This window comes from Borrelia hermsii DAH, from assembly GCF_023035675.1.
GTDB lineage: Bacteria > Spirochaetota > Spirochaetia > Borreliales > Borreliaceae > Borrelia > Borrelia hermsii.
Map to the genome: position 1 here is coordinate 807,402 of NZ_CP073136.1, position 57,671 is coordinate 865,072.

Consider the following 57,671-nt stretch of genomic DNA (forward strand, 5'->3'; position numbering starts at 1 on the left):
CTTTAGCTTCTATGAGATCTAATGAACTAGTCCAAGGAATTATGGCATCATAGAAATTTTTAAGTAAGGGATTATTGGGATCTATGATATTACTTTTATCGATCAAGATCCATGGGTAGTAAGTTTGAAAGTTGCCCCCTAGGAAAAGACTTGGTGCTCTTTTATCCAGTATAATATTTTCATTATATTTGATGCCGTAGCTTTCAATTAGATTAAAAAGTGCAGATTTAATGGGAGTTGTGGTGTATGGGCTTTGAGGATCATAATCAATTTTGCTTGTAGCAAGTAATACTTTTCCATTATTGATAATAAACTCATCAATTTTTTTCAGAATTTCCTCATTTATTTCTTTAGAGCCAATTATAAATAATCCATTTATATCTTTTAGTTGCTCATTACTGAGATTTATTTCTTTAACTTCGGTTTTGAAAGCTTTCTGCATTATTTCTATAAAATTTTTGTGTGTTGCTTTTAATTTGGCATCTCCAAATGCAACTCCTAATACTTTTTTTGTATTATTTATTAACTTATCGAGGCTGCTTGCAAGATCATATTCTAAGTTGCTAATTTCTGTTACTATTGGGAGTACTTCGCGTTTGCTTTCATAAATTATTTCAATTCCTGAATATATTTTGAGTATTGAAAGCTGATTGATCTCTCTTAGATCGATTTGTTGGGCTGGAATTCCAATTTGTTCTAAAGGAGTGGTTAATTTGTCAGCATCTATTTCTCTATAAATTACTTTTCCGCTTGAGGAATCGGCAAAACTTGTTAGGAAGTTTTTTATTTGGTCTGGGAATGCAAAATAATTGCCAAGACTTGCAGAGTTATAGTAAGTAACATATATCTTTTCATTTGCATTTGAAAACAAATCTTTTGTAACTTTAGAAATTGTAAAAGCTTTGTTTTTAGTAAAATCTATTTTAAAAACCAAAATAGATATGTTGCAAAAGAGCAGAAATATTATTGTAAGATTTAAAGTTAAATTTAGAATCTCTTTATGTTTGTTTTTCATAAAATAATTATCTCCATTTTTTTAATCTTATGCTATATGAACTTAACATTAAGAATGTGACTGCAAATGTAATAAAGTAGATAAGGTCTGCTAAGTTTAATATTCCCATGTTAAAGTAACTAAAATGATTAGTGATTGAGATAAAGTTGAGTATTTGGCCAAATATATTATCTTTGCCAAATATCATTACTAACTTCCCTGAAAATACTATTATGATTAAAATAAATACACTTAGTATATAAGATACTATTTGGCTTTTAGTAATAGATGATATAAATACTCCCATGCTAAGAACTGAGCAAGAATAAAGGATTATTCCTAAATATTGAAGGAATATTATGCCAAGGTCAAATTCACCCATAAAAATTGTCATTATTGTAAGTGGTAGTGTGAGAGTGAAAAGTATTAATGTAAATATCTTAAGTGTAATAAATTTGCCAAGCACTATTTCTTGTGGACTTATTGGCAGTGCATAAAGTAATTCAATGCTTCCTGTTTTATGCTCTTCTGAGAATACTCCCATACTAAGAGCCGGGAGCACTAACATTAAAATGATAGGCATTGATGAGAAGTAAGACATTAATGAGGCATTGTCTTTAATGAAAAATCCTGATAAGAAAATAAAAGAAAAATTTACAAATATTAGGAAAAATAACATTACAACGTATGCAGTTAGTGTGCCAAATAAAACTTTTAATTCTTTTTTTGACAAGGCTAAGGATTGTCTTAGATCTATTTTCATTGTTTTCTCTCCTTTGTTAGTTTGCTAAATATTTTTTCTAAGCTTTCATGTTTTGGAATCATTGCTTTTAGTATCATTCCTTTACTTATAACATAATTAAAAAGTTCTTTCTCAGTTTTATCAGGTGCAAGCCTTAATGAAACATTGATTTCCTGTTCATATTCTTCTACTTTAATTGAGGTAAATATATCATTGCTACTAAAATGTTCTTTTGTTATACCAGAATCTTTGTAAATGATGAGATCTAGCTCAGTTTCTTTAAGTCTGTTTTTAACTATATTTTCCTTGGTATCATCAGCGATAATCTCTCCATTATTAATAATAATTATTCTTTTACAAATTGATTCGACTTCGCTTAAAATGTGAGAGGAGAACAGTATTGTGCTAGTTTTTGCAAGTTCTTTTAAAAATTCTTTAAATTCTATAATTTGATTTGGATCAAGCCCATTTGTAGGTTCATCAAGTATTATAAGTTTGGGATTATTGATTAAAGCACCAGCTATTCCTACTCTTTGCTTAAAGCCTTTTGATAGTGTAGATATTAGTTTATTTTTGACACTTTCAAGTTTAAAAATACCTATTGCCTTATCTATTTCTTTTTTTGGATTTTCAACTCCTTTGATTTCTGATATAAAATTTAAATATTCCTTAACAGATAGTTCGGGATAAAGAGCCAGTTTTTCAGGTATGTATCCTACATTTTGCAATATTTCTTTTGAATTTTCTATAATATCTTTTCCAAAAATTTTTACATTGCCTTTGTTTGGGTAGTGAAATGATGTTAGAATTTTGATTAAGGTTGATTTTCCTGCTCCATTTGGGCCTAGTATTCCAAGCACTTCTCCTTCGTTAACTTTGAAACTAACATTAAAGAGAGCTGTAAATGAACCATATGTCTTAGTGATATTTTTTACATTTATCATATGCTATCTCCTTAGATACTATTATTTTATAATAAATTTGTCTTTATTTGCTTTAAGTCTCATGCCATCTTTTGTTAAAAATATTTCTCCATTTGGATATTCTTGTTGTGCTTCATCTAATAACTCGCATAAATCTTTATTTAGTGTATATCTTTCACTAAAATGGATTAGTCCTGTTTGATATACATTTGCTTTTTTTGTAATTTTTGCTGCTAATTTTGCTGTTAAGTGCAATTTTTTTTTAGCCTCATCTTTTAAGTCATTCTTGAATGTACTCTCAATAATTACTAGATTAAAGTTTTTGATGTGTGTACTTAATTCTTCAAAGTAGGCTGTATCTGTAATATATGCAAACTTTAGTCCTTTTTGAGACTCGCCTAGTATTTCAGAAGGTAATATTTTCTTTCCATTAAGTATTACCTCGTGTCCTTCCTGTAATGTTTTTCTAATAGGTCCTTTTGGTATATTTAAACTTTCTGCCTTTTGGGTATTAAATTTTCCAGGCTTATCTTTTTCTATAAATAAATACCCAACACATTCTATTGAGTGCTTGAGTTTTATGTATTCAATTCTTTTCTTTTTATCTTCATATAAAATAGGTTCTGTTTTATTGATTATTATTTCTTTGTATATTATGTCATAATTTTTATGTACTCGCAAAAGTTCGATGTTTGCGTCTAAATATTTTTTGATGCCAATAGGCCCAATAATGGTTAGAGGCTCTTTTCTTGTATCGCCGCTTTGTGCCATCAGCATTACTATTCCAAGTAGACCTGTGATGTGATCGGCATGTAAATGCGTAATACAAATCACTTTGATTTTTTGCCATGATATTTTTTGTTTCCGAAGGGACATTTGAGTAGCCTCTCCGCAATCAAAGAGGAAGCTTTCTCCATGGTATTCTATTAAGACGGAAGTTAAATATCTGTTGTGTAGCGGTCTTGTTCCTCCTGTACCAAGAATATTGATATTAAAGTTCAAAAATAATCTCCCTTTTTTTTGTTAGCAATATATAAAAATACGTCTTAAAATTGATTTTGACAATGAGTATGGAATCTATATTGGTATTTTGTGTTTTTTTAAAATAATTTTTTAATTTAATGGTATGTGCTCCTTGACATTTTATGTAGAGTGTTTTTCTTGATAAAAGATAAATAAGTATTATTTTGATTGTTAAATTTTAGTTTTTCGTACACTTGGATATTATATTATTTTTTTGTGAATTTAGAAATATTTCAAGTGGAAATTATTTATTAAGATAAAGTTTTAGAGAAGCTTCATTAGACATGCAGGATATTTTGTCTATCTTAAGGAATTATATAAATTTTCATATCTTTTAATATCGTAATAAGTTGGAAGATTAGATTTGCGTTCAATATAATCTAAAATGTTTTTAGATAAATATGCTGCCATTGATATTCCTCTTGTTCCAAATCCATTTAATATAAATATGTTTTTGTGTTTTGGATGTTCACCAAGGAAGGGTTCTCGGTCAAGTGTAGAGGGTCTTATATGTGCTTTGTGTTGTATTATTTTGTAATTTAGGTTTGTAATTTTTTTAAGCTTGTCTAGCAATTCTTTTTTGGCCCATTCATTTGTGCTTGTATCTAAGGTTTCCCATTCGTAAGTTCCGCCAAGGTAAAATTTATTATCTTGTAAAGGTATTAATGATACATGTCTATTATAAATTTCTCTAAGATGTAATCCTTGAATTTCTATGATGAGTATTTCTCCTTTTGCTAGTTTGAATGGAAGGTATGAAAAGAATCCCGTAATTTTTTCTTTATGTCCTCTTGTCAATATTAATTTTTTGAATTTAAATCCATTTATTGTAAAAAATTTGTCATTTGCTTTAATTTCATTTTCATTAATTTCTGCTTCTATGTATGAGTTGTATTTTATAAAGTATTTCTTAAGGGTTTGTATATATAAATTTGTGTTTATTGTTGCTCCCTTTATTAATATGCCTCCATCATTGTCATTAGAAAAATCGTATACTTTTCCATTTTTTATTGCAAGGATGAATTCTTTTAGATTCTCATCATTTTTCATTTTTAAAATCAGTTCTTCTTGTTGTGTTTTTGTGGTAAATGGTCTGAAAATAGGATTTTCTTTTAAGAAATTACAGCTAATATTTTTTTCCATTTCTTTATAGTATTGAATTGCAAATGCGAAAATTTCAGGTTCTCTCCAAGCAATATTCATTTTTCTTCCCATAATAGGGTTAATAAGCCCTCCTGCTACGGTTGTTGCCTTGCAATCTCCATTGTCAAAGAGAATTACGCTTTTTTTTCTTTGAAGTATTTCGTAAGTTAAAGTACTCCCAGCGATACCACCACCAATGACCGCAAATTCATATTCCATTAGATATTCCTTTGTTAGGTTTTAGTTTCTTTGTAATTTTAAAAAATTACTCTTTAGTAAGCAATTCATTCATGCATTATTTGATCTTTTAGGTTATTAAAATTTTCAGATTGGCCATTTTTAGTAGTATGTCTGTCTTATTTTATGTAAACATTTAAAAACCTTTTGTTTTTAATTATAATATGTATCAAATTATAATTGTTGAAAAGGTAAGTTTATGGATTTTAAAGATATGAAGATGCAGACGGAAATACAGCAATCATTAGAGTTTGCATTAAAGAGTAGATCAATAGTTATTACAGGAGAGATTAATAAAGATACTTCTAAGTTATTTCAGGAAAAAATATTATTTTTAGAAGCATCGGATTGCGATAAGCCGATATTTGTTTACATTGACTCAGAAGGTGGTGATATTGATGCTGGGTTTGCTATTTTTAATATGATACGCTTTGTAAAGCCTAAGGTTTTTACAATTGGAGTTGGACTTGTGGCAAGTGCTGGTGCTTTAATTTTTTTAGCGGCAGATTCAAATAGTAGGTTTTCTTTGCCTCATGCGAGATATTTATTGCATCAACCCTTAAGTGGTTTTAAAGGAGTTGCTACAGATATTGAGATTTACACAAATGAACTTAATAAAGTTAAGAGTGAACTTAATGATATTGTTGCAAAGGAGACGGGGCAGGAACTTAATAAGGTTGAAAAGGATACTGATAGGGATTTTTGGTTGGATAGTGAATCTGCAATGCAATATGGTCTTGTCTTTAAGATTGTTACAACTAGACTTGAGCTTGAAAAATTTATTTCTTAGTTTTTTAATGTTATCTTGTAGCTTATCTAAGAGGGATTTTAGCATTTTGGAATTTGGTGTTACTAGTTTTCCAAAAAATTTTATTTCTTTAAATACATTAGTAGATGTTGCTTATAATATGTTTTTCTCAGATTTTGATTTAGTCCTTATTAAGGATTTAAGTAAGGAGGAATTGGATCTAATTAATAACAAGGTTTCATTTGCAAGTTTTAAAAATGCATATTTTATTAGACAAAATAATAACTCTTCTATTGGTATTCTTGCTAAAGAAAAGATTAAGATTCAAATCTTGGATTTTATTGAAGGATTTTATGAGTACAGGTTAGGTGTGGTTGTTGATTTTATCTTTAAAGATCGTCATTATGGGATTGTTGTTTTTAATTTTGATGAAGATATAGCTGATAATTTAGATATTGCTATTGTTGATGAGCAGATAACATATTTAAATCATAGGTATGAAAATTTGCTTTTTATTTTAGATAAGCGTGAGCTTAGCGTGTTAGATATAGTTATTAGGAATGGTTATTTTAGTTTAATTTATGATTCAATTAATCCTATGCATATAATTAACACCATTGATGATAGGGTTTATTCTAATTTTGTAGCTCAAATATTTCTTCATTCTTTGGATTATGTTATTTTAAGCTATTTATATGATAATTTTTATATAAATAATTTTCCAAAAAGTATTGTGATAAAATAAGTTTTGGAAATATTTAGTTCTTGACATCATTATTTCATTGTTATATTATTACTAGCGATGCCGAAATGGTGGAAATGGTAGACACACAGGACTTAAAATCCTGAGGAGGAAACTCCGTACCGGTTCAAGTCCGGTTTTCGGTATTTAGAGTTTTAAAATTGCTAAATCTATCCTCAAGCAGTTTATTTATATAGATTCCTGTAATAAATAGAGTACTTAAGGATAGATTTAGCATTAAAGTAGGGTGTACATTAAGTTTTGTTATAACAAATATCATTTGTATGATTGACCCCAAGATTAGACCTATCGATAAATAAAGAAATTTAACAAGATGTTTGTCTATTGTTTTTTTGATTATTAGTATTGTAATTCCTATTCCCATTATTGTGGATATTCCAAATATTGTGCATAGTGTTATATTAAGTTGTGAAATGATGTTGACAATTTCTTTGTAAGTTCCAAGACTTAGCAATATAAGTGAACCTGAGACGCCTGGTAGAATCATTGCACAACCACCTATTATTCCTGAACTGGCAATCAGTAGGTAGTATTTAATTGAGGTTTTATCTTGATATTCTGATATGTTTGATGATATGTCGTAAGTTTTTAGCATTAAGAAAAATAGTATACTGAGCAATCCAATTAAAAACAAAAAATATTTTGTAATTTTATATTTATTTCTTTTTATATTTATTTCTTTTTTTAATGTTAGTATGCTTCCTGTGGTTAATCCTATAAAAAGTGCATTTAAGTACGTTTCTCTTGTTGCTCCATCTAAGATATAATTTTTAAATATTTTTGCAAGTATTGTGGCTGAAGTTAATATACCAAGTGATAGTATTCCAAGAAAAATTATGCTTTCTTTTACCCTTTTCAGTTTTATTAGATTCGCAGATGAATGTATTATTTTGTAGTAAATTCCTAGTATTAGGGCTAGCGTCCCCCCTGATACCCCTGGTATTATGCTTGCAATACCAATTAATAAACCTTTTATATAAACGCTTATCATTTTCCAAATTACTGATGTGGAGCTTGATGTCTTTTATCTTTCATCACCCTCGCCATTAATTGTGCCATTTTCATGTCTTTTTTTTAATTTTTCTAGATTTGTGATAGCAACATCTTCAAGTGTTATTCCAAGATTATTACTTAAATTTGAAATGTACCATAAGACATCGCCAAGTTCTTTCTTAATTGCCAATAAATATTCATCGTCAAGTACGTATTCCTTGTCACGACCCAATTTTTTTATTTTTTCTACAACCTCACCTGTCTCTCCAGCAAGCCCAAGCGTTGTTAAGATTAGTTCTTCCTTTTTATTTTTATATTTAGCAGTTTGTTTAGCCTTTATTTGATATTCGTTTAATTCCATAATTAAGATTAGTTTAATACAGTTTTTATTTATTTACAAGTTTATTTATTGTTTCTTTTTTTTTAAATTTTTATTATATTTAACCTCATCTATTAATTGGAGTTTATTTATGGGTAAGTTTGCTCTTTTATTAGAAGTTGTTTTTTTTTTCTTGCAGCTTGATTATGTCTGTTCTTACCCTGTTATAAAAAATTTTTCCAATAAAGATCCTATTTTTCATGATCTTAGGGCAAAAATTGCTAAATATAATAAGAGAGAAAGTGTTCCTTTATTTATTTATTCATATAAAGTTAAAGAAGGTGATACTTTTTTTAAGATTGCAAATAAGGTAAATGGTTGGCAAGCTAGTATTTCGACAATTAATTTACTAGATTCTCCTTTTTTAAGGGCAGGACAAGATATCTTAATTCCTAGTAAAAAAGGTCTTTTCATTTTTAATAACAAGGAACATAGATTTAATAATTTACTTTTAGCAACAAGAGATTTAACAAAGGCAGAAAAGATAAAGGTTAGAAAGAATAATAAGATTTATGAGTTTTATTTTTTTGATTCTATGAAGCAACCAGAGTTGAGTTTTTTCTCAAGTACAGAAATGCTTTTCTTTTTAAATTCTGAGTTTATTTTCCCTTTAAAGAGATTTATTATTAGCTCTGATTTTGGATTTAGACCAGATCCCTTTACTGGTATGGGAAGTTTTCATACAGGTATAGATCTTGCAGCATCAATGAATTCTTTGGTTTATTGTTCATCTTATGGTGTTGTAGTTGTAGTTGACTATAATGATATTTATGGCAATTTTGTTGTGGTTGAACATAAAAACAGTATTAAATCTCTTTATGGGCATCTTAGTTCTTACATTGTAAGGAAAGGGGATGTTCTAAAAACAGGGGATATTATTGGTAGGGTAGGTCAAACTGGCCGTTCAACAGGTCCCCATCTGCATTTTGAAATATTGAAAAAAGATGCACCCATTAATCCTATTAAGATTTTAAAGTAGATAAGTTAAAAGTTTTTTATTAGTATGTGAGCGTTTGATCTTAAGTTGTATTTATTGCAATTTAATAATTTAAATAGTTCAGATATGAGAGTATAATTTTTTTGCCACACTTTGCTTAAAATTCTTACTTAAGATTGTTTCAGCTTGACATATATATTGTCATTGATTTATTTTATATTAAAAAGTATACAGTATAAAATAATCGGCATATCTTTTTATACTGTATGTTAATTGATAATTATTGATTTAGCTTATATCATACTCTATTATTTTATTGTGTAATGTTTTTCTTCCTATTTTAAGTATTTCAGCACATTTGCTTTTATTGTTTTTAGAATGTAGGAGTGTTTGCTTAATTATTTCTTTTTCCGCTTCTTTTAAGCTTATACCTATTGGTAGTGTTATTTTAACTATTTGGTTTGTGTTATTTCTAATTTTGGGAGGTAGATCATCTCTTGCGATTTGTTTTCCCTTAGATAATATTAAGGCACTTTCGAGTACATTTTTAAGCTCTCTAATATTTCCTGGCCAATCATATGCATAAAGGGCTTTTAGTGCATCATTAGAGAGGCTTTTTTCTTCTCTATTATTTTCACTTGCAACATCTTTAATTAGTGTTTTTGTTAGATTTGGTATGTCATCTTTTCTCTCTCTTAAGGGTGGGATATTGATATTTATTATATTAAGCCTATAAAATAAATCTTCTCTAAATCTTCCTTTTTTAATTTCTTCTTCAATATTTTTATTTGTTGCTGTTAATAATCTAATGTCAACTTGCATGGTAGTCTCTCCGCCTACTCTCTCGAATGTTTTATTTTGAAGTACTCTTAGTAGTTTTACTTGGAGTTCAGGTGATATCTCTACTATTTCGTCTAAAAATATCGTTCCTTTATCTGCTAATTCAAATCTACCTTTTTTTTGAGATATTGCACCTGTAAATGCCCCTTTTTCGTGTCCAAAGAGTTCACTCTCAAGTATGCTCTCAGAGAGTGCAGCACAATTGACCTTAATGAAGGGTTTGTCATTTCTATTTGATAAGTCAAATATGGCATCCGCTATTATTTCTTTTCCAACTCCGCTCTCTCCAGTTATTAGGACAGATGCTTTTGATTTTGCGATTTTTTTTACAAGTTCTAAAGTTTTTTGCATTATAAGCGATCTTCCAAATATGCGTTCATAATAGTTTAAATCTTTGCGGATTATGACATTCTCTTGAGATATGTTTTCATGCCTTCTGTCATTTTTGCCGTTTAAGGCCCGCTTTATTATTAGTAATAGTCTCTCAAGATCAACGGGTTTTGTTAAAAAGTCATAAGCACCTTCTCGCATAGCATCAACTGCTGAATCTACGGTTCCATGAGCTGTAAGAATAATAAAGGGTATATTTGGATTTTTATCTTTTACGATTTTAAGTAGTTCTTCTCCTGATATTTGAGGCATTCTAAGATCAGATATTATAGCGTCAATCTTTTCATTTTCAATTGTTTCAAGAGCCTCCTCTCCATCACTAGCAGTAAATACAAAGTAACCTTCTTCTTCAAGATAAGTTGCTATCCCTTCTCGTATATTTTTCTCATCGTCTGCTACTAGTAGCTTACTCATTCTCTAAACATCCTTCAATTAGAATTTTACCTGTGTTTAATTTTGGAAGTGTAATTGTAAAAGATGTTCCTTTCATCTCTTTACTTTCCACAAAAATTTCACCCCCATGTTCTTTAACTATTTTATAAGAAATAGTGAGTCCTATGCCACTTCCACTTTCTTTTGTGCTGAATTGAGGCTTGAATATATCATCTTTTGTTTCATTTTTTATTCCATTTCCATTATCTTTAATATTAATGTATATTTTTTCTTCGTTTTCGTGGATAGAAATTTCTATTCTTTTTATTTTTTTATTTGATTCAAGTAGTGCTTCTTCTGCATTTTTTACTATGTTAATTATTACTTGCCTTATGAGTTTCTCATCGATTAATACAAGACTTACTTTTTTTAAGTTGAGTATGAATTTAATATCTTTATTTCTTAATTCTGGATTTAATAAATTATAGACGCTTTTTATAATATCAGTAATATCTTTCTTTTCTGGTATTATTTTTATTGGTCTAACTGTTAATAAAAAATCTGTTACAGTTTTGTCCATTCTATTTATTTCTTCTTTTATTATTTTGAAGTAATTATTTGCTTTTATACTTTTGATACCTTGTCTATCTAGTTCCTTTTTGAGTAGTTGTAAATTTATATCAATTGCTCCTAGCGGATTTTTGATCTCATGTGCAATATTTCTTGCATGTCTTGTAAAGGCGGCTAAAGCCTCAGCTCTTCTGAAAAGTTCTTCTTTATGTTTTTTGTCTTTAATATCTTCAATTAAAATAATATTTCCTTCAAGTTTTTGATCTATTACATATGGCATAAATGATATTTTAATATATATGTTTGTTGAAACTTGTACCTCAAATCCTATTATTTTATCTTCATTTGTTGCTAATTCTTCTATTAGGTTTGTTAGAGTTGGAATTTGAATATCTTTAAGGGTTTCTAATTTGTATTTAGGACTTATGGCTAGAATTTGAAATAGCATTTTGTTTAGGTAAATTATGTTATTAAGTTTATCAAGTACCAGAATCCCTTCATTAATGGATGCAAAAATACCGTCATATATTTCTATTTTTTTATAGATGTCTTGAATAAACTTAAGCTTTTGATCGCTTGATAATTTATTTAATTTGGTCAAAGTTTTTTTTAAAAATTTGCTCATTAATCCTCGTAATTTAACATTAAATTTTCGATTATTAATTTTTTATTTTGGTTATATGGACTGTATTTTAAGATGTGTTTTAGATATTCTAATCTTTTCAAATATGTGTTAATGTCTAAATTTTGGCTTAAAAATTCATCCCTTAGTTGGCTTGTAAGTTCTTGTAAGAATAATTTAAATGTATTATCATCTTTTAGGAAATTAAATGTGTCAAGATTAAATATGCCCTGTTTCTCTTTTATTATATTTAAAATTCTTTTAATTTCTTCTTTTAATTTTGTATGTTCTTCACTGTAAAATGAGTTGAAATATTCTTCTGTTGTCAGTTCATCATTTTTATTAAAGGTTGCTTTGAATTTTGCAATCTCAAAATCCCTATTTTCTTTTCTGAATTTATATACTCTGAGTCTTGAGAGAATTGTTTTCGGAATTTTATTTTTGTTTCTTGTAGCTAAAATAAAGTAAATATTTAAAGGTGGTTCTTCTAGTATTTTTAGAAGTGCATTGTAAACATTAAAGTTTAAATTTTCAATTTCATTGATGTAAATTACCTTTATCTTATGCTTCTCTGATAATGCCCAGAATTTAATTTTTCTAACGTCATTAATAGTAATGTTAAAGCTTATGTCTTTAATTATTTCCTCAATTTTTTTAATAAGTTCTTTTGTAGTTGTTTCATTATATTCGTTTTTGTAATAGATATCATTGATAAAATTGATATTTATTTCTATTTTTTTTAAGTTTTTATCATTACTGAAATTGTATTTAGTAAAAATGATATTTTTAACATATTCTAGGTATTTACTCATAACTTCATTTGAGCTTACATTAAGATATGCCTTTGCCTCGATTATATTAAGGCTTGAAAAAATTATTAGATTTGGGTTTGTTAAAATTTTTGTATTTAAAATTCTTTTTGCAAGTGCAATTGCAGTTGTCTTTTTATAAGAGAATCTCTCTCCCCAAAAAAGTATTGCATTTGGTAGGTTTCCTTTTTCATATTCATTAATTATTTCTTGAGCTATGTCAGGTAATCTTTCCATGTTCTTGATTCTCTTTACTGTGTTTTTGATATTTTAAAAAGATAGTTTATACCGGGATTGAGATATTCAAGAAATTTGCTTCCTTCTAAAAAGTAGTTGGGATTAAAGATCTGTTGAGAATAAATTATATACACTACAATTGCAATTATGCCAAAGGCCTCAAATAACCCAAGTATTAGTCCGAGCATCCTGTTGAAAAATAATAGTTTAAGATGACTTATTATTGATTCAATTAGTGCTTGCAATATTAAAAATCCTATGTGTATTACTAGAAAGAATACTAATAGTGCTTGAACATATGATAAATCAAGAATAGGCGATATTAATATTTTAAAATCATTGGTTTTGTTGTAAAGTAAAAATATTAAAGTAAAAATCTCAAAAAATCCAGCAATTTCTTTGATAAACCCCCTTAAAAATCCTCTAAGTCCTAGTGATATAAAAATTATTATTATTAGTATGTCGACTATACCAGTTATTTTGAAAGGATCGTTAACTAGCATTTATGTCCTCAAAGTCTTTTAACAATAGATTAGCTATTAGGTTTGATGAATCTTGATTGTGAAATTTTTTTATATTATTTTTTAGTATATCGAACTTTTCTTTATTTGTTAGAATTTCTTTTATCATATCTATAATTTGACTTTCGCTTAAATTTTCTTCATCTATTTTTAAACATGCATTTTGTTCTTCTAATATTTTTGTGTTTCTGACTTGATCTCCCCTTGATCCTTTTACAAATGGAATGAATATTACACATGCACCAGCACTTGCAAATTCCTTAATAGCCCCTGCTCCTGCTCTGCTTATTATTATATTTGAAAATTTTATTATGCTTGCCATTTCTTCTGCATTAAAAAATTGACTTCTTAAATAATTATTCTCTCTAGTTGCATCTAGATTTTTGCCACATTGATGGATGAAATATGCATCAATTTTATTTTTGATATTGAGTGTTAATTTATTTAAAACTTCTGCTCCAAGAGAGCCTCCAAATATGCTAATTATAGGTTTTTTTGTATTTTGAGTTAACTCTGTTATGATATTTGGATTTGGATTTGAGAATTCTTTTCTTATTGGTGATCCTGTATATAAAACATTTTTATTCTTGAAATATTTTGTGCTTTCTTTAAAGCTTATATGTATTTTGCTTGCGAATTTTGAGTTGATTTTTGTTGCAAGTCCAGGATCAAGATCCATTTCGTGGGTTATGCTTTTTACCCTAAGTAGGCTTGCCGCAATAATTGGGGGACTTGATACAAAACCGCCAGTTGCATATATAATTTGGGGCTTATACTTTTTTATTATGAAAAAGCTTTTGATTATTCCAAATATGACCTTAAAAACATCGGTGAAATTTTGTAGCGAAAAATATCTTCTAAGTTTTCCTGATGGAATTGCAATAAATTTGATGTATTCATGTTCTTTTATGATGTTGTCTTCCATTGAGCCTTTTTGTCCTAGCCAGAAAAATTCAATATTTGTATCAAGTTCTTTTAGTTTTGAAATTATTGCTATTCCTGGGAAGACATGCCCCCCTGTTCCCCCCCCTGTGAAAAATATTCTTTTTTTAGTATTCATATACCTCTTATCATAATTGCTTAAGTTTCTATATATGTAGCAATTGATCTATTTTACATTTTAGTTTAAGAATGCATTTTAATGCAAATATTGTGCATTTTTTACTTTCTAAATATAAGGTGATTCTTTTAAGTTTTATTGAATTTATAAAGAGCACAAAAGTCTATTTATATCAAATAATATTTTATTTAAAATTACTACTTGCACTGTGAGCAGGGAGAATATTATATTTCAATAGGTTAGAAAATATTTTTTAAAAATTGCTCAATTTGAATACCTTCTTTTTTAGAAGTATTGTTTTCAATAGAATATTTTATTATTGAATGAATTACTTTAGTTGCTTTTTCTAAAGCATATTCTATCTCCCATTTTTCCAGGTATCCTATTAGTAGACTTGCAAATAAATCCCCTGTTCCACCGAAGTTTTGTTCTAATTTTTCTAAAAAGATCTCTTTATATTCTTTTGTTTTTGTATTATAAGCAACAGTGCCTATAAGATTTTCCTTTTCTACACTTGTAACTACGATTATTCCATTTATTTCAAGACTTAATATTGCTTTTATTATTTCATCCTTATTTTTTATATCTTCAGTTTTAGCTAGCATTTTCAGTTCTGTGATATTAGGCGTTATGATATCTGCATGTTTTATTAGGCTTCTAAATCCACTTACTATTTTTTTGTCAAAAGTAGGGTAGAGTATGCCATTGTCTGCAAAGACAGGATCAATTATTATTTTTTCAAATTTAAATAGCTTGAACATATTTTCTATTATTTTTTGTTGGTTATTGCTTCCAAGAAATCCACTATAGAATATATCAAAACTTTCATTTTGATCTTTCCAAGAATAAATAAACTTTTCTAGGTTATTTGTTAAATCTATTATTTCAAATTCATTGTAAGCTGTTGTTGCTGAGAGAACAGCAGTTACAAATGGACAAACTTGCATATTGAATGATGATATGACTGGTATGCACATTGTAAGTGATGTTCGACCCATAGTTGAAATATCATGCATAGCTAATACTCGTTTCACAGTTTTGCTCCTTTTGTATATTTATAGTTTTCTATTCTTGAATTTGCATCAGTTTCAATCGGACTTGCTCCGTATTTCAAATACATAAGATAGCCAATTCCTGCAATCATTGCTCCATTATCTGTGCAAAGATCGATTGGGGGATAGTATGTTTCTACTTCAAGATTTTTTATCTTTTCTCTTAAATAAAGATTGCTTGCAACTCCCCCAGATATTATTAATTTTTTTATATTGGTATCCTTTATTGCTCTTTTAATTGGAATAATTAAATTTTCAAAAGCCACTCTTTGGAAGCTTGCAGCAATATTATTGTTTGTTATGTTTTCATTTTTATCTTTAAACTTTTCAAGTTGATGTATGCATGCTGTTTTGAGTCCTGAATACGAAAAATCATATCTATTTTCTTTTTTGTCAAAAATTGTAATTGGAAAATTAAATGCATATTGATTACCGCATTTAGCTAGTTTTTCTATGTTGGGTCCGCCTGGGAATCCCATTTTATAGTGTTTTGCTACCTTGTCGAATGCTTCTCCACAAGCATCGTCAAGCGTTCGTCCAAGTATTTCAATGTCATCGAAGTCATTTTGTTTTGCAAGTATTGTGTGTCCTCCACTGAGTATTAGAGATAAAAATGGATATTCTATTTTTATAGTCATTAAAGGGGCATAAAGATGACCTAGAATATGATCAATACAAATTAGGGGTTTTTTAAGGGCAATTGATAAACCTTTAGCAAAATTTATCCCAACGATTAAGGAACCAATAAGCCCAGGTTTAGATGTTACTGCTATTAAATCAATTTCTGATGCATGTATTTGAGCATTTGTGATTGCCTTTTGACAGACAGACATGATAAATTCTGTGTGTAGTCTTGAGGCAATCTCTGGCACTACACCATAATATTTTTTGTGTTCTTTTTGACTAAGCTTAATGTTGCTTAAAATCTTAACACCATCTTCTACTATGGCTGCACAACAGTCATCGCATGAACTCTCTATTCCAAGCACTATCATTAATTTTCCTCTCTTTGATAAAGGTTTATTAAATTTTTAAATTCAAATTCTTGCTTTAAGTTTTCTGATTCCTGTTTGAGTATTTTAAGAGTATTTTTTGACCAAATATGTCCTATTACTTTGACAATTCCTTTTGTTCTTGCTATCTGTTTTGCTCGTTTGAGTGCTTGAATAACAGCTTTTTCATTATCTTTGTTATCAAGAAATATATCTCTTTGCTCTACTAAAATCCCAATGTTTTTACCAGTTTTCTCAGATATGCTTTCTTGGGTAGTTAGGCTGTCGAAAAAGTATCTGTTTTCTTCTTTAAGTTTAATTAGAATAATTTGCATTATGTCCTCATTTGAGGTAATAAGACTTCCCATATGATTATTCATTATCTTTGCATTGGAGTAAGTTTGAAATGTTTTTTCAATTTTTTTTCGTATTGCAAATTCATTGTCGTTGATGTTTATGTGAAATTTTTCTATTGAATTTTTATATTTCGATTGCATTGGAAAATGAATCATTGTAATTTTGTTTTTGCTTGTTAGTTTGTTATAAAAATCCATTGATTTTGGTAAAAAGGGGATAATTGAGAAGTTGATGTTTAAGTCAATTTTCATGAATTCATCTAACATAAATTCGTCATAGCCAACATCATCAATTATGAGATAAAATTCAGGTTTTAAGTTATTGGTCTTTCGTTTTTTTTGTACTCTAATTAAATCTTTTTTTTTAATTTTTGCTAATCTGTCCTTAAAGTTTAAATTGAGTTTTTTTGCATTTGATTTTATATATACAAGACTCGAGAATAGTACAATTATTGATACAAAAGATGTAACAATAATAAACGCTATTGTGATTTTTAATTTATGTTTCTTTAGAAAAATAGAAGCATTCTCAATATTCATGCCCAGTAGCTTTTCATTGTATCAAAATTTGACACTAAGTCAATGTTTATTGATAAAGTTCTTCCCTTAGTTTTTTAAGTACTCTTTTTTCAATTTGTCTTACGGTTTCTGAAGAGATTCCAAGTTCACTAGAAATATCTTTTAAAGTGCTTTTTTTATCATTGTTGTCTAAGTTATATCTTTTTCTTATAATGTATCTTTCTTTGTCGTTTAGTTTAGTCTCTAATATATGATTTAGATGTTTTAATGTTGAATTTTGTTCAAGAGTGCTCTCAGGATTAAAAGAATTGTCTTCATAAAGATTTAGGAGTGTGGAATTTTCTGAACCTTCAAGTTTTTTATCAAGGGAATATTCTTTTTCAAGATAAGGAATGATTTTAACGTATTGAGCAGTTGTTAAGTTGAATCTTTCCATTATATCTTCTTTTTTGGGTGATTTTTCTTCTTCCATAAGATATTTATTTATTTGGAGTATTAAATTTTCTTTTCTGTATGGCACCTTTACAAGTCTTGTTTTGGTATTTAATGCTCTTTGAAGCGATTGCTTGATCCAAAATGAAGCGTAGGTTGAAAATTTGGTATTTTTGCTTGGATCGTATTTCTCAGCAGCTCTAATTAGACCTAGATTTCCTTCTTGTATTAAGTCTTCAACTTTTAATCCTTTGCCAGCATATCTTTTAATTATTTTTAAGACAAGACGTAAATTGGCGTTTATCATTTTGTTTTTGGCTTTCAGATCGCCGAGTTTAATTTGTTTCGCAAGTTCAATTTCTTCTTCGTGAGTTATCAATCTGTGTTCTCTTACGGATTTTAAGTATATGTTTAAATCTTCATTGCTAAATATATTCACAATACTTCTCCCATCTTTTAAATTTGTGTATCAACATCCTTCCCCCCTTTGATGTGATGCAAAAATCATGCCAACTTAGAAAATAATTAATATTTCGATTGAATATGAATTATTTTCTAAAGTTATTTACTTTTGCTATTTGGTTGTAGATTAAATCAGCAAGCCTAAAACTTTTGGATTTAGCTATTTGTTTTGATCTCTCTAAATAGAGCATATCTTCGAAAAGTTCTTCTGTTTGACCCCCATTAATTAGATTGTTTTCTTTTTTTAAAGAATTCCTCATGCTCTTAAGCATTTGATTTACAAATATTGCCTCAAATTCTAGTGCAGCTTCATAAAGTTTTTTATCATTTTGATATTGATTTGTTTTCTCTACTTTGTCTTTTAGGGTTTTTGCCTGTTTTATTTGATTTTTTATTTTTAAACCTTGTAGATTAATTTTGTTTATCATGTTTATTCCTCCAGGATTAATTCTCCATGTAATTTATTAATTTTTTTAGCTGCCTTAATTATTTTTATTAATTCTTCATTGCTAAACATATCTGAATTTTTTGATATAAATTCATTTAGTTTCATCTTTTGTATTTTTATTTTTATCTTTTCATTATTTTTATTGTTAAGTAAGTTTTTATCATCTCTTTCAATTGAAAGTATAAGGGGCCCTATTTCTGCATTTGTACTTGCTATAATGATTTTGTTTTGTTCACTTATTAGAACTTTAGGCATAGTTTCTATTTCTATTTTTTCAATTTCGCTTAGCAAGCCAATTTCGTTGATCTCGATTGCTATGATATTTCCTGATTTTATATTATTTTTTATATTCTTGCTTGTTAAATTTTTACTTATTGAATCTGCTAATGTGTAATCCGCCTTTTTAAGAATTATATTGTAATGCGTGTAGTCTTTATTCTCATGTATTGTTGCTCCGTTTAATATGTATCCTGTACCTTTTGATTTGTAGTTAGTTATTATTGGGCCTGATGCTGTTGCTAGTACTTTTCCTTCTTTGTCTTTCAATTCTGTTCTTAAAAGAATACCATTTGTTAAGTCTTTTGAATCTAGCATAGATGCTATGTAAACATTTTGATTTGCACCTTTAATCATGTTCCCATTTATTGTGATTGTTGCGCTTACTAATGCGATATTTTTGCTTCCTATATTTGTTAGATCTATTTCATTGATGCCGATTTGGTTTAAAGCTTTATTTAAAATTTCTTTTCCCCTTAGAGAATCTCCTTTATCAGTAAGTCCTGCCACTATTCCAATTCCTGTTAATGTATATGAATCAGTAGATCTTATTTCAGCGATATTTTTTAACTTTATTTGTTCACTTATTTGACTTATAGTGTTATTCTCCTTGGAAAAATTTTTTGAAGGTTGATTTTCTTGTGCGAACGCACTTAGGACTATCTTTAAGTTTAATATGGCTAGAATTATCAATTTTTTCATGATTCTATTCCTTTTGTATGGCAATATAATCTACCTTTATTTTAATATTATTGTTAATATTATTGCAATTGCTTTTAGTTGATTCATTTTTGCTTTGGGTTTGCTCGACAGTGTAAAGTTCAATTATAAAATTAAAGGAAAGGTTTCTTGTGATCTATTCATCATTATATTCGATAAATAAAGCTAATGACAGAGTTAAGAGTTGATATGTTTAAACATGCATTATTGTTGTTTTTGTATTTTATTTAGCCTAATCTCATCATTTTTCATTATATTTTGTAATACCATGTATTTACTTTGATTTAATTCGTTTAAGCTTAAAATCTCATTGTGTTTAGTTGTGTTTATTTGATATTTAAAATAAACATTATATTCGTTTAAACTTTGACCTGCTTTTAAATCTGTTTTTGCAAATACAATGGGTTCTATTATGTCAATATACATATTTATTTTGTTATGTTTCTTGTAGTCTTCAAATTTTTTTGCATAGTAAACTAAAGTTTTTTGTATTGGTATATTTTTATATAGTGTGCTTTTTATTGTTTTAAATTTTACATTGGTGGAGAATTTATTTTCTATATTTATTTCTGATTCATCAAAACTGAATTGTAGTATGTAAATATTTTTACTTGCTAGATCCTTTGTAATATAGCTAATCATTTCAAATATTATGTGTTTTTGCTTAAAATGTGAACCTATGTAAATTTGTGACAAATTATTATTATTGCATATTTTTGAGTACCCTTTTGAGAAAAAATATACCTTACTAGGAGATATTGTAAAACAGGTCTCATAAGGCATTATTTGCGATAAATTTATTGTAAATAGATAGAATACAAGTTTACTTGTGAGTGTTTTCACTGCCTTTTTAAGTTGTTAGCAATTCCTAACATATTATCTGAGGTTTGAATTGCTTTTGAGTTTATCTCATAAGCCCTTTGTGCAACGATCATTGTTACCATTTCTTCTGCAATTGATACGTTTGACATTTCAAGGATACCTTGCCTTAGCCTACCCATTCCATCACTTCCTGGGGTTCCTGATATTTCTTCTCCAGAGCCAATGGTTTCTTTAAATATGTTATTTCCAATTGCATTTAGACCTGCTGGGTTTACAAATCTTACAATTTCCATTTGACCAAGTTCAATCGGCTCTGGGCTTTCATCCACTTTTACAGATATTATTCCTTCTTGAGATATTGTAATAGAATCTTTTATATATCCTTCAGGAAAGGATATATCAGGTAATAATTTGTATCCTTGGCTTGTTACAAGAGCTCCATTTGCATCGATTTTGAATGAACCGTCTCTGGTATAGCCGTAAGTGCCATCTGGTAGAAGAATTTTGTAAAATCCATTACCTTCAATTGCAACATCAGTGTTCAAATTGGTGGCTTGTAGGTTGCCTTGTTCGAAGATTCTGTGTGTTGCTGATACTTTTGTTCCGTGTCCAACTTGATTGCCAAGAGGACTTACTGTATCTTCAGTCGCAGGAGTTCCTGCCCTTCTTTGTGTTTGGTATATTAGATCTTCAAATTCAGCCCTTATCTTTTTAAATCCCGTAGTGTTTACATTTGAAAGATTATTAGCAATTGTATCTACATTATATTGTTGGGCTTTCATCCCGCTAGCTGCTGTCCAGAGCGCCCTCATCATAAACTAACCTCCTTAAAATTTTCCAATTTCGTTAATTAATTTTCCAAGAAGTGAATCTTCAGTTTGTATTGTTTTTTGATTTGCTTCATAGGCCCTGTTAACTGTAATCATTGATACCATTTCGTTAATGGCGTTTACATTTGATCCTTCTAAAGCACCAGTTTCAATTTTGGGTCTTGAATTTATTTCGATGTTTTTAGCTTGTCCAGATATTTCTGTTCTGTTCCAGAGTGAACTTCCTTGTTTTTTTAAAAATCTTGTTTTTTCAAAATTTACAATCTTTAGATTATCAAGGAGTTCATAGTTTTCCCACGAATTTTCATATTCACTTACAAGTCTTTTGGGATTTTCTTCAAATGTTGTGTTATGAAATATTTGTCCTTGATCCGTTATTTTAAAGTTATTATCTTTTAGATATATGTGTCCCTTCTCTCCAATCACAGGATATCCATCTTTTGTAACAAGCATACCTTCTGGTCCAAGTGTAAAAGAACCGTTTCTTGTATATCTCTCTCCCTCTGGTGTTTGAACAACAAAAAAGCCTTCATCAGTTAATGCTAAGTCAAGAGGATTTCCGGTTATTTTTAGCGGTCCTTGTTCAAAGGACGTATATATTTCATTTTCTTCAACTCCTGTGCCAAGCTTGCCAACAACAGGTGCTGTTTCCAGATATCCTTTGGGCAGTTTGTAAAGACCATCATCATTGAGCCGTCTAATTAACATTTCAGGAAAGGCCTTGTGTACGGATAAATCTTTTTTATATCCCGCAAGGTCAATATTTGCTAAATTATTAGAAATAACATCTAATCTGTGTCTTTGTGCCATCATTCCGCTGGCAGCAGTATAAATGCCTCTTACCACATTAAATCCTCATTGTTTTCTTTGGCTCATTAATTTTATCACTAAAGCTTATTATACATCAATTCTAATTGCTTTACTATTTATGTGTATTTTGGTTTTACATTTTAATTTTAGTAAGCTTGAAATATTACTTTGTATTAAATAATTTAAATTATACAAGTAAATTATCCCTTTTGCAAAAAGTATAAAATAAATGTATAATTTTTGCTTGTCATGATCTATTTAAATTGTTGACTCAAAGATTAATTTTAGGAGTTTGTATGAGTAAGGATGTGTTAAAAATTATGTTTTTATTATGTTTTTCTTTTTTTGCATTCGCAGAGTCTGAAAAAACAGAGAATAAAAAAGACGGTAGTGAAGTTTTAGGATATTGGGTTGGATATGATGATACTACTAATGTTAAAAATTCGGTAATTTATGTTTATAAATATAATGATAAAGTTTATGGTAGGATTTTAAATGTAATAAAGGATGGGAAGGTGCATGATATTAATGATCCTTCCGGTTCTAAGGTTGTAGGTTTTGATCATTTAACTACTGAAGGTCTTGATTTTATGTGGGGGCTTAAATATGTTAAGTCTTCTCGCAAATGGGATAAGGGTAGGATTATTGATCCTAAGAATGGCAAGATTTATACTTCTGAAATGAGGGTAGATCCAAAAACGGGCAATCTTGTTACCAAGGGTAAGGTGTGGATTTTTGGTAGGAGTAAGATTTGGACAAGAGCTAAAGAAGATGAGATTCCAAAGCTAGATGTAGAAGGCATAGTACCAAATCCGCCTGTGGCAGAGGAATAAAGAAGGATAAATATTAATTTGTGGAAATATCAATGAAAGATAAAACGGAATATTATGATAAGTTTATTATGAGAGTGCCTAACTTTCCAAAGGAAGGTATACTTTTTTATGATATTACTAATGTTTTGCTCCAAGCAGAAGCATATAAATCTTTAATGGAAGATGCTCATGCTTTTTATGCATCAAGAAAAATTGATTGCATTGCTGCTATTGAATCAAGAGGGTATCTTATTGGTTCGCCTTTGGCTTTAAAAATGGGTTTACCTCTTTTACTAATTCGAAAAGCAGGTAAGCTCCCAAGGCAAGTATTAAGAGAGGAGTATGAGCTTGAATATGGATTTAGCAGTATTGAAATACATAAAGATGATGTTAAACAACATTCAAATATTTTGTTAGTTGATGACATTTTAGCTACCGGAGGCACTCTAAAAGCAGCTGCTATGTTACTTAAAAAGGCGGGTGGAGTAGTATCTGATATATTTTGTTTCATTGAACTTGTAAAGATGAATGGTAGAGATATTTTACGGGAGTATAGTTTGAATTCTCTTGTTAGGTATTTTTGATAATTTATTTAATAAATAATTTATGTTATTAATTAAGCTTGAATAATTGACTTTAAATTTTATTGAATTTATAATATTTAGCTGAACATTGAGAGGTGATTGTGATGTATGCGTTGTTGGAAATAAAGGGTAAGCAGTATAAAGCTGTTATGGGAGAGATGTTAAAGATAGATAAGATTGGAGCTAGTGAAGGTGACAAATTGGAATTTAGCAGTGTAATGCTTGTAAACAAGGATGGAGATGTAAAGATAGGAAAACCTTATGTTGCAGGTTCTTGTGTTAAGTGTAGCTATATAGAAGATAAGAGAGATAAAAAGGTTATCTCTTACAGATATAGAAGAAGAAAGTCAAGCGAGCGAAAGATCGGACATCGTCAATCTTATTCTTATGTTTTGGTTGATGATATAATTGTTAGTTAGTGATTAATGTTTTAATAAAGACCCGTAATAATATAATTATTTATATTTTGGCTAATGGACATGCTAGAGGGAATAATTATATTAATATAGTTTGTTCTTCCTTTTCTTTTATTTTAAGAACTTTTTTAAGTGTTCTTGATTGTGAGAAAGAGGATTTTATTGTAGATAATTCTTTAAGAGGTTACTTGGAATTTAAGGCTTCTTTTAGAAGTTTGGATAAGCAGAGCCTTTTTTATTATAGTAAGTTTTTAATACAAGGTGTAAAGGATTTGTGCTTTGAATATCCTTATGATATTAAATTAATTTTGGAGGAAACTAGTGGCAACAAGTAAAAGTGGTGGTAGCTCTAAGAATGGAAGGGATTCTATATCTAAGAGGCTTGGTGTTAAGAGAAGTGGTGGGCAATTTGTGAGAGCTGGGGAAATAATTGTAAGGCAGAGAGGCACAAAATTTCATAAGGGCAAGAATTCTGGACTTGGCAGAGATTATACAATATTTGCATTAAAAGATGGTATAGTAGAGTTTAAGACTTATAGAGGCCGAAAATATATAAATATTATTTAATATTGTTATAGTTGAGGTTAATTTGCATATACTTAAGGATTCTTTAAGCATAACTGTATCTTCAGGTGATGGGGGTGCAGGGTGTGTTTCTTTTTTGCGTGAAAGATTTAATACCAAGGGAGGTCCTGATGGCGGTGATGGAGGAAGAGGTGGAGATGTAATCTTTAAGGTTAAGGCAAATCTTAAAAGTTTATCCCTTTATAAAAATGGCCAAAGACTTGCTGCTAATAATGGTAAGCCCGGAATGGGTTCTAGAAAGAGTGGAGCATCTGGTGAAGATTTGGTTATTTTTGTTCCCCCAAATACTTGTATTTATGATGTTGCAACAGGCTCTATGTTATTTGAGCTCCAGAACTTTGATGATGAAGTTATTGCTTTAAAGGGCGGAAGAGGTGGACTTGGGAATGTACATTTTAAAAGTTCTACAAAACGGACACCAAGATTTGCTCAGCCTGGAGAATCTGGCGCTACCTTGAATTTGCGTCTTGAGTTATCATTAATAGCCGATATTGGACTTGTTGGGTTTCCTAATGCAGGTAAGTCTTCTCTTATTTCTACAATAACCGCTTCAAAGTCAAGAGTTGCAAATTATCCTTTTACTACTAGATTTCCGCATCTTGGCGTTTTGAAGGCTTCTTATAATGATTTGGTAATCGCTGATGTGCCCGGGCTAATTGAGGGCGCAAGTCAAGGAATAGGTCTTGGTTTTGAATTTTTAAGACATATTTCAAAAACCAAAATCCTGGTCTTTTTAATTGATGTTGCTAGTGATAACTTTATGAGTGCTTATGATATTCTTGTTAATGAGCTTAGTGCATATGATATTGGACTTTCAAGTAAGAAGCGAATAATTGTTGCTAATAAACTTGATTTAGAAGGTGCGATTGAAAATTTTAATCAGCTAAAGAGAGCTTTAGTTGGTGAGAGAGTTTTAGGAATTTCTATTTATGATAATACGGGAATAAATGAGCTTGTTAGTGAGCTTTTTGCTTTATCAAGAATTTAAGGAGATTATTTTTTCTTTTTTAAAAGCTCAAAATTAACAATATTGTTAAGGCTTTAATTAGTATATTGTCAGTATATAATATGGGAGGTTTATGCGAATAGCAATATTGGGTGGCACTTATAATCCTGTTCATATTGGGCATATGTTTTTAGCAAAGGAGTTAGAGCATTTTCTAAATGTTGATAAAATATTATTTATTCCTACTCATAAACCTGTTCATAAGCGTGTTGAAAATATTAGTGTTAAAGATAGAATCGCAATGCTTAAATTGGCAGTACAACATGAAAAGAATATGTTTATCGATGAATGCGATATAGTAAATGGCGGAATAACTTATACCGTTGATACTATTGCTTGTATTAAGAATAAATATGTTCATGATGATATCTATTTGGTAATCGGAGATGATCTTTTTGAGAGTTTTGATTCATGGAAAAATCCAGAAAAAATAGTTGAATCTGTTAATCTTGTAGTGGTTCACAGGATTTACAGCGAAAGACTCATTAGTAGATTTAAACATACTTATATTGATAATAGAATATTTCCTATCTCTTCCTCAGAGATTAGGCATAGGATTGAGCAAGGATTACCTGTCGATTATTTGCTTCCCTTTGATGTTTTGCGATATATTAAAAATAATAATTTATATGTTAAAGGTAAATAATTGAGAAAAGAGTTATTTTTTTTAGTTTTAATCATTTTAATAGTTTGTGGTATTGTAATTTTTTTTGTTGATAGTTCTAAAAGAGAGCAGATATATTTTGAATTAAATACTAAGAGTAATATTAGCTTTTTATTTCTTATAGAAGATGAGAGTGACAATCTTTTAAGTATGCAAGAGATTTTTATTAATATAAAAACAGGAAGTGTTGGCTTTTTAGATATTCCTGTTTATACAGGTTATGAGGATTTAAAGGGAAATGTTTCTTGGTTTGAAGACTTATATAAAAAGAATAGATTTGTTGAATTTTTATCTAAAGTATCCCGGCAGTTAAATCATGAACCTGATTATTATATTCGTTTTAAAAAGAATAATTTTGTGAAATTTATTGACTATCTTGGTGGAGTGCGACTTCTTGTTAAAAACCCTGTTAAAATATATAGTTTAGTACGTTCTATCTTAATACCTTCTGGTAATTCTGTTTTTGATGGAGATAAGTCTTATGATTATTTGAGTTATTTCAGAGATGTTGCTTCTTACGATGAAAGATCTGAGTTTTTTAAGGAATTTTTTAAAAAAATTTTAACACAATTTTCTGATTTTAAAGAGGAGTATGATTATTTCTCTAAAATGTATTTCATGTTAGAGACTAATCTTTCTGAAACCGTATTTAAGTATATTCTTACTAATTATAAAATAAATAATGAGAGGCTTATTTTTATTAATATTAAGGGGCAAGAGGAGACATTTAAGGATAATGATGATAATTTAATAAAAGTTATTTTTCCTTATTATGGGGGAGCGGTTCTTAAAGAGTCGATAGAAAATTTAAATAGAGATTTAATGGGTGAAACTAGAAATGAAGAGGCAATTAGAGTTGTTGTTTTAAATGGTACTAAGACTGCTGGACTTGCAAAGAATGTAGCAGATATTTTTAAATCTTTTAAATTTAAGGTTGTAAGGTTTGGTAATGCAGATAGGCATAATTATTCTCATACTTTAATAATAAATAATTCAGATAATTTGGAGATTGCCATTAAGGTTGGAGATGTAATTAGATCAAGAACTATTAAACCAATTTCTGAGTTTCGTGTAGATACTTTGGGACTTGATATGCCTGATATGAGTCCTGATGTAATAATCATTTTGGGAGATGATTTTGATGGGAGATATGTTAAAAATAGATGATATTAAGAAGCTATGCAAGATTATATCTGATTTTGGTGGAATTGATGTTTTAAGTATTGATGTTAGTTCTGTTTGTAATTGGGCTGATTTTTTTATTATTGTTTCATGTTCATCATTTAAGCAAATGGAAGCTTTGCATGCTGAAAGATTAGTGACATTCTTTAAAGAAAGGGATTTTAATTATTGTATTCAAGGTAAGGGATTTATTTATGATTGGACAATTATTTCATGTGAAGGTTTAGTTATACATTTGATGAGTGAAAAGGCCAGAGAATACTATGAGCTTGAAAAGATATGGGATAGGGGAGAAGTTATTTATCCTTGAGAGTTATTTAATTAAAAAAAATAAAAATATCGCAAGAATTATTTACAAAAAATTAAAAATATTCTAGATTTAAAATATGTATTTTAGGGAGGCCTAGGAGTGAATATTACAGACGTAAGAATTAGGAGAGTTGATAATAAAAATCCCGGTTCAAAGCTATTGGCATATGTTACGGTTACTTTTGATGATTGTTTAGTTTTGCATAATATCAGGGTTATTAGGGGACAAAAAGGAGTTTTTATTGTTATGCCTAATAGAAGAACTAAGGTCGGAGAGTATAAGGACATTGTACATCCTATTAATCAAAGTTTTAGAGAGATTTTGCAAAGTGCTATTTTTAAAGAGTATGTGAAGGAAAATCCTTCAAGTCTTGAACTTGAAATAGGCTAGGAAACATTATTGACAAAGTGTATTGTATTTTGTATCCTTTTGACTTATGGGTAATTAAGTATTTGGGACGTGGACAAGTGGTAAGTCACCTGGTTTTGGTCCAGGCATTCGAGGGTTCGAATCCTTCCGTCCCAGTATTTTATATTAGGAGTTTCATTGTGGATAGTAGTAGGATTTTAAGATATGAAGGTCGGTTAGATTTTGGTTCTTTGCGTGCCCGTAGAATACGAGCAGAGTCTGAGATTCCAGCTGTTGTGTATGGAAAGGAAAGTGATGTTCTGCATATAAAAATTAAGAGTAGTGAGTTTAATAATAAGTTTGCAAAGTTTACAGATAATACTGTCTTGATTTTAAGTGACGGAAAAATTGAGAAATGTGTTTTCATTAAGGATGTGAGCGAAAATCTTACTAAAAGACTTATTTATCATGTTGATTTTTATGAGGTTGATAAGACTAAGGATATTGAAAGAGATATTGCAATTAAATTTGTAGGAGCTTCTGTTGGTGTTAAGGAAGGTGGTACTTTAAGTGTGCTTCGAACTAAAATCAAGGTTAAGTCTTTGCCTTTAAATTTGCCAGAATTCGTTGAAGTAGATTTGACCCCTGTTAAGAAGGGAGATCAAGTAACTTTTAAGGATATTGTACTTCCTGATAATGTTAAACTTTCTGAAGAGAATGAGAATTCAGTTGTTTTGCTTGTAAAATAGAGAGTTATGGATTTGTTAATAGTTGGCCTGGGTAATCCCGGGTCTAATTTTTTTCATACTAGACATAATGTTGGTTTTGAACTTGTAGATAACTTGGTTATAAAGAATGGTCTTTCTTTGAAAAAGGTAAAAAATTATGAATATTCTGATTTTAATTTTGAAAATAAACGGATAGTTTTAATTAAACCTTTAACTTATATGAATTTGAGTGGCAATATTTTTCCTTCTGTTTTTGCTAAGTTTTATATGAAAATAGCTAATCTGTTAGTTGTGGTTGATAATGTTGATTTGCCTTTGGGAAAGTGTAAACTTAGAAAGGTAGGGGGTACTTCTACTCATAATGGACTTCGTTCTATTTCTTTAAGCCTTGGAAGTACGAATTATGGTAGGCTTTATATTGGAGTTGGCAGTAACAATGAATCTAGTCTTAGAGAGTTTGTTCTTGCAAAATTTAGAGGTAGTGAGCTTGAGCGTATTAAAAGTGTATTTGAGTTTTTAAGTGAAGAGATATTAGGCATTGATGAGTCTAATTTTGAACATAAAGTTGCAACTATTAATTCTAGTAGTTTTTGATGTTTTGGAATGATATAGTAACAAAAATAGAAAGTTTTTACTTTAAAAATTCTCTGCCCAAAGGAAAATCAATTGTTGCTTTTTCTGGAGGTGCAGATTCTACTACTTTGCTATTGGGTTTAAAGGAGTATTTAAATAATAATATTGTTGCATTTTATTTTGCGCATTACATAAGACCGGAGTTTGAACAAAATTTGGAAATAGAACACATAAAAAAGTTTTGTAATTTTCATAATATTACTTTTCAAATAAAGAGGTGTAGTGTTGATATAAAGAGAGAGTCTAGTCAGCTTGGTATGTCAGTTGAGGAGTTGGCTAGAAAATATCGTTATAATGCTTTATTGGAAGCTCTTAAGGAAAATGAGGCTAGGTATATTGCTCTTGCTCATAATAAAAATGATCAATTTGAGACTTTAGTGATGAGATTTTTCCAGGGTTCGTTTTTGGATGGATTTTCTGGTATTCCAATTATCAATGGCAATATTATTAGACCTTTACTTGAGGTATCAAGAGAGGAGATTGAACAATTTCTTTCTTTAAATAATATTGTTTACTTTGTTGATAGCACTAACCATGAAGATTTGTATTTAAGAAATAGAATTAGAAATAATCTTATGCCAGTTATCGGAAAAATTTTTAAGGGATATGAAAGGGGTTTGGAAAGAATATCTGATTTTTCAAGTGATCTTGTAGATTATTTTGATAAAAAGGATTTTCTCCCTTATAGTAAGGGTAATTATTATTATTCTTTTGATGCTATGACTTTTTTCAGTCTACCAAAATACTTGGTTTTTAGAAGTATTTTTAAGATTTTAAATTTGGAAGGCATTGTGTCAAATTTATCATATGGAGCTCTAAATGAGATTTTTAGGGTAAATCCTGCTAATAAAAGAAGTAAAATTTTACTTAGAACCAATGAGTTTTTTTTAGAAAAGCGTCAAGATAAGGTTAACCTTATCTTTAGGAGAGATGAAGAGATGCATGAGCCTTTTGATTTTTTCTTAAGAGTTAATGAATATCATAGTTTATCTTTGGGTAAGATTTTGTTAAAATATTTGGAGTGTGAGGATAATTCTATACCAACATTGAGATGTTGTTCTTATGAGTTTAGGCATAGTTTTTTTAAAAATAAATTACAATCAAAGAGATTCTTTTCTAAGTTTGTAAGATATAATCCACTTTATTTAATGTTGTTAGTGTTAAATGATAAGATAATTGGAATTATTGATTTAAATACTTTAAACTTAATGTGGAGTGATAAGAGCATTATTAAAAAAATTAATATATCTTTGTTCGGAGGATTTTTAAAGGAATGAATATTAACAATAATAATTTGAATAATAATGGTAAATCTAATAATAAAAAGAAAAATAAGAATTGGATTTTGATTCTTGTTATAGTCTTCTTAATTTTAGCAATATTCATGTCTTATTTTATGCGGGGCGGAGAAAATTATAAGAACGTGCCTTATAGTACATTTCAAACTTATTTAGATAGTGGTTTAATTGAATCAGCTGTAATAATTGATAAAAGTCAAATTCAGTTTATTGTCAAGAATTCAAATTTAGGAAAATCTTATTTCTCTACTAGTATTCCTTATTTTGATCTCAATCTGCTTTCTGAACTTAAGGCTAAGAGAGTTGAAGTAAGTTCTGGCAAGAGTCAATCATCTTTAATTGGTGTTATTCTTCAAACTTTACCATGGATATTATTTTTTGTTTTCTTCTTTTTTATATTTCGTCAAACTCAGGGTGGAGGAGGCAAGGTTTTTTCATTTGGAAAAAGCAATGCACAAAAGTATGAGGCAGGAAAGAATAAGGTTACCTTTAAAGATGTTGCTGGGCAGGAAGAAGCTAAGCAGGAACTTAGTGAAATAGTTGAATTCCTTAAGTATCCTAAAAAGTTTGAAAAGATAGGTGCAAGGATTCCAAAAGGGGTTCTTTTGGTTGGATCTCCTGGAACAGGAAAAACTTTGCTTGCCAAAGCTGTTGCAGGTGAGGCAGGTGTGAATTTTTTTCATATGTCAGGTTCTGATTTTGTTGAGATGTTTGTAGGGGTTGGAGCAAGTCGTGTTAGAGATTTGTTTGATAATGCAAGAAAAAATGTTCCTTGCATAATTTTTATTGATGAGCTTGATGCTGTTGGAAGAAGTCGTGGAGCTGGTCTTGGTGGTGGTCATGATGAGAGAGAGCAGACTCTTAATCAGTTGTTAGTTGAGATGGATGGTTTTGGAACATATACTAATGTAATTGTGATGGCAGCAACAAATAGACCTGATGTTCTTGATTCTGCTTTGCTTAGACCTGGAAGGTTTGACAGGCAAGTAACAGTGACTCTTCCTGATATTAAAGAGAGAGAAGCAATACTTAATATACATGCTCAAAAGACTAAACTTTCAAAAGAAATTGACTTAAGAGTAATAGCAAGAGCTACTCCTGGTGTTAGTGGTGCTGATCTTGCAAATTTGATTAATGAGGGTGCTTTAATTGCTGCAAGGAATGATCAATCTGAGATTCTTATGCATGATTTGGAAGAAGCTAGAGATAAAATATTAATGGGTGTTGCTAAGAAATCTATGACTATTACTGATAGACAGAAACTTGAAACAGCTTATCATGAAGCGGGACATGCGTTGCTTCATTATTATCTTGAATATGCTGATCCTTTACATAAAGTTACTATTATTCCTAGAGGTAGAGCTCTTGGAGTTGCTTTTTCTCTTCCTAGGGAGGATAGGCTTTCAATAAATAAAAATCAGATTCTTGATAAGATTAAGATATGTTATGGCGGTTATGCTAGTGAGCAGATTAATTTAGGTTTTACTACAGCTGGTGTGCAGAATGATTTGATGCAAGCTACTAATTTGGCAAAGAAAATGGTTACAGAGTGGGGTATGGGGGAAGATGTAGGCCCAATATTTTTGGTGGATGATGAATCGCCCATTTTCCTTCCAAAAGAATTTTCTAAAGCAAAAGCATATTCTGAGAATACTGCTGATAGAGTAGACAGAGAAGTTAAGAGAATTCTTGAAGGATGTTTAAAAGAAGCGTCAGATATTTTGATGAAACATAAAGATCAGTTAGTTAAACTTGCAAAAGCCTTAGTTGCAAGGGAGACTTTGACAGATAATGAAGTAAGAGAGCTTTTAGGATTTGAAATAATTGAGAGTGATCATGAAAAAAGTTTAAAAGAGCCTAAACTGGAGACAGTCAATGTATAAGTAAAATTTTTAAGGGGTCTTATGGTTGTCTTAAAAATTATGTTTCTACTTTTATTTTTAGTAAACTTAGATGCTAAATTAAAAGAGAGAGACAAGGATATATCAGAAATTCTTTTTATTAAAGCTAAAAGTTTTGATGGTACTCAAAGAGGACTTGATATGATTTATGGTTCTCTTGAGTTTAGTTTAAAAAATTCAGATTCTCTTTATGAACTTTCATTGAGGAATGATATTTCATTGTTAGATAGAATTTATTTGTTAAAGGCCGCAATAGATATCAATAATTTTGCGTTTGTAAAGCCTAGGGCTTTATATTATCAATATTTTTCATTGATTCTAAGTCAAAATGAGGATATTGATAAAAATAGGGAAATTATTGATATTTACGATAAACTAGACAGTGACTTGCAGAATGATAAAGACTTGATTTACATGCGGCTTGAAGCTTCTAGTAGACTTGGAGATTTTAAGGGAAGTTTTAGTAAAGTGTTAGCAAATTCTTTTGCTGTGTATAGTGATGATTTAAGGTTTTTTAAATGGTTTTTAAAGGAAGATAAATTTTTTCCAAGTCTTTTTAGTAAACTTAAATTAAAAGAAGATTCTTTTTTCAATAGTAACAATATTGATTTTATTTTTAAAAATACAACGTTAAATGAACCTAATTCTGTTGCTTTATTTACTTTTTTAAAAAATAAGAGTAAGAAATTAAATGGTGTTCAGAGTATATATTTACTTAAATATAAACTCTTAACACCTGATGAAGCTTATCTATTTTTTAAAGAATCTCCCCCTGAAATAATAGGTGAATATAAGATGTTTTATGATCTCTTAAGAGATCCTATTATACGAGATGAATTTTTAAGTCGTTATAAAAATTTGTCCGGTATGTATTTTGTGAATGATAAAAATAATGCTGCAGTATTTGAGAATGGAGTTTTGGTAAGTTTTTTTTCAAAAATAGTGGACTATTCTACGGATGTAAACTTAGGTGAGAAGTATTTTAATAAGGTTGATTTTAAAGATAAAGTTCCTGTTCGTTATGAGAATGACTTGCTTGGTTATAAAGTTAGTTATTCTGTTTATCCTTATGTCAGTATGATTGAAGTTGACTACCCAGATAAAAAAAATGTATATACTTTTGCTTTAAATTCTTTTCGGTATGAGATTTTTGATGGTTTTGGTTATAAATTTGATTATGTGGGCATTAATGAATTTTTAGTAGCCAATGTTCCAGAAATTTTTCTTCCTAGTATGTTAAGTTTAAATCCAAAACGAGTTTCTGTTTTAAATATTCAAAAAAGTTTAATAGAGAAAAAAACCTTTAACAATTCTGATGTTATTGAAGTTAAGAATTATTCTTTTGGTGATCTGATTTCAGTTTATAGAAAGATTAATGGATCTAAGAAGTTTAATTATGTTGAAATTTATGACAAAGGGGTTTTAAAAGTTAAGAGAGTTATTTTAGATGATAGTTTTGATATCTATCATAACGTTAATTAGCTTTTGAGAATTATTGATGCATAGAAAAATTTTTATTATTTTTATGTTAATTTTTTCATGCAGTACAATAAAAGACATAGATGACAAACGAATTTATTATATCCCATCTGAAAGCATAAATAAGCATATTGAAAAAAATAATTTTGAGATTGCTCTTTCAAGTTATTACAATCTAAAAAATAGTGGTTTTAAAATGGATCAAGGTATTCTAGACTTAAGAGATAAAGCTTTGTCTGGCATTCAAAATGAATACTTTAAGTTTTGTAAGGAAAAAGATTATGAGAGCGCACTCTTTAAGCTTGAGACTTTAAATTTGTTTGGTATCATGCTTCATGAGAGTAGAGAACAATTGATTTTAAAGCATCTTGAGAGTTTAAAGCGCAAGGACCCGATGCTTGCAAGTTTTTTTGCAAAATATTATTCATTTGATAATACTTTTGATTCTTTGAAAAAATTTGTCATTAATAAAAAATCTCCCTCAAGAAATGTCTTGCTTGATACGGCTGTTTTAACAGTTTGGGTGGATATGGGAACTAAAATTGTAAATGGCCATAGGTTGCCAAATATTGCCGTGGGTTCTGCTTTTGTTGTTGATAATCTTAAGGGGTATGCTTTAACTAATTATCATGTAATTAGTTCTCAGGTTGATAATGATTACAAAGGAGTTTCCAATCTTTATGTCAGACTTCCAAGAGGCAAGGGCGAAAAACTGCCTGCAAAAGTAATTTCTTATTCAAAGAAAATGGATCTTGCTTTAATTAAGGTCTCTTTTAAATTAGAGCATCAATTTAATTTAAATTATTCTTCGAATATTAATATTGGAGATAGAATTTATGCTATGGGTTCTCCTATGGGATTTGAGAAGACTATTACTTCAGGAATAATTTCTGGAAAGAATAGAAACTTGTTATCTGTGGGTGATTCTTATCAAATTGATGCTGCTATTAATCAGGGAAATTCTGGTGGGCCTGTGGTAAATGAAGGTGGCGAATTTGTTGGACTTACATTTGCTGGAATTTTACATTCACAAGGTCTTAATTTCGTTATACCTTCAAAATGGGTTTTAAAGGTCTTGCCATTTATGTATGAAGGTGGAATTTTGAGAAATAAATGGTTGGGATTTACTTTTTCTGAAAGTTTGAAAAATTTGGAAATATCATATATAGCTCCTAATTCTCCTGCAGATATTGGTGGGTTGAGGAGTGGAGATTCTATTCTTAGTGTTAATTCCTTGAAATTTGATAGCTTAAGAGAGCTTCAATACTATATTTTGCAAAGGAGATCTATGGTGAGAATTAGGTATAGAAGAGATAATAAAGAGTATGAGAGTTATTTGTATCCACAAGACCGACCAGAAGATATTATTGAAAGTATTGTAGAGAGTGATTCTTTTAAAAATTTGATGGGAGCTTTTTTGGGATTAAATTTGAATTTGATTTCTGGGAGAGAGTATAGAGTTGCTAAGGTATTTTCAAATGGTCTTGGTGATGAACTTAATTTTAGGGCAAATGATGAAATTTTTGTTTATTCTTTTAACTATCTTATGGATAAGAGATTATTTGTCTTATTGCTTTATGTTAAAAGATTGTTTTCAGGATATTTAGGAGCTCCTTTGCAGCTTGTTATTCCCTTTGATTCTCTTATTTTTGTATAAAAAATTATTTAGTATGTTTGGAGTTGATTTTAATGAGCTTTTATTTGAAATTAGTTAGTGGAGATACTGAGTCCAAACTTGATAATATTGTTTCTATTAGTCATTTTGATTTTCAAGATAATTTAAATTTAATGCTTATAATTGGTCCTATGGGTAGCGGTAAGACAGAATATGCTGCTAAGATTTATAAAGATTCTCTTATTATTAAGAATAAATCTCCTAAAGTGTTAAATTCTATTACCAAGGGACGTAGAAACAGAGCTAATGTATTTTTTATTAGAAATATTCTTGATAAGAAAAGATTTAAAAATTATCCTCTAAATGTTATTCCTTATAGGGGAGGTGGGAGTGATAGGGTTGATGGAGTTGATTTTGCAGGTAGTTCTTTTGATGTAGGCCAATTAATAGATGAAAATCCTGAATATGGGACTTTTATTATTGATGAAACTTGTTTTTATGATGAGCGTTTGGTTTTTATTTTAAATAAAATCGCATTGGATTCAAATGTATTATTTATACTTCCTACTTTACTTTATAATTTTAGAAAAGAAATGTTTAATAATACTGCTAAACTTTTAATAGAATATTCAGATAAGATTTGTCGTCTTGGTGCTTATTGTGAGCATGTTGATTGTATGGATGAATCTTTCTTAACATACAGATATTATTTTTATGGAGGAAAGGAAATAGCTGCACCCTATTTTGATCCTTTGTTGATTGTTGGTGGTGATGAGATTGTTGAGTCTGCTATTTATCCAAATTATGCTACAAGGTGTTCTAGGCATCATTATCTTGTTGGTAGAGAATATTTTTTTACTGTTCTTAAACCTTTTGCATTATTGTATGCTCAAGGTGATAAAAAATTGCTTGAGAGAGAAATCGTGGATTTAAGCAGTAATGCGAGGAATGCAAATTTTGAAAATTCTCTTTTGATTGAATCTAGAGGAAGATATGATATTGCGGTTTTGGAAAATTTGTTAAAATTACCTTTTTTAGCAGAGAGAGCTTTAATTACACTTTCATTGGAATGTAATATTCTTAGTAAGAGAAATTTGAAAGAGCTTATTGATAAATTTTCTCTTAGTAAGGATTATATTCAAAAAGTAATTGTTTCAAAAGAGCATAAATGGATTTTTTAAAAAATATTAATAATAATTTGGTCTTTTTTGAAAGAACTCTTTTGTTTTTTCTATACGTATTAATTCTCTTTTGATTATGTCATAGTAGTTAAGTTCTTTCATTTCAATTCTATGATATTCATCTTCCCAGTTTGTTATTCCATCGCTTTGCATTTTAGTAAATTTATACTTATGCAATTGCTCGTGGTACTTTAAAGCTTCTGTATAGTAACTAGCAGCTAGTTTATAAAAATTCGTGGCTTGATTTAAGTTTGCAAGAATTCCCTTCTTTTTTGGGGTTTTATAAAAATATGTATGTCTTGTATCAAATAAGTTGCCTAAATACAGATGTTGCTTAACAAGAAGCAGATTTACATGCATTTTAAAGAGAAGCTTATATTTATTCCATTCTTCTCTTGTTTCTACTTTTGATAAAGAATAGTTTGGATTTCCAAATGGGTATTTTAATGCATTTTGTAAAAAAAATATATTTCTTTTATAATCATCGGGGGTTTTTTTCATTTGCTCATTGAAAATGACATACCATTGTTCAGCATAGAAAAATTTTGATGATGCATTTATATTGGTTATGAGTAGAATTGAAAATATTACTAGACATAATACAAAAAAGTTTTTATAAAACATGCTTTGTATCCTTTCCTTTATTTTAATAATATTAAAATTTTATTAAATCAAAAATTTTTATTGTGCTTGTTTCTAAGTCTTCTTTAGTTAAGTTTTCAATGTATACAATATCAATTAAGTCGTCAAAAATTTTGAGCATTTCTGTGTATCTAGAACTGATGTCTTTGAATTTTGCTTCTTCAAATTCAAAAAGATCAGCTTGTATTCTATTTTCTTGAATGCGCTTGTATGCGATACTGGGATCCGTTTTTATGAAGAATAGTTTTTCAGGAAGTGGGAAGTCTCTGTTTAGTTTATATCCCAATTCTCCTTGATATACTATAGATGAGAATAAATATCTGTCGGTTATTACTTTTGTTTTACCTTTGTTTAATATTTCTAGTATTCCATTTTTTGTATTGTACAAATGTTCATATCTGTCTGCTGCGTACAAGTGTGCCAGTGATACCCGTCTTAAGGGATTTTTAAGATTAGTTAGTTGCTTTCTTATGAACTTTCCAATTATTCCTTGTGATGGTTCTTTTGTGAAATGGTACTTTAATTTGTTATTACAGAGTTTTTGTAGTTTTTGAATTATGCTTGTTTTACCACTTCCATCAATTCCTTCTATGCAATAAAAATTTTTTAAGATCTTATTCACAAAAATTATCTCCTTAGATGTCTTGAGCAATTAGATACTTACTTAAGTATTATATAATATATATGCATAGATATATGAATTTGTTTTTTGTAAGAAATAAGATTACTCTATCTTTTATTTTCTCAATTTTAGTCTTTATATCAATTCTTGTGGTTTTTATTTTATTTATTCAAGCTCAAGTCTATTCCGCTAGATTTTTTGTTATAAGTTATCTTGAATCAAAATCAGGCCTTAAAATCAAATATGATAAGATTGCCCCGTATTTCTTATCTTCAATAAAAATAGATAATCTGGAATTGAGTTTAAATGATAAAGATAAAATATTAATGAATACTGTTAAAGTCAATTTGGATTTATTTAGACTGCTATTAGGAGATAAAAACATTATTTTAGATGTTTTCGTAAGGGGTAGTACCTTGAATTTTGATTTAAATGATTTTAAGTTTCTTAAATCTCAGAATTCGCATTCTCATACATTAAAATTGAATGCTGATGGTACTAATCGTGGAGTGCTTGGTAAAATGTTTAATTCCTTTAATAGTCTTCATATGCATTTAGAAGATATTGATATGAATCTTAAACTAACTTCTGAGAAGTTTGTAAGATTTCAGATTAAGAGTTTTGCATTAAAGACTATTGACGATGATTTTTTATTTAGTTTTATTGTTGATTTTAGTTCTCTTGCGGTTTTAAATTCCGATGTTAGTCATGAAAATATTCTTGATTCAACTTTTTATTTTGAAGGTAAATTTAAAAAAGATCTTGAAGATGGATATATTAATTTTAGTTTTTTAAAATTGCATACAGGTTATTTTGCTTTGCTTGAGCAAGGATTCCAAATAAATTATTCGAAGGGAAATATTGAAATTTTTAATATTATAAGAGAAAATATGGATTTTAATTTAAGATATGATTTTAATAAGAATTTTTTACGATTGGATGCTTTATTCTTTGATGTAAATCTTTTGAATTGGATAAGCCTTAATGAAAATTTGAGTAATTATAACAATTATCTTGATACAAGTTTAAATGGTCAGTTGGCATTTTCTTATGATTTTAAAGATAAAGATTTGCGGTATGCATTTTTATTAAATTCATCTTCAAAGGCTAACATGGCAGATAAGGAGATTCAGGGAGTAAAAGTACAAATTAAAGGTAATTCAAAAGTTGCAGATATACAAAATGCTTTTGTAAAACTTAAGAGAGGATTTATTGGCTATAAAGGCTATTATTCTTTAAAAGATTTAGTGCCAATAGGGAGGCTTGATTTTAGATCTGCAAAATTTTTTAAGTTTAAGGATATTAATGGACATTTGGATTTTAGTAAGGAAGCTCAATATTTTTGTGTAAAATCTGATGACTTGAAGGTTGGTAGGCTTAAAATTCAAAATTTGAATATGAAAACAAGTTTTGCCCAGGATAATATTCATGTTGATTATTTGCTAAATTTTGCTAACAATAATTCTAGAATTTTATTAAAGGGTGATTTTAATAAGGAAAATTTGAACCTTAATTTAGGCATTAAAGAGTTTCCTATGCTTTTTTTGAAGGATATTCTTCCAGAAACCCTCATGACTAAAGTTATTCCTGAATATTTTTTGTCGGGCAAGTATTTAAATTTGACTTCAGATTTTGATTTTAACACCGTTGATTATACCAAGAGCAAGTTAAATAGTCTCAATTTTGCTGTCTTATCAAAATTAGATGATTTTAATTTAATATTTGATGCAAGTGGAGAGAATGAGCTTTATAAGGTAAAACGCTTTAATTATAGTAGTGGGGATTATAATGTAAATTCTAGTTTTTTGATACAGTTGTTTAATGATAGTTTTAAGATAAATACTGAAGTTAATTATTTGAACAGGAATTATCCTTTGTATTTTGAGTTGAATTTCAAAGATAGGCATGTTAACTTGCAATTTTCACCTAAGGCACAATTCAGTTTAACTTATTCTGATGCATCTATAATTTATTTGTTTGATATTAATGATTTTCGTTTTTATAATGGAAATTCTGAAATTTTGTTAAATGTCAATTCTTTTGGAGATTATCAAATAATTAATAATGATTTGAATGTTACGATTCCTAAGTTTAGCTTAGATAAGATTTCTGGGGATCCTGCTTATAATTTTAATTTTAGCTTTGAGGGTTTATATAAGGATAAAAAAGTTAGTCTTTCAAATATTAGATTTATAAACGGGATTTCAAATTTACAAGGACAAGGCCATTTTAATTTAGATGATAAACTTAGTGGTAATTTGAACTTGTTTTCTAATTTGGATTCAGAGCGTTATTTTTTAGGTGTTGATTCTAATGAAGATGGCAGTTATTTTGTTGGTAGATTTCAGGGGTTCGATTTTAATAATTTAAAATTCTTTTCGTTCGTAAATGGAAAGATTAATGGTAATTTTATCCTGAGTTTTAAAGATAGTGATTTATTTAATTATTCTCTTAGTGCTTATCTTGAAACAGATGGCCTCTCTTTGGTAGGTGTTCCTACGTATTGCTCTTTGAATTTGGGATTGGTTGATAATAATCTTAATATTTATAATATAAAGGCGAGTCAAAATGAAATAGAAATTCTGACAGGTAATTTCAGATATGATATTAAGAATTCTATTGGGATTTCTAGTCTTAATATTAATAGCAACCTTTTTTCTTCAAGGGTGAATGCAAGTTTTCAGAAATTTGAAAATAAAACCGAGGAAGAATTTGGTATTTTAAAGAGCGAAACTAATGGAGAGATTTCTTTAAGAGAGCTAAGATATAAAGATAAAAATCTTTCTGACCTTACAATTGAACTTAATAATAACCTTGAAAGGTTTGTCATGTCATCAGTTGAATATGATCTGCTTAGTTGTTTATATGAATATAATGATGGTAATTTTAATGTTAGATTAAATGATTATTTGCCCCTTAGTTTTATTGCCTCAGGTAATATTTCTAGAAATAAAATTACCAGTAATATTCAGGATATTAAATTTGACTCAAAATTAATTACGGAAGATTTATTGGGGTCAAAAACTTTTTATAATATTAAAGAGCATTTTGTTCTCTATGATCTTAATGTAGCTGGCACATTGGATGTTAATGGTGATTTATATAATCCAAATCTTAATGGAGAGTTTAGAGTAGTACATGGCTTAATAAGTACTGAATATTTAAAATTATCTAGACAGTATGGAAAGAGTAGAATTTTAGAGCTAATTGATGTACCAGTTATTATTAAAGATAATAGTGTAATTATTGAGAACAAATTTAATTTAGACTATTATTCTGATGTCAATATTGCTGCTCATCTGAATCTAAATTTTCTAAGTGATAGTATTGTTGATTATTATAAGATAGATATTGGTGCTTCTGGTAGTTCTGGAGTGCCTATTAAATTTGATAAAGTAGCTATAAATTTTGTTGGACATGCTTCAGGTAATTTTTTTATTGAAGGTAATTCTGAAGAGATTATGTTTAGAGGAGATCTAAGTGTTTCAAATGCTTGGGTTTATTTACTTGAAAATTCAATTGTTGATCTATTAATAGATCCATATAAAAGGTCAAGGAAAGTTGTAGCATCTGATGTTAACTCTAAGGGTTTAGATATTACTACAGATCTGAAAATCAATTTTGATAGTAGCGTTGCTTTTCATTGGCCAGATAATAAGATTTCTTTCTTGAATGCTATTATTGCAAGAGGAAATAAGCTTGAGGTTAAATCTGATACTAAGACTGATGATTTTATTCTTAAGGGAGATTTAAATATTGCAAGTGGTTCTTTCAATTATAATAATAAACAATTTGTTTTCAGGGGTGTTTCATATATATCTTTTAATGAAAATAAGAATAAATTTGATCCATGGGTAAAGGCTGAGGCTACAAATGTGATTAAAGATGGTAATGAAAATTTGTTGATAACAATGAGTATAGATGGTCCTTTAAGTTTGTGGAATCTTAGTTTTTCATCTTATCCTGCTCGAACGGAACAAGAGATCAAATATCTTTTATCAAATGCAATAATTGGAGGTGAGCATGGACTACAGTCAGCAGGTACAAATACAGCTGAAATGGCACTTGGATTAGCTAGTGATATTCTTGTTGATCTGATAGTACAACCTATTGAAGATTATATGCGTTCTGTATTAAAATTAGACCTATTGAGTATAAAAACGGATATATTAAGGAACGCCATTGGTATCTTGGGCAGTTCAACAACTTTTGCAGGCGTGCTTGATAAAACAAATGTTAAAGTGGGGAAATATATTGCCGATGGTGTTTTTGCTAAAGCAGGATTTGGATTTTTAAAAGAAGAAGTAACACCGTTTTCTCAGAATTTAAATTTTAGTATTAATTTTGGTCTTGAGCTTGATTCACCATTTTTCTTTGTTGACTATATTTTTGATTATAATTTTATGAAATATGGTCATGGCATAGGAAATCAAATATCTATTTTTTGGAAATTTAAATACTGAAGCTATGTAAGGGGTTTAGGGTGCAGCTATTTAAAATCTTTATTTTTGTGGTTTTCATCTTGTTTGTATTTAATTTAGGATATTCTCAAGAGAATTATAAGGACAAGATGATAAAAAGTATTGACTTTAATGGGCTTAAGAATATAAAAGAAAATGACCTTAAATTTATTTTGAATGTTTATTTGGGACAAACTTATTCCGATGAACTTTTTGATAGGTTGCAAGTTGACCTTTATGCTCTTGATTATTTTGAGGGACTTATTCGACCTGAGTTTAGAATAGAAGATGATAAACTTGTAATTACATTTTTTGTGAAGGAAAAGTCTTTAGTAAAAACTGTTACTTTTATTGATGATAGTGGGATTTTTTGGAATAGTGAACTGCGTGACAAATCAGATGTTAAGGTAAAAGAGGCTTTAAATCTTTCAAGAATTAAAAAAAGTGTTGTTAAATTTGAAGAAATGTACAAAGATGCCGGGTATCTTGATGTTACTGTTGAATTTGATATTAAAGAGGAAAATAGCTTAGTAGATATTGTGTTTAAAATTAATGCTGGTCCTAAGTATGTTGTTAAAGAGGTTTCTTTTGAGGGAAATTTGAATTTTAAGAGCCGTATTCTTAGAAAATATTTAGTGTCAAAACCCTCATCTTTATTTGCTGATGGCAAGTATTTAAAGTCAAATGTTGATAAAGATAAAATGCGACTTGAGTCTTATTATAAAAATAATGGATATATTAATGCCAAGGTTGTAAATAATACTGTAGATATACGAATTCCTAGTGATTCTAAAAAAATGGAGAGAGAGGTTTACTTAAAATATTTTATTTCAGAGGGTAATATTTTTAAATTTGGTAAGTTTGAAATTACTGGTAATTTGGTTTTTAAATTAGAAGAATTGCAATCCCTAATTACTTTTAGGGAAGGAGATATTTTTGATGATTCAAGATTTGAGCAAGATTTTGCAAAAATTAGGGATAAGTATTATTCCGATGGTTATATCTTTACAGAGATTGTGCCTTCTCGAACGATAAGAGATGAATTTGTAGATTATTCTATTAATATTTTAGAAAAAGAGAAAGCTCATATTGAGTCTATTACTGTCTCAGGTAATAAGAAAACAGCTTCCCATGTAATACTTAGAGAAATTCCACTAATGGAGGGAGATGTTTTTAGTTTGGAAAAACTTCGGATGGGAATGCTTAATTTGCAAAGACTTGGTTATTTTGGAAATGTTATACCCGATGTTGTTCCAAGTAGTATTGAGGGTTTAATGAAAATAAATTTTGTTGTCGAAGAGCGGGAGACAGCAAGCTTGAGATTTGGTATGAATTTTGGTGGGGTTAGTAATTCTTGGCTTCCATTTTCAGTTTTTGGACAGTGGGAACAATCTAATTTTCTAGGTGAAGGGTATGCTCTTTCTGCAAGACTTAATCTTGCTTTCTCAGAGCAAAGCTTTAGGTTGATGTTTGAAGATAATTGGTTTATGCAGACTAGATGGACTCTTGGGGGATTTATTGATTTCTCACATTCTATAAATACAGCTTATCAGGATATTAATGGGCCTATATTTATAGGCAAAAAGGAAGTTCCAGATCCTTTTGTAAGTTGGGAAGCATATAATAATGATAAAAATTTTTCGGATTTTAATATTATGAATTATTCTTTAGCTAAATTTAGTATTAGTGGGTTTACTGGCTATACTTTTTCTAATTATCTTGGAAAGCAGTCATTTGTTGGAACTGTTCAAACTGCTTTGAAATATGTGTATTATGATAATAATGTTAATAGACCTTCAAATTACTATTTGAGGGATAATTATAATACTATTAGATTTGAAAATTCTTTTGGTATTAGTGTTGCGTGGGATACAAGAAATTCCCAGTCTTTATCTAATAATGGTTTTTTGCTTAAGCAACAATTTGATTTTTTTGGGGGGTTTTTACTTGGACAGAGTCATTTTTCAAAATCCACAACGACTTTTGAGAGATATTTTTCTCTTTTAGGGTATCAGGATGTTTTTACTCCATATTTTGATTTAATTTTAACTTTAAGAAGTGTTTATTCAAATGTTTTGCCGCCACTTGGAAATGGTTTTGAAATAGAAGTACAGCCACATCATCTTATAGTTATTAGTGAAAACTTTATGATTGCAAGAGGATGGGGCACTTTGAGCAATATTTATAGTTCGTTTGTAAATACTCTTCAGATATCAATGCCTTTGATTAAGAATATTTTGGTTTGGGATATTTTATTTTTAGATATGGCTTCATATTCTCTAGAAGGGCAAGAGAATTCTTTATTTGTTCCTTTTAGTAATTTTATTTTTAGTTGGGGCTTTGGAATTAGAAGTGTTCTGCCTCAAATGCCTTTGTCTTTTGTAATAGCTTATCCATTTTATTTCAGTAATGAAGGCGTTAATAGATATTATAATTATTCTGGAGGGTTTAAATTTTTCTTAGCCATTGATATGAGATACTGATATAATTTAGTTAGCTTTTCATAAGGAGGGTTGTTATGGTTTCCATGATGCTTTTATTTGCATGTTTTTTTCCATTAAATCTTTTTTCAGTTAATGTTACAAAAGTGGGTATTGTGGATTTTGAAAAAGTTGTAATTGGATTTTTAAGTCCGCAATTAAAGTCTAATCTTGAGCAGTTAAAAAATCATTATCAAGATAAAATAGATACCTTGAATTCTGAGATTAAGGATTTGAGAAAAATGTACGATGAATCTGTTAGTATACATGATTTAGAGAATGCCAAATCATATGGCAATCAATATAATTTAAAGATTGATGAGCTTAAGAAGCTTAAAAACTTGGCTAAGAGCAATCTTGAGCAACAGAAACAGATTAATATAAACAGCCTAAATAGCGATGGGTTACTTTGGGGTAAAATACTTAATGGTATTCAATATGTTGCAGAAACTAATGGCATTTCTTTGGTGATGAAAAAGGATAATCCCTATATTCTTTATTATAATAGTACAGTTGATGTAACAGATGATGTCATTAAGTATTTGAATGCACAGTAGTACATTACTAGAATTGCTCTTTAATTTTTGTTTTCTTTCTTAAGTCTTCTAATTAGAGTGCAAAATTCTTTTTTGTTATCTCTATTGAGGCTTGAGAGTGAAATATGTGATTTTAACATTGATTTAAATATTGTATTTTTATGTGTATTGAAGCAAAGATATTCTTTCATTTCACTTCTTTGTAATTTTTCCTCTTTATTTTCTATTTTTAATATCTTTTCAAGACCAAGGGATTTTAAGTTTTTAAGTGCTTCTTTGCTGGAATTTATGATTTTGAAGGTTTTTTTGTGTTCATTGCTCTTATTATTAATATATAGCAGCACTCCCATAAAAGTTGAATCTAAGTATTTTGTTTCTGATAAATCTATATATAATTTATTGATTTTATCGTTGTTATTTATAAATATATTTTTAATAAATATTTTAAAATTGACAGAATATAAGGCAGTAAATCTGTTAATTAATTTTATGAAAATAGAATCGTCTCTACACACGTAAAAGACATTGCTTTGAGAAGTATCATTCATTTTGCATTCTTTTTGATAATTTTAAGTATATTGTAAAGTTTTAATAATATCAATTATAATTTTAGTATTGTTTATATGAAAAAAGATGTTACGCCGATGATGAGGCAATATTTGAGTATTAAAAATAAACATAAAGACGCTATTCTGTTTTTTAGAGTAGGTAGTTTTTATGAAATGTTTTTTGATGATGCTCTTGAGGGAAGTAAGCTCTTAGGATTAACTTTAACTAAAAGAGAAGATATTCCTATGTGTGGAGTGCCTTGTCATACAAGTAAAGAGTATATAAAAAAGTTAATTCTGCTTGATAGAAAGGTTGCAATTTGTGAGCAAGGAGGAGTGCAGACGGATCCTAAAGGTCCTTTGGAAAGAGAAGTTGTTGAAGTTATAAGCCCTGGAGTTGTGGTTGATGAAGATTTTTTGCAAGATGATGTTAATAATTATTTGGTAGCTATTAGTGATTATAAGGATTATTATTCATTTTCTTATATAGATTTGTCGACATCTAGACTTGGAATAATCCTTTATGAGGGAAGTTTTTTAGAAAAGTTAAGACGGGATATTGAGAAGTATTCTCCAAAGGAAATAATAGTTTCAGAGAGTTTTTATTATAAGTATTTAGAAAAGCTTGCTCTTGATCGGTTTTTAGTTAACAAGGTTCCCCATTGGCATTTGGACAAAGATATTGCCATAAAATCGCTAAAAGATCATTTTAATGTTCTTAGTTTGAGTGCTTTTGGGTTTAAAGAGGACGAACCTTATTATATTTCATCTTTTTTGATAATAGATTATATAAAGAATAACTTAAAGAATTTATTGATCAATATTGATACTATTTATATTAATAGTGATTCTGAATATATGTTTCTTGATGATGTTACTCAAATAAATCTTGAACTTGTTAAAAACAACAATGATCTGACGGCTCGTTATTCTTTGTATTCAGTATTAAATGATTGCAAAACCCCAATGGGGAAGAGACTTTTAAGAGAGTATATATTAAATCCGCTTTTAGATATTGCTGCAATTAACAATAGATTAGATCATGTGGAATTTTTAAACAATAATGTTAATTTAAGTATAAAATTGAGAGAGATTCTTAGTAATGTTTGGGATATTGAGAGAATAATTTCAAGACTTCAAATGAGGAAATATGCTAAAAAAGATTTTTTATTTATTAGGGAAACTCTGATAGCATTTTTTTCAGTAAAGAGACTACTTAATGAATATTCTTTTAATTATTGGATATTCGATGTTAACGATGAGGGTGATATAAGAGGAATTTACTCTTTAATTGATTGTGCCATTTCAAATGAACAAGATGAGCTTATTAAACAGGGGTATAATTCTGAAATTGATCGTTTAAGAGAGCTTAAAAATAATGCAAGCAAGTATGTTGATGATTACCTTGATTTTGAGAGAAATTTTAGTAAAATTAATAGCCTTAAAATTAAGAGAATTAATGTTCGAGGTTTATTTTTTGAGGTTACAAAGAGTTATTATGGACAAGTTCCATCTCATTTTATAGAAAGTCAGACTTTAAATTCTGTTAAAAGATATAAAACTAATAAGCTTATTGAACTTGAGAGGGATATTAATGATGCTGAAGATAATTTGTTATCTCTTGAGCAAGAAATATTTGATGAGATAGCTTTAAAAGTTGTTAAGTATAGTACGGTTATTAAGAAAGTTGCTGAGTTTTGCGCATATATTGATGTGGTTTCTAATTTTGCGTATTTAGCTAAGAAAAATGAATATGTAAGGCCCACTTTGACTAATAATAAAGAAATTATTCTTGAGTGTGCCAGACATCCTGTTGTTGAGCATTATATGAAGGGAGTGGAAGCTTTTACTAGAAATTCCGTAAGGATTGATGGTGAGAAATATTTTTGTTTAATTACTGGTCCTAACATGGCAGGCAAATCAACTTATTTGCGTCAGACTGCTTTAGTTGTTTTAATGGGACATATTGGTTCTTTTGTTCCTGCCAATAAAGCCATAATAGGGATTACAGATAAGATTTTTTGTAGGATCGGAGCAAGTGATAATATTTCCAAAGGTGAATCTACGTTTTTAGTAGAGATGAATGAAACGGCTAATATTTTAAGAAATGCAACGCAGGATAGCTTAATAATTATGGACGAGGTTGGAAGGGGTACTAGTACTAATGATGGGCTTGCTATTGCATGTTCAATTGTTGAATATATTTTAGAAGATATCAAGGCTAGAAGTTTATTTGCAACCCATTTTCATGAACTCTCAGCTATTAATCATGATTCTTTTGTTAATCTTTCAATGAAAATTGAAAGACAAGGTAATGAACTTATCTTTTTAAGAGAGGTTGAAGAGAAACCTTCTCTTAATTCTTATGGAATTTATGTTGCTCGCATAGCTGGGATACCTTTAAAAGTTATTAAGAGGGCTAATATTATTCTTAAAAGCTTAACTAGTCGAGAGAACTTGTGTGTGTCGGAATTTTTTACTTCAGCCACTTCTGTTGTTAATGATGGTGAGGACACAATGGAAGAAGATTTAAGTTATGAGTTGGATCTTAATGCTTATTTAGAGCTTAAAAATTTGATTTCTAAAATAGATATCAATAATATTACTCCTTTTCAAGCGATGAATTTACTAAGTGAAATAATTTTAAAGACTAAGATGTAAGCATGTGGATGTGGAATTGGGTCGTATTAAAAAACATATTTCTTCCCCTTTGTTCTTGTTGTCATAAGAATTATGTTTACTTGAATGCTCTTTGTAAGGATTGTATTGAATTCTTTCATTTTGATGTTAAGTCAAGAGATGATTTTTGGTATTTTTTTGAATATAAAAGTGAGTATAAGAACTTGCTTCTTGCTTACAAGAGAGATGGACAAAGATTACTTGGTCAGTTTTTTGCAAATGGGATTTTGCAATTTCTGATGAGCATTGATTTTGACCTGGTTGTTAGTGTTCCTTGTAGCTTTAAAAGAAAGATTTTTTACGGCTTTGATCACATGGAATATATTGGAGATTTGTTAGGTAATAGTGGGATAAAGTATGTTAATGTTTTTAAACGAGGATTAGGCAAGAGTCAAAAGCTATTGCGCGGAGATTTAAGGCATAGTAATTTAGAGAATAAAGTTAAATTAAAATTGAAGTATAGAAATATTGAGTTTAAAAGGGTTGTACTTATTGATGACATTGTAACAACAGGCTCATCTATGACTTTTTGTAGAGATGTTCTTATAAAACATGGTGCTTGGAGTGTGATAAAGCTATCACTTGCGAGGGTTTAGTGATTATTGGTGTCTTGACATTTATTTTCATTAATGTTACTCTTAATTTGGATTGGTTATTTTATTTAATAAGGTTCTTTTCAAAAGAGCCTTATTATTTTTAGGAATATGATTGGTTAAAATTGTTGATAATAGTGAAGTTTACAATTTAATAAAGAATGTAACAGATCGATTGGGAATTGAAATTATAGAAATTAACACTTTCAGAAAAAGAGGTGAGGGTAGGGTTCAAATAGTTCTTTATAAGGGTGATGACTTCGGAGTTGATACGCTTTGTGATTTACATAAAATGATTTTACTTAACTTGGAGGCAGTTCTTAAATATAATTTTAGCTTAGAAATCTCTACGCCTGGGATAAATAGGAAAATTAAAAGTGATAGAGAATTTAAAATTTTTGAGGGTAAGAAGATTAAGTTAATGCTAGATAATGATTTTGAAGAAGGTTTTATTTTAAAAGCAGGAGCAGATAGTTTTATTTTTAAAACAGATAATAAAGAGGTAAAAGTTCTTTATAGTGATGTCAAGAAGGCTAAATTATCGTGAAGGAGTCTTGGATATGATAAAGGGTACTGGTCAAATGATTTCCAATATTGCTAGTGAGCGAGGAATGAGCATAGATGCTATTCGAAAGACGGTTAGGGAATCTGTAATGATAGCTTATAAGAAGTATTTTGGAACAAGTGAGAATGCTTTAATTAAATTTGATGAAGATACTGGAGATTTAGTAGTTTATTCTAAAAAAAAGATCGTAGAGGAAGTTCAAAACGATATACTTGAGATATTGCAAGATGATATTCAAGAATTTGAAGTCGTGGAAGATGGATATGCATATATTGAGATTGATCCCAAGATTTTTGATAGACTTTCAATTCAAGTCGCTAAACAGAGAACTAAGAGCGATTTGCAGGGAATCGAAGATAATGAGCTTTACTTAGAATTTAAACACAAATTGCATAAGATTGTTATTGGTTATGTTCAACAGAATAGAAATGGAGATCTTTATGTTAATCTTGGCAGTACAGATGGTGTTATCCCTAAAAAGTATCAATCTTCAAGGGAAGTTTATGGACTTAATGATAAAGTTCGAGTTCTTGTTTACAGTGTAAAGAAGGGTAAAAATGGAATAGAGGTAGTCTTGTCAAGAACTCACCCTAAATTTATTGAAGAACTTCTTACTCTTGAGATTCCTGAAATTGAAGAAGGTATTATTAAAATCCATAAGATAGTAAGAGATCCAGGTTATAGAACTAAGGTTGCTGTTTATTCTGAGAAAGAAGAGATTGATCCTGTAGGTCCTTGTATTGGGCAAAAAGGTGTTAGAATTCAATCAATAATTAAGGAACTTGAAGGTGAGAAAATAGATATTATTCCTTATTCTAGGGATATTAAAGAATTTATTAGAGATGCCTTAACTCCTGCTAAGATAGATAATGTATATATTGTTGATGAGGATTTACATAAAGCTTTAGTGGTTGTTAGTGATGAACAGCTATCGCTTGCAATAGGTAAGATGGGACAAAATGTTAGACTTGCAAATAGACTTCTTGATTGGGCAATTGATGTTAAAACTAATAGTCAGTTTGCGGAAATGAAAGCAAGTGGAGAGTTTAAACAAGAGACTTTTGAAATGTTTGACAAGATTCTTCAAGATAATGTTCAGGAAGATGAATTCGAGGAGATAAACAGGATTAGTGAGCTTAAGATTCTTGATAGTGATATTGTTGACAAGTTGATTGAAGCAGGTCTTGATGATATTGATAATTTTTTGGATGCTAGCGAGGAAAACCTTTTTGAGTTAGGAATAAGCTATGAAAAGCAAGAAGAAATCAATAAGATATTGAAGGAAGGGATGGTAATAATTGCTAATGATGATGATGGATCTATTGAAGGCATAAAAGATGAAGAAGAGTTGCTTTGTCCTGAGTGTGGAGCTGTTATTAATGAAAATATGACATTTTGTCCAGGTTGTAAGATAGGGCTTAGCTTTGAATTTGAAGAGGAGTAATAGTTTGTCAGAAAATATTGATGATGATCGCAGTGAAGATGAAAAAAAAATTAAGGTTGTTAAATTACGAAAGAAAGTGGTAAAGGTTGTAGCCCATACTGATAGAAATTTAAATAAATCAAAAGATGATTTTGTTGAACCTTCTAATTCATGGGGCAATCAAGATCCGAATAGAGGATATTCTTATGGTAATAGAGATAATAGGGGGGGCATGAGGCCCTCTTCTGTGCATAAAGATAAGGATAATACTGGTAGCCAGCAGCAAGGTAATAGAGGATATTTAGGGAGAACTAATACTAATACTTATAATAGGGATAATAGAGGCTATTCTTATGGCAATAGAGATAATAGGGGGGGCATGAGACCTTCTTTTGTGCATAAAGATAAGGATAATACTGGTAGCCAGCAGCAAGGTAATAGAGGATATTTAGGTAGAACCAATACTAATACTTATAATAGAGATAATAGAGGCTATTCTTATGGCAATAGAGATAATAGGGGGGGTATGAGGCCTTCTTCTGCGCATAAAGATAAGGACAATACTGGTAGTCAGCAGCAGCAAGGTAATAGAGGATATTCAAGTAGAGCTAATGCTCATAGTAGTAGTGGTGCTCAGACGTTTAGACGAGTAATAAGGACTAAGGTTATCTCTAGTGTTGCGATGTCACCTTCTGATTCTGATAATAAGGGTCTTAATAGGAAACTTGGTGAGAAGAAGAAGCAGCAACAAGAGAGTCAAAAAGGTTACAAGAGGAAAAAGGAAGAAATTGAGAGCCAAACAATAGAACAAAAAGTTTTTGATCAGCTTCAGAAAAAGAAGAAAGAAAATCTAGCAAATCCAATTCCTAAGTCAATTGACATTATGGGAACTATTACTGTTGCTGAACTTGCAAGAAAGATGAATTTAAAATCCTCAGATTTAATTGCTAAATTAATGACTTTAGGTGTAATGGCAACTATTAACGAGAAGATTGATTCTGATACTGCTACTATTTTGGTTGAAGAATATGGCTCTAGAGTGAATGTTGTATCAATTTATGATGAAACGGTTATAGAATCAGAGGAAGATGATGAGAGAGAAATGGTGGCAAAACCTCCTATTATTACAATAATGGGACATGTTGATCATGGAAAAACTAGACTTCTATCAGTGTTGCAAAATATTGATATAAATCAAACGGAGTTTGGGGGGATTACACAACATATTGGTGCTTATACTATTAATTATAATGATCATGAAATAACATTTTTAGACACTCCAGGACATGAAGCTTTTACTATGATGAGAAGTCGAGGGGCACAAGTTACAGATATTGTTGTGCTTGTTGTCTCTGCTGTGGACGGAGTAATGCCACAGACTGTTGAGGCTATTAATCATGCAAAAGACGCAAAAGTGCCCATTATTGTTGCAATCAATAAGATTGATTTGCCAGATTCGAATCTAGATAGAGTTAAACATCAGCTTTCAGAGTATGATTTGATTCCTGAAGATTGGGGTGGAAATACAATTTTTGTTGCAATTTCAGCTCTTAAAAATATTGGTATTACAGAACTTCTTGATATGATTATTTTGCAATCTGAAGTGATGTCATTGAAAGCAAACCCAACTAAAAGAGCTATTGGTAGGATTCTTGATGCTAAAATTGATTTAGGTAGAGGAATAGTTTGTTCTGTTATAATTGAGGATGGTACGCTTTCTATAGGAGATTCTTTTGTTGGAGGAGTCTATCATGGTAAGGTGAGAGCATTAATTAATGAGCGGGGAGTCTCTGTTAGAAGCGTTGGTCCTGCAAAAGCTATTAGTGTTTTGGGGTTTTCATCAATTCCTCAGGCTGGTGATCCATTCCAGGTTACAAAAACAGAAAAAGAAGCCAAATTAATTAGTTCTAAAAGACAAGATCTTAAAAAATATGAGAATGCTAAGAATGTAAAAAAAGTTACTATGTCAAACCTTTATGATTCAATTAAGGATGGAGAACTAAGAGAACTTAAGATAATTTTAAAAGCGGATGTGCAGGGTTCTGTTGAGGCTTTAAAGCATTCCCTTGAAAAATTGGCTAATAATGAGATTAGAGTAAAAGTTATTCATTCATCAGTAGGAGCAATAACTGAAACTGATATTAGTTTTGCAGCAGCAAGTGAAGCAATTATTATTGGTTTTCACGTACGACCTACGACAAAAGCACAATTATTAGCTGATCAAGAAAAAGTTGAAATTAGAAAATATAATATAATTTATGATGCAATTAATGATATTAAATCAGTTCTAGAAGGCATGTTGGAACCAGATATTGAACAGCAATTTATTGGATTTGCAGAAGTTCGTGCTGTTATTAACATCCCTAAGGTTGGAGTAGTGGCTGGATGTTATGTTTCACAAGGATGCATAAAACGGGATGCTGTGGCTAATGTTGTGCGAGAAGGATTGCAGGTGAATTCTGGTAAGATTGCTTCATTAAAGCGATTTAAAGAGGATGTTAAGGAAGTTAGTGCGCAATATGAGTGTGGAATTATGATTGATAATTATTTTAATATTAAGGAAGGAGATATCATTGAGGCCTTTGAGATTAAGAAAGTAAAGAGACGTTTTGGATCTTAAAGATTTGCTTTATTATTTTATGTATGGAAAAAGAGATAAGAAAATCGAAACTTGAGAGTTTGTTAGTTCAAGAGATTGGTAATTTAATATTGACGAAAGGCATTAAAGATCCTAGAGTTCATGAGTTCTTAACTGTTGTGAGAGTTGAGATTTCAAACGATTTAATAAATGCCAAAGTATTTATTGGCTCTATTAAAGAGGGCGCATCTCTTGATAATGCTGTTAAGGCATTAAATAATGCTAAGGGATTCATTCAAGGAGAGATTGTTAAACGTATTAGAGTTAGAAATACTCCAAAATTAAGTTTTTTAAGAGATGATACTATTTCTAAGGCTTTTTATGTTAATAAGATAATTGAAAATTTAAGTTTTAGTGACGAATAGTAAAATTTAGTGAATGGGATTATTTTATTAAATAAGAGAATTGGAATAACTTCTTGTGATACCCTTTTTCCTTTAAAGAGGTATTTTTCTACAAGTCGAGTTGGACATACGGGTACTCTTGATAAGTTTGCAAGTGGTCTTTTGGTTGTTTTAGTTGGCAAATACACCAAACTTTCAAATTACATTACATCTTTAGATAAAGAATATATATCAGAGTTTGAGTTTGGAATTGAAACTGATACCCTTGATCCTAACGGTAGAATAGCAAATAGGACAGATTATATTCCAAATTTGGAAGAATTAAGTCTTGGGATTAGGTCTTTTATAGGTGAGATTTATCAAATTCCACCCAAGTTTTCTTCAGTGCATGTTAAAGGAAAAAGAGCTTATAAGTTAGCTTTAAGTGGGGAGTATTTTGAGCTTCAGCCTAGAAAAGTCAATATATATGATATTCAGATCTTAAATTATAATGTTGATTCTCGTATTTTGAAATTACAAATAAAATGCTCTAAGGGAACTTATGTTAGAAGTATAGCAAGAGATTTGGCATTGTCTTTGGGGTCATTTGCTTATGTTAAGAGCCTTGAGAGAATTAAGATTGGAGATTTTAGATTAGATAATGCTTGTTTTTGTGAAGATTTCAATAGCAATTCTTTAATGAGTTTAGAATCTTTGGGGCTTTTTGAAAAAATTTATGTTGATAATAGTATGATTAAGCTTATTCGGAATGGTGCTTATATCAATGTTGTTATTAATGTTGGTGAGTTTAAGATTTTAAAATCTTACAATGAAGAGATATTAGCAATAATTTGTGGCATTGGCTTGAATAAATATAAGTATATTATTATTTTTTGATATTTAATTTCTGAAAACTAATTAGTAGTATAAATATTTTAAGAGCAAGATTATTAGTCTTTATCGCGGTGCCCTTTTACAAGTAATAGTAAGATAGAAATTTTTTTATAAGAAAGGGCTTAGTATGTTAAAAGCACGATCAATAATTGATTTGATTGATAGTTTATGCAACTTTGATAAAAAGTCTTTGGTTTGTTTTTGTTATTTGAATAAAAAAATATTATAATTTACTGTGAAGATTTTAATTATAGCAAGAAGGTCTATTTTAGGCTTTGCTATGATGGTATAGGAGTCATTTTTATGATTAGTAAAGAACAAAAACAAAAAATAATTACAGAGTTTGGAAAGAATCCAAATGATACAGGGTCAGTTGAAGTGCAAATAGCGTTAATTACAGATAGAATAAGGTATTTAACAGAGCATTTAAAGAGCAATAAAAAAGATCATAGCTCTAAGAGAGGTTTGTTAAAGTTGGTTGGTCAGAGAAGGAGTTTGTTAAGATATTATCAGAAAAAAAATTTGGAAGCTTACAGAACCTTAATAGCTAAACTTGGACTTAGAAAGTAATAAGGGGTTAATTTTGAGAAAAATTTTAAGATTGAAAGTTGGAAGGGAAGATTTAATTTTGGAAACAGGATTATTGGCTAAGCAAGCAAATGGAGCGGTTCTTGCTACTTATGGTGGTTCTACTGTTCTTGCTACGGTCTGTTGTTCAGATTCAGTTCGGGAAAATTTAGATTTTGTCCCTTTATCTGTTGAATATAATGAGAAGTATTATGCTGCTGGAAAAATTCCTGGTGGGTTTATTAAAAGAGAGGGTAAACCAAAAGATAAGGAAGTACTTGTTTCTAGATTAATAGATAGACCTATGAGGCCGCTTTTTGATAAGAGGTTTGGTAGAGAAATTCAAGTTGTTCCAACAACTTTGTCTACAGATCAGATGAATCCCCCTGATATTGTTGGGATGAATGCTGCTTTTGCAGCCGTTTTTTTATCGGATATTCCGTTTAATGGTCCAATTGCAGCTGTTAGGCTGGCTTATTTAAATAATGAGTTTATAGTAAATCCTTCTTTTGATGAGATACAAGATTCTATTCTAGATATTGTTGTTGCAGGAAGTTTGGATGGTATTACAATGGTTGAAGGTGGTGCTAATGAGGTTAGCGAGGAAGTATTGCTTTCTGCTATAGATAAAGCTTATGAATACATTAAACAAATTTGTAATCTTCAGAAAGAATTTGTATCTATAATAGGTGAGAGAGAGAAATTACCACTTGCTTATGAAGAAGGAGTATTTGAATTTAAGGATGAACTTAAAAATTTAATTTACTCTGAACTTAAGGATGCTTGTTTTGTTAAGGGCAAACTTAATAGAGATAAGGCTATAAAATTAGTTAAGCAGAAAGCTTATGAACATTTTTCTTCTATAAGTCAGGTCAATGAAGATAATGAATTCCTTTTTTATAAAGCTTTTGATGATTTTGAGAGAGAAATTGTTAGAAAATCAATCCTTGAGAATAATCTTAGAACCGATGGGCGTACTTCTACACAGATAAGAGATATTGTTGCTGAAGTTGATCTTTTAAAGAGAACCCATGGTTCTTCTCTTTTTACAAGAGGTGAAACCCAGGCATTAGCCGTAACGACTTTAGGCACAAGTATTGATGAGCAAATAATGGATGATATTGATGGTGATAAGCGTCTTAATTTTATGCTTCATTATAATTTCCCTCCGTTTTCTGTTGGCGAGACAGGTAGATTGATGACTGGCAGGCGTGAGGTTGGGCATGGGCATTTAGCTCAAAGGTCTTTGGAGGCCATGTTACCTAAGAAAGATGATTTTCCATATACTATTAGAGTGGTATCTGAGATATTAGAATCAAATGGCTCATCATCAATGGCTACAGTATGTTCTGGGAGTATGTCTTTAATGGCTGCTGGGGTTCCTGTTAAGGAGCAGGTTGCAGGAATAGCTATGGGATTAATTAGTGATGGCGATAAATATGTTGTCTTGAGCGATATTCTTGGAGAAGAAGATCATTTAGGTGATATGGATTTTAAGGTTGCAGGAACTAAGAATGGGATTACTGGCTTTCAAATGGACATTAAGATTTCAAATGTTACAAAGCAATTGATGAAGGATGCTCTTGAACAGGCACGAATTGGAAGAATGCATATTCTATCTATTATGGATTCTGTAATTTCAAGATCAAGAGACGATATATCTGTTAATGCACCTAAGATTGTTCAGTTGCAAATTGATATTGATAAAATTTCTCTTGTTATTGGCTCTACTGGCAAGACAGTTAAGGCAATTACGGATGAGTTTGAGGTTAGGGTGCAAATTGAGCAAGATGGTAGGATTACCCTTTTTGGAACTGATAGCTTAAAGATGCAAAAAGCTAAGGCAAAGATAGAGAGTATTGTAAGAGAACCTAAAATTGGTGAGATTTATGACGGGATCGTTAAAAAGATTAACAGTTTTGGAGCTTTCATTGAAC

At 29.6% G+C, this 57,671-nt stretch carries 56 protein-coding genes and 2 tRNA genes (2 of these 58 cut by a window edge); 34 read left to right on the forward strand and 24 right to left on the reverse strand.

Features of this window, described 5'->3' with window-relative positions; genetic code table 11:
• From bhDAH_RS03835 to bhDAH_RS03855, 5 genes are all read right to left on the reverse strand, one after another.
• A protein-coding gene (locus tag bhDAH_RS03835; protein ID WP_012422500.1) for a GldG family protein crosses the window boundary here: on the reverse strand, positions 1-1,015 show its 5' portion. It extends 488 nt beyond the left edge of the window; 1,015 of the gene's 1,503 nt are visible here — the first part of the coding sequence; its start codon is at positions 1,013-1,015; its stop codon lies beyond the left edge, outside the window.
• A gap of 7 nt (positions 1,016-1,022) precedes the next feature.
• Positions 1,023-1,757 carry an ABC transporter permease gene (locus bhDAH_RS03840; RefSeq protein WP_012422501.1) on the reverse strand — a complete coding sequence of 245 codons (735 nt, stop codon included), beginning with the start codon at positions 1,755-1,757 and terminating at the stop codon, positions 1,023-1,025.
• Positions 1,754-2,680, reverse strand: a complete 927-nt coding sequence (locus bhDAH_RS03845) for an ABC transporter ATP-binding protein (protein WP_012422502.1) — start codon at positions 2,678-2,680, stop codon at positions 1,754-1,756. Before bhDAH_RS03845 ends, bhDAH_RS03840 begins: the two co-directional genes overlap by 4 nt.
• Positions 2,681-2,701: 21 nt before the next feature.
• The gene (locus bhDAH_RS03850; protein ID WP_012422503.1) at positions 2,702-3,661 is read right to left on the reverse strand and encodes a ribonuclease Z; all 960 of its coding nucleotides are present in this window, start codon (positions 3,659-3,661) and stop codon (positions 2,702-2,704) included.
• A 321-nt stretch (positions 3,662-3,982) separates the two neighbouring features.
• Complete coding sequence (locus bhDAH_RS03855; protein ID WP_012422504.1) at positions 3,983-5,044, reverse strand: NAD(P)/FAD-dependent oxidoreductase; 1,062 nt, start codon at positions 5,042-5,044, stop codon at positions 3,983-3,985.
• Positions 5,045-5,261: 217 nt separating this feature from the next.
• Here bhDAH_RS03855 and bhDAH_RS03860 point away from each other — a divergent pair, with 217 nt between their 5' ends.
• The 3 genes from bhDAH_RS03860 (at position 5,262) to bhDAH_RS03870 (ending at position 6,698) form a co-directional block, all read left to right on the forward strand.
• The gene (locus tag bhDAH_RS03860) at positions 5,262-5,852 is read left to right on the forward strand and encodes an ATP-dependent Clp protease proteolytic subunit (protein WP_012422592.1); all 591 of its coding nucleotides are present in this window, start codon (positions 5,262-5,264) and stop codon (positions 5,850-5,852) included.
• 7 nt (positions 5,853-5,859) lie between these two features.
• Positions 5,860-6,555 carry a hypothetical protein gene (locus bhDAH_RS03865; RefSeq protein WP_233417552.1) on the forward strand — a complete coding sequence of 232 codons (696 nt, stop codon included), beginning with the start codon at positions 5,860-5,862 and terminating at the stop codon, positions 6,553-6,555.
• A 59-nt stretch (positions 6,556-6,614) separates the two neighbouring features.
• A tRNA-Leu gene (locus bhDAH_RS03870) sits at positions 6,615-6,698 on the forward strand.
• On the opposite strand, the gene bhDAH_RS03875 is transcribed toward bhDAH_RS03870, so the two are convergent.
• Together bhDAH_RS03875 and bhDAH_RS03880 are read right to left on the reverse strand one after the other, a co-directional pair.
• Positions 6,680-7,564: a DUF368 domain-containing protein gene (locus bhDAH_RS03875; protein WP_012422593.1), complete on the reverse strand. Its 885-nt coding sequence runs from the start codon at positions 7,562-7,564 to the stop codon at positions 6,680-6,682. The genes bhDAH_RS03870 and bhDAH_RS03875 overlap by 19 nt on opposite strands.
• 33 nt (positions 7,565-7,597) lie before the next feature.
• A complete protein-coding gene (locus bhDAH_RS03880; RefSeq protein ID WP_012422506.1) occupies positions 7,598-7,927 on the reverse strand; it encodes a nucleoside triphosphate pyrophosphohydrolase family protein in 330 nt (109 codons plus the stop codon).
• Between the two features lie 109 nt (positions 7,928-8,036).
• Between bhDAH_RS03880 and bhDAH_RS03885 the strand changes: the two genes are divergently transcribed.
• On the forward strand, positions 8,037-8,924 hold the full coding sequence (locus tag bhDAH_RS03885; protein ID WP_012422507.1) for a LysM peptidoglycan-binding domain-containing M23 family metallopeptidase: 888 nt from the start codon (positions 8,037-8,039) through the stop codon (positions 8,922-8,924).
• Positions 8,925-9,170: 246 nt separating this feature from the next.
• On the opposite strand, the gene bhDAH_RS03890 is transcribed toward bhDAH_RS03885, so the two are convergent.
• The 14 genes from bhDAH_RS03890 to flgF all read right to left on the reverse strand — a co-directional run bounded on the left by bhDAH_RS03890 (position 9,171) and on the right by flgF (position 22,058).
• Positions 9,171-10,526 (reverse strand): sigma-54-dependent transcriptional regulator, encoded by a 1,356-nt coding sequence (locus tag bhDAH_RS03890; RefSeq protein ID WP_012422508.1) that lies wholly within the window; start codon positions 10,524-10,526, stop codon positions 9,171-9,173.
• On the reverse strand, positions 10,519-11,679 hold the full coding sequence (locus bhDAH_RS03895; protein WP_012422509.1) for a two-component system sensor histidine kinase NtrB: 1,161 nt from the start codon (positions 11,677-11,679) through the stop codon (positions 10,519-10,521). The genes bhDAH_RS03890 and bhDAH_RS03895 overlap by 8 nt, the downstream gene beginning before the upstream one ends.
• Positions 11,679-12,722, reverse strand: a complete 1,044-nt coding sequence (locus bhDAH_RS03900) for a hypothetical protein (protein WP_012422510.1) — start codon at positions 12,720-12,722, stop codon at positions 11,679-11,681. Before bhDAH_RS03900 ends, bhDAH_RS03895 begins: the two co-directional genes overlap by 1 nt.
• Before the next feature lie 14 nt (positions 12,723-12,736).
• On the reverse strand, positions 12,737-13,225 hold the full coding sequence (locus bhDAH_RS03905; protein WP_012422511.1) for a CvpA family protein: 489 nt from the start codon (positions 13,223-13,225) through the stop codon (positions 12,737-12,739).
• Positions 13,215-14,303: an undecaprenyldiphospho-muramoylpentapeptide beta-N-acetylglucosaminyltransferase gene (murG, locus tag bhDAH_RS03910; protein WP_012422512.1), complete on the reverse strand. Its 1,089-nt coding sequence runs from the start codon at positions 14,301-14,303 to the stop codon at positions 13,215-13,217. Before murG ends, bhDAH_RS03905 begins: the two co-directional genes overlap by 11 nt.
• Before the next feature lie 239 nt (positions 14,304-14,542).
• Positions 14,543-15,337, reverse strand: coding sequence for a pyridoxamine kinase (locus bhDAH_RS03915; RefSeq protein ID WP_012422513.1), 795 nt, complete (start codon positions 15,335-15,337; stop codon positions 14,543-14,545).
• A complete protein-coding gene (tsaD, locus tag bhDAH_RS03920) occupies positions 15,334-16,350 on the reverse strand; it encodes a tRNA (adenosine(37)-N6)-threonylcarbamoyltransferase complex transferase subunit TsaD (protein ID WP_012422514.1) in 1,017 nt (338 codons plus the stop codon). The genes bhDAH_RS03915 and tsaD overlap by 4 nt, the downstream gene beginning before the upstream one ends.
• On the reverse strand, positions 16,350-17,243 hold the full coding sequence (locus bhDAH_RS03925; RefSeq protein WP_012422515.1) for a divergent polysaccharide deacetylase family protein: 894 nt from the start codon (positions 17,241-17,243) through the stop codon (positions 16,350-16,352). The genes tsaD and bhDAH_RS03925 overlap by 1 nt, the downstream gene beginning before the upstream one ends.
• 46 nt (positions 17,244-17,289) lie before the next feature.
• Positions 17,290-18,093 (reverse strand): sigma-70 family RNA polymerase sigma factor, encoded by an 804-nt coding sequence (locus tag bhDAH_RS03930; protein WP_012422516.1) that lies wholly within the window; start codon positions 18,091-18,093, stop codon positions 17,290-17,292.
• A gap of 109 nt (positions 18,094-18,202) precedes the next feature.
• Positions 18,203-18,544, reverse strand: a complete 342-nt coding sequence (locus bhDAH_RS03935) for a rod-binding protein (protein ID WP_012422517.1) — start codon at positions 18,542-18,544, stop codon at positions 18,203-18,205.
• Positions 18,545-18,546: 2 nt separating this feature from the next.
• Positions 18,547-19,542, reverse strand: coding sequence for a flagellar basal body P-ring protein FlgI (locus bhDAH_RS03940; RefSeq protein ID WP_043924497.1), 996 nt, complete (start codon positions 19,540-19,542; stop codon positions 18,547-18,549).
• A gap of 222 nt (positions 19,543-19,764) precedes the next feature.
• Complete coding sequence (locus bhDAH_RS03945) at positions 19,765-20,403, reverse strand: hypothetical protein (protein ID WP_012422519.1); 639 nt, start codon at positions 20,401-20,403, stop codon at positions 19,765-19,767.
• The gene (gene flgG / locus bhDAH_RS03950) at positions 20,400-21,197 is read right to left on the reverse strand and encodes a flagellar basal-body rod protein FlgG (protein ID WP_012422520.1); all 798 of its coding nucleotides are present in this window, start codon (positions 21,195-21,197) and stop codon (positions 20,400-20,402) included. Before flgG ends, bhDAH_RS03945 begins: the two co-directional genes overlap by 4 nt.
• Before the next feature lie 12 nt (positions 21,198-21,209).
• Positions 21,210-22,058, reverse strand: coding sequence for a flagellar basal-body rod protein FlgF (gene flgF, locus bhDAH_RS03955; RefSeq protein ID WP_012422521.1), 849 nt, complete (start codon positions 22,056-22,058; stop codon positions 21,210-21,212).
• A 260-nt stretch (positions 22,059-22,318) separates the two neighbouring features.
• Between flgF and bhDAH_RS03960 the strand changes: the two genes are divergently transcribed.
• The 18 genes from bhDAH_RS03960 to bhDAH_RS04045 all read left to right on the forward strand — a co-directional run bounded on the left by bhDAH_RS03960 (position 22,319) and on the right by bhDAH_RS04045 (position 36,764).
• On the forward strand, positions 22,319-22,855 hold the full coding sequence (locus tag bhDAH_RS03960) for a DUF2147 domain-containing protein (protein WP_025406794.1): 537 nt from the start codon (positions 22,319-22,321) through the stop codon (positions 22,853-22,855).
• Between the two features lie 32 nt (positions 22,856-22,887).
• Complete coding sequence (locus bhDAH_RS03965; protein ID WP_043924498.1) at positions 22,888-23,418, forward strand: adenine phosphoribosyltransferase; 531 nt, start codon at positions 22,888-22,890, stop codon at positions 23,416-23,418.
• A 104-nt stretch (positions 23,419-23,522) separates the two neighbouring features.
• Positions 23,523-23,837, forward strand: coding sequence for a 50S ribosomal protein L21 (gene rplU, locus bhDAH_RS03970; protein ID WP_025406796.1), 315 nt, complete (start codon positions 23,523-23,525; stop codon positions 23,835-23,837).
• Positions 23,837-24,169, forward strand: a complete 333-nt coding sequence (locus tag bhDAH_RS03975) for a ribosomal-processing cysteine protease Prp (protein ID WP_012422525.1) — start codon at positions 23,837-23,839, stop codon at positions 24,167-24,169. Before rplU ends, bhDAH_RS03975 begins: the two co-directional genes overlap by 1 nt.
• Entirely contained in the window at positions 24,156-24,401 is a 246-nt protein-coding gene (gene rpmA / locus bhDAH_RS03980; protein WP_012422526.1) for a 50S ribosomal protein L27, read from the forward strand. The genes bhDAH_RS03975 and rpmA overlap by 14 nt, the downstream gene beginning before the upstream one ends.
• Positions 24,402-24,423: 22 nt before the next feature.
• A complete protein-coding gene (gene obgE / locus bhDAH_RS03985) occupies positions 24,424-25,407 on the forward strand; it encodes a GTPase ObgE (RefSeq protein WP_012422527.1) in 984 nt (327 codons plus the stop codon).
• 91 nt (positions 25,408-25,498) lie between these two features.
• On the forward strand, positions 25,499-26,071 hold the full coding sequence (gene nadD / locus bhDAH_RS03990) for a nicotinate (nicotinamide) nucleotide adenylyltransferase (protein WP_012422528.1): 573 nt from the start codon (positions 25,499-25,501) through the stop codon (positions 26,069-26,071).
• Entirely contained in the window at positions 26,072-27,256 is a 1,185-nt protein-coding gene (locus tag bhDAH_RS03995) for an LCP family protein (protein ID WP_012422529.1), read from the forward strand. It abuts the gene before it with no gap.
• Positions 27,231-27,581, forward strand: coding sequence for a ribosome silencing factor (gene rsfS / locus bhDAH_RS04000; RefSeq protein ID WP_043924499.1), 351 nt, complete (start codon positions 27,231-27,233; stop codon positions 27,579-27,581). Before bhDAH_RS03995 ends, rsfS begins: the two co-directional genes overlap by 26 nt.
• 99 nt (positions 27,582-27,680) lie before the next feature.
• Complete coding sequence (gene spoVG, locus bhDAH_RS04005; RefSeq protein ID WP_012422531.1) at positions 27,681-27,971, forward strand: septation regulator SpoVG; 291 nt, start codon at positions 27,681-27,683, stop codon at positions 27,969-27,971.
• 63 nt (positions 27,972-28,034) lie between these two features.
• Positions 28,035-28,106: transfer RNA gene (locus bhDAH_RS04010), tRNA-Gln, on the forward strand.
• Between the two features lie 23 nt (positions 28,107-28,129).
• Positions 28,130-28,678 (forward strand): 50S ribosomal protein L25/general stress protein Ctc, encoded by a 549-nt coding sequence (locus bhDAH_RS04015; RefSeq protein ID WP_012422594.1) that lies wholly within the window; start codon positions 28,130-28,132, stop codon positions 28,676-28,678.
• A 6-nt stretch (positions 28,679-28,684) separates the two neighbouring features.
• Entirely contained in the window at positions 28,685-29,251 is a 567-nt protein-coding gene (pth, locus tag bhDAH_RS04020; protein ID WP_012422532.1) for an aminoacyl-tRNA hydrolase, read from the forward strand.
• Positions 29,251-30,567, forward strand: coding sequence for a tRNA lysidine(34) synthetase TilS (tilS, locus tag bhDAH_RS04025; RefSeq protein WP_411431480.1), 1,317 nt, complete (start codon positions 29,251-29,253; stop codon positions 30,565-30,567). The genes pth and tilS overlap by 1 nt, the downstream gene beginning before the upstream one ends.
• On the forward strand, positions 30,564-32,471 hold the full coding sequence (ftsH, locus tag bhDAH_RS04030) for an ATP-dependent zinc metalloprotease FtsH (protein WP_012422534.1): 1,908 nt from the start codon (positions 30,564-30,566) through the stop codon (positions 32,469-32,471). The genes tilS and ftsH overlap by 4 nt, the downstream gene beginning before the upstream one ends.
• A gap of 21 nt (positions 32,472-32,492) precedes the next feature.
• A complete protein-coding gene (locus bhDAH_RS04035) occupies positions 32,493-33,971 on the forward strand; it encodes a hypothetical protein (protein ID WP_012422535.1) in 1,479 nt (492 codons plus the stop codon).
• 16 nt (positions 33,972-33,987) lie between these two features.
• Positions 33,988-35,625 carry a S1C family serine protease gene (locus bhDAH_RS04040; RefSeq protein WP_226285648.1) on the forward strand — a complete coding sequence of 546 codons (1,638 nt, stop codon included), beginning with the start codon at positions 33,988-33,990 and terminating at the stop codon, positions 35,623-35,625.
• A gap of 32 nt (positions 35,626-35,657) precedes the next feature.
• Positions 35,658-36,764 carry a thymidine kinase gene (locus tag bhDAH_RS04045; RefSeq protein WP_012422537.1) on the forward strand — a complete coding sequence of 369 codons (1,107 nt, stop codon included), beginning with the start codon at positions 35,658-35,660 and terminating at the stop codon, positions 36,762-36,764.
• A 6-nt stretch (positions 36,765-36,770) separates the two neighbouring features.
• On the opposite strand, the gene bhDAH_RS04050 is transcribed toward bhDAH_RS04045, so the two are convergent.
• Together bhDAH_RS04050 and tmk are read right to left on the reverse strand one after the other, a co-directional pair.
• Entirely contained in the window at positions 36,771-37,388 is a 618-nt protein-coding gene (locus bhDAH_RS04050; protein ID WP_012422538.1) for a hypothetical protein, read from the reverse strand.
• A gap of 31 nt (positions 37,389-37,419) precedes the next feature.
• The gene (gene tmk / locus bhDAH_RS04055) at positions 37,420-38,028 is read right to left on the reverse strand and encodes a dTMP kinase (RefSeq protein ID WP_043924500.1); all 609 of its coding nucleotides are present in this window, start codon (positions 38,026-38,028) and stop codon (positions 37,420-37,422) included.
• Positions 38,029-38,102: 74 nt separating this feature from the next.
• On the opposite strand from tmk, the gene bhDAH_RS04060 reads away from it, so the two are divergent.
• From bhDAH_RS04060 to bhDAH_RS04070, 3 genes are read left to right on the forward strand one after another with little or no spacing between them, the layout of a single operon-like run.
• The gene (locus bhDAH_RS04060) at positions 38,103-42,491 is read left to right on the forward strand and encodes a translocation/assembly module TamB domain-containing protein (RefSeq protein ID WP_043924532.1); all 4,389 of its coding nucleotides are present in this window, start codon (positions 38,103-38,105) and stop codon (positions 42,489-42,491) included.
• A gap of 20 nt (positions 42,492-42,511) precedes the next feature.
• Positions 42,512-44,971 carry an outer membrane protein assembly factor BamA gene (gene bamA, locus bhDAH_RS04065; protein ID WP_012422541.1) on the forward strand — a complete coding sequence of 820 codons (2,460 nt, stop codon included), beginning with the start codon at positions 42,512-42,514 and terminating at the stop codon, positions 44,969-44,971.
• Between the two features lie 35 nt (positions 44,972-45,006).
• Positions 45,007-45,525 (forward strand): OmpH/Skp family outer membrane protein, encoded by a 519-nt coding sequence (locus bhDAH_RS04070; protein WP_012422542.1) that lies wholly within the window; start codon positions 45,007-45,009, stop codon positions 45,523-45,525.
• 20 nt (positions 45,526-45,545) lie between these two features.
• Here the strand turns inward: bhDAH_RS04070 and bhDAH_RS04075 are convergent, their stop codons facing one another.
• Positions 45,546-46,052: an STAS domain-containing protein gene (locus bhDAH_RS04075; protein ID WP_012422543.1), complete on the reverse strand. Its 507-nt coding sequence runs from the start codon at positions 46,050-46,052 to the stop codon at positions 45,546-45,548.
• 75 nt (positions 46,053-46,127) lie between these two features.
• Between bhDAH_RS04075 and mutS the strand changes: the two genes are divergently transcribed.
• The 9 genes from mutS to pnp all read left to right on the forward strand — a co-directional run.
• Positions 46,128-48,713, forward strand: a complete 2,586-nt coding sequence (mutS, locus tag bhDAH_RS04080) for a DNA mismatch repair protein MutS (RefSeq protein WP_012422544.1) — start codon at positions 46,128-46,130, stop codon at positions 48,711-48,713.
• Positions 48,714-48,721: 8 nt separating this feature from the next.
• Positions 48,722-49,327: an amidophosphoribosyltransferase gene (locus bhDAH_RS04085; RefSeq protein WP_043924533.1), complete on the forward strand. Its 606-nt coding sequence runs from the start codon at positions 48,722-48,724 to the stop codon at positions 49,325-49,327.
• Between the two features lie 112 nt (positions 49,328-49,439).
• A complete protein-coding gene (gene rimP, locus bhDAH_RS04090; RefSeq protein ID WP_012422546.1) occupies positions 49,440-49,871 on the forward strand; it encodes a ribosome maturation factor RimP in 432 nt (143 codons plus the stop codon).
• 13 nt (positions 49,872-49,884) lie between these two features.
• Positions 49,885-51,333 carry a transcription termination factor NusA gene (gene nusA, locus bhDAH_RS04095; protein ID WP_043924501.1) on the forward strand — a complete coding sequence of 483 codons (1,449 nt, stop codon included), beginning with the start codon at positions 49,885-49,887 and terminating at the stop codon, positions 51,331-51,333.
• A gap of 4 nt (positions 51,334-51,337) precedes the next feature.
• Positions 51,338-53,932 carry a translation initiation factor IF-2 gene (gene infB / locus bhDAH_RS04100; RefSeq protein ID WP_172643769.1) on the forward strand — a complete coding sequence of 865 codons (2,595 nt, stop codon included), beginning with the start codon at positions 51,338-51,340 and terminating at the stop codon, positions 53,930-53,932.
• Positions 53,933-53,955: 23 nt separating this feature from the next.
• Positions 53,956-54,315 (forward strand): 30S ribosome-binding factor RbfA, encoded by a 360-nt coding sequence (gene rbfA, locus bhDAH_RS04105; RefSeq protein WP_012422549.1) that lies wholly within the window; start codon positions 53,956-53,958, stop codon positions 54,313-54,315.
• A 9-nt stretch (positions 54,316-54,324) separates the two neighbouring features.
• The gene (gene truB, locus bhDAH_RS04110) at positions 54,325-55,170 is read left to right on the forward strand and encodes a tRNA pseudouridine(55) synthase TruB (RefSeq protein ID WP_012422550.1); all 846 of its coding nucleotides are present in this window, start codon (positions 54,325-54,327) and stop codon (positions 55,168-55,170) included.
• Positions 55,171-55,470: 300 nt separating this feature from the next.
• Positions 55,471-55,737 carry a 30S ribosomal protein S15 gene (gene rpsO, locus bhDAH_RS04115; protein WP_012422551.1) on the forward strand — a complete coding sequence of 89 codons (267 nt, stop codon included), beginning with the start codon at positions 55,471-55,473 and terminating at the stop codon, positions 55,735-55,737.
• Positions 55,738-55,750: 13 nt separating this feature from the next.
• Positions 55,751-57,671: the 5' portion of a polyribonucleotide nucleotidyltransferase gene (gene pnp / locus bhDAH_RS04120; protein ID WP_043924534.1), read on the forward strand. Its footprint extends 233 nt past the window's final position; 1,921 of the gene's 2,154 nt are visible here — the first part of the coding sequence; the start codon lies at positions 55,751-55,753; its stop codon lies off the right edge, out of view.

Bases quoted from the DNA above. Each gene is read 5' to 3' on its own strand.
- bhDAH_RS03965 (WP_043924498.1), top strand. From the start codon at position 22,888: ATGAAAGATAAAACGGAATATTATGATAAGTTTATTATGAGAGTGCCT.
- murG (WP_012422512.1), bottom strand. From the start codon at position 14,303: ATGAATACTAAAAAAAGAATATTTTTCACAGGGGGGGGAACAGGGGGG.
- rbfA (WP_012422549.1), top strand. From the start codon at position 53,956: ATGGAAAAAGAGATAAGAAAATCGAAACTTGAGAGTTTGTTAGTTCAA.
- bhDAH_RS04070 (WP_012422542.1), top strand. From the start codon at position 45,007: ATGGTTTCCATGATGCTTTTATTTGCATGTTTTTTTCCATTAAATCTT.
- bhDAH_RS04085 (WP_043924533.1), top strand. From the start codon at position 48,722: ATGTGGAATTGGGTCGTATTAAAAAACATATTTCTTCCCCTTTGTTCT.
- rpsO (WP_012422551.1), top strand. From the start codon at position 55,471: ATGATTAGTAAAGAACAAAAACAAAAAATAATTACAGAGTTTGGAAAG.
- bhDAH_RS04075 (WP_012422543.1), bottom strand. From the start codon at position 46,052: ATGAATGATACTTCTCAAAGCAATGTCTTTTACGTGTGTAGAGACGAT.
- bhDAH_RS03845 (WP_012422502.1), bottom strand. From the start codon at position 2,680: ATGATAAATGTAAAAAATATCACTAAGACATATGGTTCATTTACAGCT.
- bhDAH_RS03900 (WP_012422510.1), bottom strand. From the start codon at position 12,722: ATGGAAAGATTACCTGACATAGCTCAAGAAATAATTAATGAATATGAA.
- bhDAH_RS04045 (WP_012422537.1), top strand. From the start codon at position 35,658: ATGAGCTTTTATTTGAAATTAGTTAGTGGAGATACTGAGTCCAAACTT.
- bhDAH_RS03905 (WP_012422511.1), bottom strand. From the start codon at position 13,225: ATGCTAGTTAACGATCCTTTCAAAATAACTGGTATAGTCGACATACTA.
- bhDAH_RS03935 (WP_012422517.1), bottom strand. From the start codon at position 18,544: ATGATAAACAAAATTAATCTACAAGGTTTAAAAATAAAAAATCAAATA.
- bhDAH_RS03840 (WP_012422501.1), bottom strand. From the start codon at position 1,757: ATGAAAATAGATCTAAGACAATCCTTAGCCTTGTCAAAAAAAGAATTA.
- bhDAH_RS03960 (WP_025406794.1), top strand. From the start codon at position 22,319: ATGAGTAAGGATGTGTTAAAAATTATGTTTTTATTATGTTTTTCTTTT.
- bhDAH_RS03890 (WP_012422508.1), bottom strand. From the start codon at position 10,526: ATGAGTAAGCTACTAGTAGCAGACGATGAGAAAAATATACGAGAAGGG.
- rplU (WP_025406796.1), top strand. From the start codon at position 23,523: ATGTATGCGTTGTTGGAAATAAAGGGTAAGCAGTATAAAGCTGTTATG.
- nusA (WP_043924501.1), top strand. From the start codon at position 49,885: ATGATAAAGGGTACTGGTCAAATGATTTCCAATATTGCTAGTGAGCGA.
- bhDAH_RS04035 (WP_012422535.1), top strand. From the start codon at position 32,493: ATGGTTGTCTTAAAAATTATGTTTCTACTTTTATTTTTAGTAAACTTA.
- bhDAH_RS03925 (WP_012422515.1), bottom strand. From the start codon at position 17,243: ATGAATATTGAGAATGCTTCTATTTTTCTAAAGAAACATAAATTAAAA.
- bhDAH_RS03895 (WP_012422509.1), bottom strand. From the start codon at position 11,679: ATGAGCAAATTTTTAAAAAAAACTTTGACCAAATTAAATAAATTATCA.
- flgG (WP_012422520.1), bottom strand. From the start codon at position 21,197: ATGATGAGGGCGCTCTGGACAGCAGCTAGCGGGATGAAAGCCCAACAA.
- bhDAH_RS04040 (WP_226285648.1), top strand. From the start codon at position 33,988: ATGCATAGAAAAATTTTTATTATTTTTATGTTAATTTTTTCATGCAGT.
- rsfS (WP_043924499.1), top strand. From the start codon at position 27,231: ATGGGAGATATGTTAAAAATAGATGATATTAAGAAGCTATGCAAGATT.
- pth (WP_012422532.1), top strand. From the start codon at position 28,685: ATGGATTTGTTAATAGTTGGCCTGGGTAATCCCGGGTCTAATTTTTTT.
- tsaD (WP_012422514.1), bottom strand. From the start codon at position 16,350: ATGATAGTGCTTGGAATAGAGAGTTCATGCGATGACTGTTGTGCAGCC.
- bhDAH_RS03880 (WP_012422506.1), bottom strand. From the start codon at position 7,927: ATGGAATTAAACGAATATCAAATAAAGGCTAAACAAACTGCTAAATAT.
- bhDAH_RS03865 (WP_233417552.1), top strand. From the start codon at position 5,860: ATGTTATCTTGTAGCTTATCTAAGAGGGATTTTAGCATTTTGGAATTT.
- bhDAH_RS03885 (WP_012422507.1), top strand. From the start codon at position 8,037: ATGGGTAAGTTTGCTCTTTTATTAGAAGTTGTTTTTTTTTTCTTGCAG.
- bhDAH_RS04050 (WP_012422538.1), bottom strand. From the start codon at position 37,388: ATGTTTTATAAAAACTTTTTTGTATTATGTCTAGTAATATTTTCAATT.
- mutS (WP_012422544.1), top strand. From the start codon at position 46,128: ATGAAAAAAGATGTTACGCCGATGATGAGGCAATATTTGAGTATTAAA.
- bhDAH_RS04060 (WP_043924532.1), top strand. From the start codon at position 38,103: ATGAATTTGTTTTTTGTAAGAAATAAGATTACTCTATCTTTTATTTTC.
- bhDAH_RS03855 (WP_012422504.1), bottom strand. From the start codon at position 5,044: ATGGAATATGAATTTGCGGTCATTGGTGGTGGTATCGCTGGGAGTACT.
- tilS (WP_411431480.1), top strand. From the start codon at position 29,251: ATGTTTTGGAATGATATAGTAACAAAAATAGAAAGTTTTTACTTTAAA.
- ftsH (WP_012422534.1), top strand. From the start codon at position 30,564: ATGAATATTAACAATAATAATTTGAATAATAATGGTAAATCTAATAAT.
- bhDAH_RS03940 (WP_043924497.1), bottom strand. From the start codon at position 19,542: ATGAAAAAATTGATAATTCTAGCCATATTAAACTTAAAGATAGTCCTA.
- bhDAH_RS03875 (WP_012422593.1), bottom strand. From the start codon at position 7,564: ATGATAAGCGTTTATATAAAAGGTTTATTAATTGGTATTGCAAGCATA.
- nadD (WP_012422528.1), top strand. From the start codon at position 25,499: ATGCGAATAGCAATATTGGGTGGCACTTATAATCCTGTTCATATTGGG.
- bhDAH_RS03860 (WP_012422592.1), top strand. From the start codon at position 5,262: ATGGATTTTAAAGATATGAAGATGCAGACGGAAATACAGCAATCATTA.